This is a genomic window from Streptomyces sp. NPDC005435, assembly GCF_040703155.1.
In the GTDB taxonomy this organism is placed as follows: domain Bacteria; phylum Actinomycetota; class Actinomycetes; order Streptomycetales; family Streptomycetaceae; genus Streptomyces.
The window spans coordinates 56,043-112,973 of sequence record NZ_JBEXEQ010000016.1 but is presented as its reverse complement, the minus strand read 5'-3'; the positions used below and the strand labels follow the sequence as shown (position 1 = coordinate 112,973).

49 protein-coding genes and 4 pseudogenes (1 of these 53 cut by a window edge) are annotated in these 56,931 nt (G+C 72.2%); 27 read left to right on the top strand and 26 right to left on the bottom strand.

From position 1 onward, the window contains the following. From chvE to AB0898_RS21535, 5 genes are all read right to left on the bottom strand, one after another. A protein-coding gene (gene chvE, locus AB0898_RS21555; RefSeq protein ID WP_366804554.1) for a multiple monosaccharide ABC transporter substrate-binding protein crosses the window boundary here: on the bottom strand, positions 1 to 174 show its start. The gene continues 945 nt to the left of window position 1, outside the view; the window shows 174 of its 1,119 coding nt (coding positions 1–174); it begins with the start codon at positions 172 to 174; the stop codon falls past the left edge of the window. 109 nt (positions 175 to 283) lie between these two features. Then, positions 284 to 1,252: a hypothetical protein gene (locus AB0898_RS21550; RefSeq protein WP_366804553.1), complete on the bottom strand. Its 969-nt coding sequence runs from the start codon at positions 1,250 to 1,252 to the stop codon at positions 284 to 286. Positions 1,253 to 1,333: 81 nt separating this feature from the next. Beyond that, positions 1,334 to 2,323, bottom strand: coding sequence for an alcohol dehydrogenase catalytic domain-containing protein (locus tag AB0898_RS21545; RefSeq protein WP_366804605.1), 990 nt, complete (start codon positions 2,321 to 2,323; stop codon positions 1,334 to 1,336). A gap of 23 nt (positions 2,324 to 2,346) precedes the next feature. Then, a complete protein-coding gene (locus AB0898_RS21540) occupies positions 2,347 to 3,504 on the bottom strand; it encodes a mandelate racemase/muconate lactonizing enzyme family protein (protein ID WP_366804552.1) in 1,158 nt (385 codons plus the stop codon). Between the two features lie 131 nt (positions 3,505 to 3,635). Next, entirely contained in the window at positions 3,636 to 4,238 is a 603-nt protein-coding gene (locus AB0898_RS21535; RefSeq protein WP_366804551.1) for a flavin reductase family protein, read from the bottom strand. 312 nt (positions 4,239 to 4,550) lie between these two features. On the opposite strand from AB0898_RS21535, the gene AB0898_RS21530 reads away from it, so the two are divergent. Beyond that, positions 4,551 to 5,063, top strand: coding sequence for a DinB family protein (locus tag AB0898_RS21530; protein ID WP_366804550.1), 513 nt, complete (start codon positions 4,551 to 4,553; stop codon positions 5,061 to 5,063). Between the two features lie 192 nt (positions 5,064 to 5,255). Here AB0898_RS21530 and AB0898_RS21525 read toward each other — a convergent pair whose 3' ends face one another. Next, the gene (locus tag AB0898_RS21525; protein WP_366804549.1) at positions 5,256 to 6,287 is read right to left on the bottom strand and encodes an NAD-dependent epimerase/dehydratase family protein; all 1,032 of its coding nucleotides are present in this window, start codon (positions 6,285 to 6,287) and stop codon (positions 5,256 to 5,258) included. Positions 6,288 to 6,959: 672 nt separating this feature from the next. Then, positions 6,960 to 7,414, bottom strand: a pseudogene (locus tag AB0898_RS21520) (transposase); the annotation flags it as partial. An 818-nt stretch (positions 7,415 to 8,232) separates the two neighbouring features. Between AB0898_RS21520 and AB0898_RS21515 the strand changes: the two are divergent. The 5 genes and pseudogenes from AB0898_RS21515 to AB0898_RS21490 form a co-directional block, all read left to right on the top strand. After that, positions 8,233 to 8,679, top strand: coding sequence for a CRISPR-associated endonuclease Cas3'' (locus tag AB0898_RS21515; protein ID WP_366804548.1), 447 nt, complete (start codon positions 8,233 to 8,235; stop codon positions 8,677 to 8,679). Beyond that, positions 8,642 to 8,923: pseudogene (locus AB0898_RS21510) on the top strand (type I-E CRISPR-associated protein Cas5/CasD); the annotation flags it as partial. The gene AB0898_RS21515 and the pseudogene AB0898_RS21510, both read left to right, overlap by 38 nt. 100 nt (positions 8,924 to 9,023) lie before the next feature. Then, the gene (locus tag AB0898_RS21505) at positions 9,024 to 9,194 is read left to right on the top strand and encodes a hypothetical protein (RefSeq protein ID WP_366804613.1); all 171 of its coding nucleotides are present in this window, start codon (positions 9,024 to 9,026) and stop codon (positions 9,192 to 9,194) included. Then, positions 9,194 to 9,828 (top strand): annotated as a pseudogene (locus AB0898_RS31880) (type I-E CRISPR-associated protein Cas6/Cse3/CasE); the annotation flags it as partial. The gene AB0898_RS21505 and the pseudogene AB0898_RS31880, both read left to right, overlap by 1 nt. A 49-nt stretch (positions 9,829 to 9,877) precedes the next feature. Beyond that, a pseudogene (locus AB0898_RS21490) lies at positions 9,878 to 10,595 on the top strand (type I-E CRISPR-associated endonuclease Cas1); the annotation flags it as partial. 720 nt (positions 10,596 to 11,315) lie between these two features. Here the strand turns inward: AB0898_RS21490 and AB0898_RS21485 are convergent. The 7 genes from AB0898_RS21485 to AB0898_RS21455 all read right to left on the bottom strand — a co-directional run bounded on the left by AB0898_RS21485 (position 11,316) and on the right by AB0898_RS21455 (position 18,302). Then, a complete protein-coding gene (locus AB0898_RS21485) occupies positions 11,316 to 12,794 on the bottom strand; it encodes a glutamate--cysteine ligase (protein ID WP_366804547.1) in 1,479 nt (492 codons plus the stop codon). A 100-nt stretch (positions 12,795 to 12,894) separates the two neighbouring features. Continuing rightward, entirely contained in the window at positions 12,895 to 14,967 is a 2,073-nt protein-coding gene (locus AB0898_RS21480; RefSeq protein ID WP_366804546.1) for a SpoIIE family protein phosphatase, read from the bottom strand. 98 nt (positions 14,968 to 15,065) lie between these two features. Further along, on the bottom strand, positions 15,066 to 15,980 hold the full coding sequence (locus tag AB0898_RS21475; RefSeq protein WP_366804545.1) for a ribonuclease BN: 915 nt from the start codon (positions 15,978 to 15,980) through the stop codon (positions 15,066 to 15,068). Between the two features lie 158 nt (positions 15,981 to 16,138). Then, positions 16,139 to 16,660 (bottom strand): DUF488 domain-containing protein, encoded by a 522-nt coding sequence (locus AB0898_RS21470; protein ID WP_366804544.1) that lies wholly within the window; start codon positions 16,658 to 16,660, stop codon positions 16,139 to 16,141. Positions 16,661 to 16,738: 78 nt separating this feature from the next. Next, complete coding sequence (locus AB0898_RS21465) at positions 16,739 to 17,599, bottom strand: Rieske 2Fe-2S domain-containing protein (protein WP_366804543.1); 861 nt, start codon at positions 17,597 to 17,599, stop codon at positions 16,739 to 16,741. 159 nt (positions 17,600 to 17,758) lie between these two features. Beyond that, complete coding sequence (locus tag AB0898_RS21460; protein WP_366804542.1) at positions 17,759 to 17,977, bottom strand: hypothetical protein; 219 nt, start codon at positions 17,975 to 17,977, stop codon at positions 17,759 to 17,761. 82 nt (positions 17,978 to 18,059) lie between these two features. Continuing rightward, the gene (locus AB0898_RS21455) at positions 18,060 to 18,302 is read right to left on the bottom strand and encodes a hypothetical protein (RefSeq protein WP_366804541.1); all 243 of its coding nucleotides are present in this window, start codon (positions 18,300 to 18,302) and stop codon (positions 18,060 to 18,062) included. Positions 18,303 to 18,856: 554 nt separating this feature from the next. Between AB0898_RS21455 and AB0898_RS21450 the strand changes: the two genes are divergently transcribed. Genes AB0898_RS21450 through AB0898_RS21430 form a run of 5 tightly spaced genes read left to right on the top strand, consistent with a single transcriptional unit; the run spans position 18,857 to position 24,369 of the window. Continuing rightward, positions 18,857 to 20,119 carry an FAD-dependent oxidoreductase gene (locus AB0898_RS21450; RefSeq protein WP_366804540.1) on the top strand — a complete coding sequence of 421 codons (1,263 nt, stop codon included), beginning with the start codon at positions 18,857 to 18,859 and terminating at the stop codon, positions 20,117 to 20,119. Then, positions 20,113 to 20,850: a DUF1365 domain-containing protein gene (locus AB0898_RS21445; RefSeq protein WP_366804603.1), complete on the top strand. Its 738-nt coding sequence runs from the start codon at positions 20,113 to 20,115 to the stop codon at positions 20,848 to 20,850. The genes AB0898_RS21450 and AB0898_RS21445 overlap by 7 nt, the downstream gene beginning before the upstream one ends. Next, positions 20,847 to 22,196, top strand: coding sequence for a cyclopropane-fatty-acyl-phospholipid synthase family protein (locus tag AB0898_RS21440; RefSeq protein WP_366804539.1), 1,350 nt, complete (start codon positions 20,847 to 20,849; stop codon positions 22,194 to 22,196). The genes AB0898_RS21445 and AB0898_RS21440 overlap by 4 nt, the downstream gene beginning before the upstream one ends. Beyond that, entirely contained in the window at positions 22,193 to 23,521 is a 1,329-nt protein-coding gene (locus AB0898_RS21435; RefSeq protein WP_366804538.1) for a cyclopropane-fatty-acyl-phospholipid synthase family protein, read from the top strand. The genes AB0898_RS21440 and AB0898_RS21435 overlap by 4 nt, the downstream gene beginning before the upstream one ends. Continuing rightward, positions 23,518 to 24,369, top strand: a complete 852-nt coding sequence (locus AB0898_RS21430) for a DUF1295 domain-containing protein (protein WP_366804537.1) — start codon at positions 23,518 to 23,520, stop codon at positions 24,367 to 24,369. Before AB0898_RS21435 ends, AB0898_RS21430 begins: the two co-directional genes overlap by 4 nt. Here the strand turns inward: AB0898_RS21430 and AB0898_RS21425 are convergent. Together AB0898_RS21425 and AB0898_RS21420 are read right to left on the bottom strand one after the other, a co-directional pair. Continuing rightward, entirely contained in the window at positions 24,353 to 25,105 is a 753-nt protein-coding gene (locus AB0898_RS21425; protein WP_366804536.1) for an anti-sigma factor, read from the bottom strand. The two genes, AB0898_RS21430 and AB0898_RS21425, sit on opposite strands and share 17 nt — an antisense overlap. After that, positions 25,102 to 25,686 (bottom strand): sigma-70 family RNA polymerase sigma factor, encoded by a 585-nt coding sequence (locus tag AB0898_RS21420; RefSeq protein WP_366804535.1) that lies wholly within the window; start codon positions 25,684 to 25,686, stop codon positions 25,102 to 25,104. Before AB0898_RS21420 ends, AB0898_RS21425 begins: the two co-directional genes overlap by 4 nt. Positions 25,687 to 25,960: 274 nt before the next feature. Here AB0898_RS21420 and AB0898_RS21415 point away from each other — a divergent pair, with 274 nt between their 5' ends. From AB0898_RS21415 to AB0898_RS21385, 7 genes are all read left to right on the top strand, one after another. Further along, on the top strand, positions 25,961 to 26,446 hold the full coding sequence (locus tag AB0898_RS21415) for an Asp23/Gls24 family envelope stress response protein (protein WP_366804534.1): 486 nt from the start codon (positions 25,961 to 25,963) through the stop codon (positions 26,444 to 26,446). A 90-nt stretch (positions 26,447 to 26,536) separates the two neighbouring features. Next, positions 26,537 to 26,722 carry a hypothetical protein gene (locus tag AB0898_RS21410; protein ID WP_366804612.1) on the top strand — a complete coding sequence of 62 codons (186 nt, stop codon included), beginning with the start codon at positions 26,537 to 26,539 and terminating at the stop codon, positions 26,720 to 26,722. Then, positions 26,719 to 27,798: a DUF6286 domain-containing protein gene (locus AB0898_RS21405; RefSeq protein WP_366804533.1), complete on the top strand. Its 1,080-nt coding sequence runs from the start codon at positions 26,719 to 26,721 to the stop codon at positions 27,796 to 27,798. The genes AB0898_RS21410 and AB0898_RS21405 overlap by 4 nt, the downstream gene beginning before the upstream one ends. Further along, a complete protein-coding gene (locus AB0898_RS21400) occupies positions 27,798 to 28,367 on the top strand; it encodes a hypothetical protein (RefSeq protein WP_366804532.1) in 570 nt (189 codons plus the stop codon). The genes AB0898_RS21405 and AB0898_RS21400 overlap by 1 nt, the downstream gene beginning before the upstream one ends. After that, on the top strand, positions 28,357 to 29,253 hold the full coding sequence (locus AB0898_RS21395) for a YihY/virulence factor BrkB family protein (protein WP_366804531.1): 897 nt from the start codon (positions 28,357 to 28,359) through the stop codon (positions 29,251 to 29,253). The genes AB0898_RS21400 and AB0898_RS21395 overlap by 11 nt, the downstream gene beginning before the upstream one ends. Before the next feature lie 590 nt (positions 29,254 to 29,843). Beyond that, positions 29,844 to 30,866 carry a HAMP domain-containing sensor histidine kinase gene (locus AB0898_RS21390; RefSeq protein WP_366804530.1) on the top strand — a complete coding sequence of 341 codons (1,023 nt, stop codon included), beginning with the start codon at positions 29,844 to 29,846 and terminating at the stop codon, positions 30,864 to 30,866. Beyond that, a complete protein-coding gene (locus AB0898_RS21385) occupies positions 30,863 to 31,528 on the top strand; it encodes a response regulator transcription factor (RefSeq protein ID WP_366804529.1) in 666 nt (221 codons plus the stop codon). Before AB0898_RS21390 ends, AB0898_RS21385 begins: the two co-directional genes overlap by 4 nt. A gap of 40 nt (positions 31,529 to 31,568) precedes the next feature. Here AB0898_RS21385 and AB0898_RS21380 read toward each other — a convergent pair whose 3' ends face one another. Then, positions 31,569 to 32,888 (bottom strand): cation:proton antiporter, encoded by a 1,320-nt coding sequence (locus AB0898_RS21380; protein WP_366804528.1) that lies wholly within the window; start codon positions 32,886 to 32,888, stop codon positions 31,569 to 31,571. 473 nt (positions 32,889 to 33,361) lie between these two features. Between AB0898_RS21380 and AB0898_RS21375 the strand changes: the two genes are divergently transcribed. Next, positions 33,362 to 33,667 carry a hypothetical protein gene (locus AB0898_RS21375; RefSeq protein WP_356094961.1) on the top strand — a complete coding sequence of 102 codons (306 nt, stop codon included), beginning with the start codon at positions 33,362 to 33,364 and terminating at the stop codon, positions 33,665 to 33,667. Positions 33,668 to 33,706: 39 nt separating this feature from the next. Here AB0898_RS21375 and AB0898_RS21370 read toward each other — a convergent pair whose 3' ends face one another. Further along, positions 33,707 to 36,103, bottom strand: a complete 2,397-nt coding sequence (locus AB0898_RS21370) for an RICIN domain-containing protein (RefSeq protein WP_366804527.1) — start codon at positions 36,101 to 36,103, stop codon at positions 33,707 to 33,709. 67 nt (positions 36,104 to 36,170) lie between these two features. Then, complete coding sequence (locus AB0898_RS21365) at positions 36,171 to 38,738, bottom strand: PA14 domain-containing protein (RefSeq protein WP_366804602.1); 2,568 nt, start codon at positions 38,736 to 38,738, stop codon at positions 36,171 to 36,173. Between the two features lie 218 nt (positions 38,739 to 38,956). Here AB0898_RS21365 and AB0898_RS21360 point away from each other — a divergent pair, with 218 nt between their 5' ends. The 5 genes from AB0898_RS21360 (at position 38,957) to AB0898_RS21340 (ending at position 44,878) form a co-directional block, all read left to right on the top strand. Continuing rightward, positions 38,957 to 39,994, top strand: coding sequence for a LacI family DNA-binding transcriptional regulator (locus AB0898_RS21360; RefSeq protein ID WP_366804526.1), 1,038 nt, complete (start codon positions 38,957 to 38,959; stop codon positions 39,992 to 39,994). A 159-nt stretch (positions 39,995 to 40,153) separates the two neighbouring features. Beyond that, positions 40,154 to 41,236 carry an ABC transporter substrate-binding protein gene (locus AB0898_RS21355; protein WP_366804525.1) on the top strand — a complete coding sequence of 361 codons (1,083 nt, stop codon included), beginning with the start codon at positions 40,154 to 40,156 and terminating at the stop codon, positions 41,234 to 41,236. Positions 41,237 to 41,362: 126 nt separating this feature from the next. Beyond that, entirely contained in the window at positions 41,363 to 42,904 is a 1,542-nt protein-coding gene (locus AB0898_RS21350; protein ID WP_366804524.1) for a sugar ABC transporter ATP-binding protein, read from the top strand. Further along, entirely contained in the window at positions 42,897 to 43,862 is a 966-nt protein-coding gene (locus AB0898_RS21345; RefSeq protein ID WP_366804523.1) for an ABC transporter permease, read from the top strand. Before AB0898_RS21350 ends, AB0898_RS21345 begins: the two co-directional genes overlap by 8 nt. Then, positions 43,859 to 44,878 (top strand): ABC transporter permease, encoded by a 1,020-nt coding sequence (locus tag AB0898_RS21340; RefSeq protein WP_366804522.1) that lies wholly within the window; start codon positions 43,859 to 43,861, stop codon positions 44,876 to 44,878. The genes AB0898_RS21345 and AB0898_RS21340 overlap by 4 nt, the downstream gene beginning before the upstream one ends. 42 nt (positions 44,879 to 44,920) lie before the next feature. Here the strand turns inward: AB0898_RS21340 and AB0898_RS21335 are convergent, their stop codons facing one another. Together AB0898_RS21335 and AB0898_RS21330 are read right to left on the bottom strand one after the other, a co-directional pair. Continuing rightward, positions 44,921 to 46,765, bottom strand: a complete 1,845-nt coding sequence (locus AB0898_RS21335; RefSeq protein WP_366804521.1) for a glycoside hydrolase family 76 protein — start codon at positions 46,763 to 46,765, stop codon at positions 44,921 to 44,923. A gap of 347 nt (positions 46,766 to 47,112) precedes the next feature. Beyond that, positions 47,113 to 47,868, bottom strand: a complete 756-nt coding sequence (locus tag AB0898_RS21330; RefSeq protein WP_366804520.1) for an ASCH domain-containing protein — start codon at positions 47,866 to 47,868, stop codon at positions 47,113 to 47,115. Positions 47,869 to 47,996: 128 nt separating this feature from the next. Here AB0898_RS21330 and AB0898_RS21325 point away from each other — a divergent pair, with 128 nt between their 5' ends. After that, the gene (locus AB0898_RS21325) at positions 47,997 to 48,431 is read left to right on the top strand and encodes a hypothetical protein (protein ID WP_366804519.1); all 435 of its coding nucleotides are present in this window, start codon (positions 47,997 to 47,999) and stop codon (positions 48,429 to 48,431) included. Here AB0898_RS21325 and AB0898_RS21320 read toward each other — a convergent pair. Continuing rightward, complete coding sequence (locus AB0898_RS21320) at positions 48,380 to 48,964, bottom strand: hypothetical protein (protein ID WP_366804518.1); 585 nt, start codon at positions 48,962 to 48,964, stop codon at positions 48,380 to 48,382. The two genes, AB0898_RS21325 and AB0898_RS21320, sit on opposite strands and share 52 nt — an antisense overlap. 70 nt (positions 48,965 to 49,034) lie before the next feature. Beyond that, positions 49,035 to 49,457 carry a hypothetical protein gene (locus AB0898_RS21315; protein ID WP_366804517.1) on the bottom strand — a complete coding sequence of 141 codons (423 nt, stop codon included), beginning with the start codon at positions 49,455 to 49,457 and terminating at the stop codon, positions 49,035 to 49,037. Between the two features lie 74 nt (positions 49,458 to 49,531). Here AB0898_RS21315 and AB0898_RS21310 point away from each other — a divergent pair, with 74 nt between their 5' ends. Next, complete coding sequence (locus AB0898_RS21310; RefSeq protein WP_366804516.1) at positions 49,532 to 50,170, top strand: TetR/AcrR family transcriptional regulator; 639 nt, start codon at positions 49,532 to 49,534, stop codon at positions 50,168 to 50,170. A 202-nt stretch (positions 50,171 to 50,372) separates the two neighbouring features. Further along, a complete protein-coding gene (locus tag AB0898_RS21305) occupies positions 50,373 to 53,669 on the top strand; it encodes a TIM-barrel domain-containing protein (RefSeq protein WP_366804515.1) in 3,297 nt (1,098 codons plus the stop codon). Positions 53,670 to 53,777: 108 nt separating this feature from the next. On the opposite strand, the gene AB0898_RS21300 is transcribed toward AB0898_RS21305, so the two are convergent. The 3 genes from AB0898_RS21300 to AB0898_RS21290 all read right to left on the bottom strand — a co-directional run bounded on the left by AB0898_RS21300 (position 53,778) and on the right by AB0898_RS21290 (position 56,789). Further along, positions 53,778 to 54,812: a LacI family DNA-binding transcriptional regulator gene (locus AB0898_RS21300; RefSeq protein WP_366804514.1), complete on the bottom strand. Its 1,035-nt coding sequence runs from the start codon at positions 54,810 to 54,812 to the stop codon at positions 53,778 to 53,780. Between the two features lie 148 nt (positions 54,813 to 54,960). Further along, positions 54,961 to 55,797, bottom strand: coding sequence for an ATP-binding cassette domain-containing protein (locus AB0898_RS21295; RefSeq protein WP_366804513.1), 837 nt, complete (start codon positions 55,795 to 55,797; stop codon positions 54,961 to 54,963). Then, positions 55,794 to 56,789 carry an ABC transporter permease gene (locus AB0898_RS21290; RefSeq protein WP_366804512.1) on the bottom strand — a complete coding sequence of 332 codons (996 nt, stop codon included), beginning with the start codon at positions 56,787 to 56,789 and terminating at the stop codon, positions 55,794 to 55,796. Before AB0898_RS21290 ends, AB0898_RS21295 begins: the two co-directional genes overlap by 4 nt. Between the last annotated feature and the right edge of the window lie 142 nt (positions 56,790 to 56,931).

Below are 56,931 nucleotides of genomic sequence, written 5' to 3'. Positions count from 1 at the left end.
GCGCTCGGAGGACTTGGTCGGCATGGCGACGCCGATGGTGCCGCCCTTGGCACCGCCGCCCTTGTCCTCGCTGCCGCCCTCGCCGCTCTGCCCGCAGGCGGTCAGGGTGAGGGCGAGTACGGCGGTCGCGGCGAGGGCGACTCTGCGGGGGCGTGCGGTGTAGCGGTCGCGCATGGGGAACCGTCCTTGTTCGTCTCGGCGTTGGGTGTCTCGGCGTTGAGCGGGTCGGGCCGTGCGGGGTGTGTCCTTCGGGGCAGGCGGTGGTGGTGCGGGTGCTACGGATTCACGCGGTCACGGGGAAGCGGCGCAGGGGGCCGGGGAGGCGGGTGCCGAGCGGGGCCATGCCGTGGTCGGCGCCGTGCCGGGCGAGCAGGTCGAGGACCAGCCGGCCGCGTCGTACCCGCTCCCGCGCGGTGTCCAGGGCGACGCTCCTGAGGTGGGCGCCCCACGGGTAGATGCCGGGCGCCTTCGACAGGCCGAACTTCAGATACAGCGGGGCGCCGCGCCGGATCAGCTCGGCCACCTCGTACATCCGCACCTGGCCGCCGAGGTCGTCCGGCGCCTCGATGTACATGTCCATGGGGGCGCCGGACACCCGGCGGATCTCGGTGAGATGGGCGAGGGTGAGATCACCGGGCACGTTGATCGAGTCGGCGCCCAGCCGCTCGAACACCGCGTAGGAGACCGGGTTGACCGGGCCGATGAGCGCGGAGACCTTCAGCGTGGTGTCCGCCGGGAGCACCCCCGACTCGCGCGCCCGGTGCAGCGCCCACAGCACGCCCTCGTCGGCCACCAGCAGGCAGCGCACGCCCAGTTCGGTCGCGCGCACCGCGTCCTCGACACAGCCGGCCACCGCGTCGTGACCCCGGGCGCGCGGACCGCCGCCGCCCGAGTCGGAGCGTACGGCTCCGCCGGTGTCCCAGGTGCCGCGCGGCCCGGTGAACAGGCAGAGCTCGATGCCGCGTTCGCGGGTCGCCCCGGCCATCTCGGTGATCTCGGCGTCCGTGAGCATCCAGACACCGCTGCCCTGGCTGATCCGGTGCACCGGCACGTCCAGCCGCGCCGCCTCGGCCAGCACGACGGCCAGTGCCTCGGGCCCCTCGCACGACGGGATCTCGGTACGCCAGCTCCCGCCGCCCGGGAAGCAGTGCGGGGAGGCGTCGGCGGGGTCGGGGGCGGGCGCGGCGAGCCCCAGAGCGGCGAGCGCCTGCTCGCCGGGCCTGCGGACTGCCGGAGCGGAAAGGTCGGTCACGGGCTGCCTTTCGTGTTCGGTATGCCGGACAGGGTTCGGATCTTCGGGCGTGCGGGCCTCCTGGTGGCACTGGTGCGCAGGTCAGGGCAGCAGGAGCACCTTCCCGGGTCCCGCCGCTTCGACCGCCCGCGCGAACTCGGTCAGCGGCAGCCGGTGCGACACCAGCGGCAGTGGGTCGAGGAGACCGGCGCCGAACAGCCGTACCGCGTGCGCCCAGGCGACCGGGGGAGCGCCGAAGACCGTCCGCACCTCAAGGCGTCGTACGACGAGGTCGGCGGGGTCCAGCCCCACGGCGCCCGGCGCCGGGATGCCGGTGAGGACCAGGCGGCCGCCGCGCCGGAGCAGGGTGGAGGCGGTGAACGCGGCTTCGGCGGAGCCCGCGGCCTCGATCACCACGTCGTAGCCGCCGGGAAGGTCCGGGCCGCTCACCGCGAAGTCCGTGGCGCCGAACTCCTTTGCCAGCGGCTCGCGTTCGCGGTCGAGCCCCACCACCAGGAGTTCCCTGGGAGAGACCGCGGCGAGGAACCGCACCGCGAGCATCCCGAGCGTCCCCGTGCCGACCACCGCGACCCGCTCGCCCGGCCGGGCGTCGGCCAGCAGGGCGGCGGCCGCGACGCAGGCGGCGGGCTCAAGGAGGGCGGCCGCGGTGAGGTCGGCGTCGTCGGGCAGGGGGTGCAGCAGCCGGGCGGGCAGGGTGAGGGTGGGGGCCATCGCGCCGGGCTGGGTGAAGCCGGTCTCCTCGTACCCCGCCTCGCAGAGCGTGGTCTCGCCCGTGTGACAGCGGGCGCACACCTGGCAGTTGCGGAAACCCTCGCCGACCACCTTGCGGCCGACCAGGTGTTCCGGCACCCCGGCGCCCACCGCGCGGACGGTGCCGGACCACTCGTGCCCCGGGACCACGGGGTAACGCACGTACGGCGCGGGCCGGTTGCCCCGGTACAGCTCGCGGTCGCTGCCGCAGACGCCGACCGCGTGCACGGCGACCAGGGCCTCGCCGGGGCCCGGTTCGCGGGGCGTGTGCGGCTCCAGGCGGTGCGTGCCCGGCGCCTCGACCACCACCTGCACGCTCACCGCGTCGCCCTCCACCCGGACACTCACTTCGTCCCCTTCGGCCGGCGCCGCTCCCAGCCCTCGGCCCACAGGTCGAACCGGGCTTGCTGCTGCGGGAATTCGGCCGCCGCGTCGGTGTCCAGCTCGACGCCGAGGCCGGGGGTGTCGGAGAGGTGGAAGTAGCCGTCGACCACCTCGGGGGCGCCCTTCACCACCGTCTTGATCTCCGCGTCCGCGAAGTCGTTGAAGTGCTCCAGGATCTTGAAGTTCGGGGTGCTGAAGCCGACTTGGAGCGAGGCGGCGGTCAGGACCGGGCCGCCCACGTTGTGCGGGGCGAGCAGCAGGTAGTGGGTCTCGGCGGTCGCGGCCAGCTTGCGGGTCTCCCAGATGCCGCCGATGTGACCGACGTCCGGCTGGAGGATGTCCGCCGCCTGGCTCTCGAACAGCTCCCGGAACTCGATCCGGTCGTGCATCCGTTCCCCGGTGGCGATCGGGACGTCCACCTTGGCGGCCACCTTCTCCAGCGCCTTGAGGTTCTCCGGCGGCACCGGCTCCTCCAGCCAGGCGGGGTCGAAGGGCGCCAGTTCGCGGGCGAGGCGGATCGCGGTGGCGGGGGAGAAGCGGCCGTGCATCTCCAGCATGAGTTCGGTGTCCGGCCCGATCGCGTCCCGTACGGCCTCGATCAGCGAGACGGCGTACCGGGTGCGCTCGTGGTCCAGCTCGAAGTGGCCGGTGCCGAACGGGTCGATCTTCAGCGCCCGGTACCCCCGCGCCACGACCGCGCGGGCCGCCTCGTGGTACGCCTCCGGAGTGCGCTCGGTGGTGTACCAGCCGTTCGCGTACGCCTTGACGCGGTCGGTGACCTTTCCGCCGAGCAGCTGCCACACCGGTACGCCGAGCGCCTTGCCCCTGATGTCCCAGCAGGCCGTCTCGACCACCGCGATGCCCGACATCACGATCTCCCCGGCCCGGCCGAAGTCGCCGTACTTCATCCGGCGGGCCAGGTCCTCCACGGCGAACGGGTCCGAGCCCGCGATGTGGTTGGCCTCGGCCTCCCGCAGATAGCCGATCAGGGCGTCGGTGTGCCCGAGCATCCGGGTCTCCCCGACGCCGGTGAGCCCCTCGTCCGTGTGGACCTGCACATAGGTCAGGTTCCGCCACGGTGTGCCGACCACATGGGTGCTGATTCCGGTGATACGCACGCCCCGCCCACCCCTCGGTGTTCGAAATTTCGTCATGCGTTCGAAATGCTGGCGTGACAGTAGGGAGGGGGCGCGGGGGGTGTCAATGGGTTGAGCGGGCAACCGTTCCGGCAAGCGGAGGTGGACCAGCTCTAGTCCCGCTTCTCGTACCGCTCGCGCGCCAGCTCGCGCACGTCGCCGATCGTGCTCCACTCGTTCCCGCCCAGCCTGGCCAGGGGGCGCAGCAATCCGATGTCGGGCCGCCCGTCCACCAGGGCGTCCTCGTCGACGACCACGTGCACGACCCGGCCGAACACCACCGTCGAGTCGCCCAGGCCCAGCGTCGCGTGCAGCACGCACTCGATCGCCGCCGGCGAGTCAGCCACACGCGGCGGACGCACCTTCAGCGAGGGCTCCTGTGCGATGCCCACGGCGTCGAACTCGCCCTCGTCGCGCGGGAAGTCGGTCGCGGTCGCGTTGATCTCGGCGAACAGCGGCTCCGGAGCGAGATTGACGACGAACTCCCCGGTGGCCTCCACGTTGTGCAGCGAGTCCTTCCGCCCCACCGAGGTGAACTGCACGATCGGCGGGTCGGTGGAGGCGACCGTGAAGAAGGAGTGCGGAGCGAGGTTCGGCAGAGAGCGGTCCGGGCTGACCGTGGACACCCAAGCGATCGGCCGCGGCACCACCACCGAGGTGAGCAGGCGGTAGAAGTCGCGGGCGGGCATGTTCGCAGGATCGAAGTCAACGCGCATACCTGTAAGTATCCAGGTCGGCACGGAGGCGGCGAATCGTAGCCCGGATCGCAGCACCGCCAAGCCCTGGTCCCGACGGAAAGTGCCCGATGCCGGCAGGCGCCGAGCCCTGGAACACCACCGCCATGACCAACCGACCCCTCCGCTCACCCTCCCGTTCCAGGCCGAACGGGCCTCCTTCGTTACCTCCGGCTGGAAGGGAGTCGTCGGAGATGAGAGAGCGGGCGCGGACGCTGCTCCAACTGCCGGCCCGGGAACGCGGCTGGACGGCCCCGCCTGTCGACGGCTTCGGCCGCTGGCGATAATCGACCGATGAGCGCCATCGACCGACCTATGCCGCCCCTGAACACCGACGAGCGCACGACGCTTGAGAGCTGGCTCGACTTTCACCGCACCACACTGGCCATGAAGTGCGAGGGTCTGGACGATGAGCAGGCCGCCGTCGCGTCCGTGCCGCCGTCCGGCTTCACGTTGACGGGCCTGGTCCAGCACATGGCGGAGGTGGAGCGGAACTGGTTCCGCCGCGTGCTCGCCGGCGAACAGGCCCCGCCCATCTACGACCCGCAGGCCGACCCGGATGCCCCCGACGGCGGTTTCGACGTGGCTGAGGGCGCCGCCCTGAGCGACGCCCTCGCCACCTGGCACGCGGAGATCGCCCGCGCCCGCGAGCACTGCGCCGACCGTGCGCTGACCGATACGGGCCGCTTCATGGAGCAGGACGTCAACCTCCGCTGGATCTACGTCCACATGATCGAGGAGTACGCCCGCCACAACGGCCACGCCGACCTCGTCCGGGAACGCATCGATGGCACCACCGGCGTTTAGCGCCGGATCAGGCAGCGTCAGCCCTGGCGACGACAGCGCGTAGGCGCTGGTCGCCGGGGCGGCCTGAGCCGAGCGGAATTCCGGAGTTCCCCCGAAGCAGTTCAACTCGGGGAGCGCATCAAGGACTTCACCAGGGAAGCATCAGCGAACAGGCTCGGAGCCACGACTCCCCTGGCCATCGAGAGCTGACCTTCAGAACCCCAACTCGGCAAGGATCGCCGCCTCCTTCTCCGGGGAGATCCCATGCTCGGCCCAACGAGGATGCTCGACGGGTACCCCGCCAGACTGCGTCCACTCCCACGTAGCGCGAACGGTCTCCGTGAGAGGCCGGCATCGGAGACCGGCCACCTGCGCGCCCGAAGAATCGACGTTCCATACGCCCGTATTGGTGCGCCAGAGCGGCAGCTCGGTCCACTGCCGCACGCCGTGCGCCACGAGGAGATCGTCAGGTGCCCAGACAAGCTCGCCGGCGCCCCCGGTCGCATCGACGCAGGTGCCGAGGAAGCCGCCCACGGTCGCGTGGTCCAACGGCGCGGTCACGTTGAACTCACCACCGCTTGACGAAGCAGCCTGCTCCAGCGCGAACGCTGCCACGTCGCGTACATCCACCGGTTGGATCGCCTTGTCCGGGACGCCCGGAGCAAGGATCGCCCCACCCTTGGAAGCCCGCCGCAGCCACCACGGAAGGCGGCCCACGTATTCCCCGGGCCCCAGGATGACGCCAGGCCGCAGGATCGAGACACGGGAAGCGCCGAACGCCTCCTTCGCCGCACGCTCGGCGCCGGCCTTCTGCCGACCGTAGTACCAGTCCGGTCCGTCCCAATTCGCCGGAAGACGACCATAGTTCACGTCGGCGTCAGCGGGTGCGTCGAGCAGCTCCGAGGATTCCGTGAGCGGCTCGTCCGGCCATCCGCGGTAGGCGTTCACGGTCGAGATATAGACGTACTTCCGCGCGACGGGTTCCAGTGCCCGCGCTCCCGCCAGCACGTCGCGCGGGGCAAGCTCGGAGGCCGAGGTGTCGACCACGGCATCCCAAGGCCCCTGCTGCGCCAAGCGCACCAGATCCCCGCGTACGGTGCGATCTCCGTGAATCTCGCGCGTTCCGTCCGGCGCGGAGCCGGACCTTCCCCTGTTGAAGGCATCCACCGACCACCCTTGATCGAGTGCGGCCTGAACAACTGCCCGTCCGAGGAACCAGGTTCCGCCAAGCACCAGAATCTGCACGACGCCGATCCTGCCCCTCCGTTTGCCCTGTGTGCCACCACCACGGCATGTCCCGCGTTGCCCGACCGGCTGGGGAGCCATCGAGGCCGTTCGGGGCAGGAGCCTGCTCGATGTGCCGCTCGATGCCACGCGGATTCTCTTGCAGCCAGCCTGGCGGCATGTCCATCTCCTGGCGGTCCAGCGTCACAGCGTTCGAGCGGATTCCGGGCCGGCATGGCGTCGCCGCTGGCGCCTGCACCGTGGAGGCGGCGTGGGCTGCCTTCGAGGAGTTCATGCAGATGCCGGTCGAGGGCGTTGAGGGGCCTGAGGGCCACGGGGACGGCTTCCTAGTCGAGTGGGGCGTCTGGCACTGGACCGGAAACCGGCCCGCGCTGTCCCTTAAGCGACTGCCGACGGTCAACGAGGACGGCGATCGGCAGCATCCGTACTGGCAGCCCCCGTACTGGAAGGCGGAGTTCCAGGCATGCTTCGCCGAGGACCCTGCCTGGGCGGACCTACACGTCAGCGGTGGCGGAGACAGCGGCTTCGATCACGCTGCCATTGGCGAGCCCAGAGGGGATGCGCTCCTCAGCGCAATGTGGCGGTCCGCTCCGATCGACATCGAAGTCACGCTCGACCGGGCAGGTTGGCCGCACCTCCGAGGCAGATGGTGGCGGTCTTGGCGTACCGGGTGTCGATGCACCGTTCGACCGTGTTCCGCTGCTTGTGTGCCTCGCGGCCGAAGGTCGGTGGACGGCCGCCGAGCCGCTTGTAATTGGCGCCCTGGCCGGAGGACCGCGGGATCACGGCCCGAATCCCGCGCCTGCGGAGACGGGGCCGGATCGCGCGGGACGAACAGGCCTTGTCGGCCAGGACCGCATCCGGTGTCGTCCTGGGGCGGCCGGTTCGTCGCGGTACCCGTAACCGGGACATGACCTCAGGGAATGCTGGTGCATCGCCTGCGTGGCCGGGCGTGAGGAAGAAGGCGAGCGGGCGGCAGCGGCTGTCGGGGGCGAGGTGGATTTTGGGGGTCGGTCCGCCGAGGGATCGTCCGAGGGCATCGTGGTCCGGCTCGGCGGCCGGGGCCCCTTTTGACGGGCCCTGGTGGCGTGCTGGTGGGCGCGGATGATGGTGGAGTCGACCGCGACGTGAGTCGAAGTACTCGAACAGGTTCGTCCAGGGGGCCGGTGCGGTCCTTAAGGGCGATCGCGTCGATGACCTGCCGGTGATCCCGCCCGATCTTGCTTTGCAGGGGTGTCGGCTGAGGGCGGATTCCCCTGCTTACCCTGCGCGCGGAGGAGCCACGAGGAAAGCCGAACTTCGTCCGGTGCCGAGGTGCGATCTTTGCCTTGCGTGCTTGGATCACGCAAGACCCGCTTCCTGGGATCAGGAGAAGGGACTGTCCCCGCGTGCGCGGGGAGCACAAGATCATCGGCGTGGGCATCGACGACCCCAAGGGACCATCCCCGCGTGCGCGGGGAGCACAGGGGGTGACCTGGGCCTACGTCATTGCCGAGCGCTGTTTTTGCCCACTTTCCAAGAACTGGACTATTGAGTCACAGTATGCCAAAGAGTCGGCTGCGTCTGTGGTCAAATTGGTCACCTCGTAACGTGGGCCTGGCTTGGTGCTCTCTTCCGGCCGGCAGGCCGACCTTCTCGCGGTGGTGAAGAAGGCCCGCCGAACTTCCGCGGAGTGCCCGGCGTGGAACCTCGAATGGACTGGCCATGCAAGCCTTCCGGAATGGTCAGCATCAGCCGGGTAGGTCTCGCCGGCGCGTCGACAGGTGTACCGGCGCATGGTTGCAGGCCGCAGAGCGTGGCACCAGGACGACCGTGAGATTGCCGCTCGTCGCTCCAATCTGAAGCGTGATGTCCTCGATGGGTCATGACCATTGGCTGGGCAGGGCGGCTCGGGCGGTGTGGGCCAAGCGTGACCATGACTCCGCTGGTTGGTTGCCCCCGGCGCATGGAGGACAGTGCCGGGGTCGCGGGGCTGCTGTGGGACAGGTGGCTGCCCGTAGCCGTGCGTACGCTGATTGCCGAGGCGCTCCCGGGTGAAGAGGCGGACGGGCGTGTCCTCGCCGTGTGGCTGGCCGGCGTGCACGATAGCGGGAAGGCCACGCCCGCGTTTGCCTGCCAGGTGGACGGCCTGGCCGACGCGATGCGCGATCAGGGTCTGGAGATGCGTTCCCGGCAGGCGATGGGGTGCGATCGCCGGCTCGCTCCCCACGGACTGGCGGGGCAGTCGCTGTTGGGGGAGTGGCTGGAGGACCGCTGCGGGTGGGCCCCAGGGCGAACCGGCCAGTTCACCGTTGCCGTCGGCGCCCATCACGGCACTCCCCCCGAGCACGGTCAGATCAAAGCCGCTTTCGCGCATGAGGAGTTGCTGCGTACGCCCGGGCCGAGCGCGTGACTTCCACACCGCGCACCACGGTGTCACCGGCAAGTCGATGCCGCTCTCCGAGCGTTACTGCGTCGCCGACGCCGTCTTCGTAGCCGCCGTCGAGGGCGAGTACGCGTTGCTCACCGCTCTGCACGCCGCCCTGCGCAACCCGGTCTGTCCGCTCTGCCTCGGCTGTCGGTCCTGCCCCCCGGCCGAGCTTGTCGAGCTGGATCTGCGCGTCAACTCCCGCGTGGAGAAGGTCCTGCGCGATCTGCCCTGGCAGGCCTCGAAGTGGTATCGCAAACGCCGTCCCAGCGGCCTGACCGTGCTGCGGGAGAAGAGGGCGGACGAGGTGAACCCGGCGGACGCCCTGCGTGACCAAGCCCTTGAGCTTCGCCGTCGAACACCGCCGCCACGGCCTGCGCCCCGTCATCACCGAAACGGTGCCGCTGCCGGGAGCCCCGGTCGGTTCCACCCCTTGGTACGACCCCTTCGAGGCATTGCCCGACGACCACTTTGCGATTCCGGACGAAGAAGGCGCCTGATGTTTCTCTCCCGCTTCCGTATCAACACAGCGCGTCCCGGGGCCCGTCGGCTCCTGTCCTCGCCGCAGGCGATGCACGCCGCTGTGATGTCCTCGTTCCCCGGCGTGCTGCCCAGCGACGTCCCGGCTCCCGATACCCCCCCCGCGTCCTGTGGCGTCTCGAACGGCGAGTACGGGCCGAGGTGTTCCTCTACGTCGCCGGCCCCGACCGCCCGGACATGACTCACCTCGTCGAGCAGGCCGGCTGGTCGGCCACGGCCGATTCGGACAACCCGGCCTGGCAGACCCGTTCTTGCAAACTGCTCCTCGACCAGCTGGCCGCCGGTGACCGCTGGGCCTTCCGGCTTACCGCGAACCCTGTCCACTCCGTCCGCCGAAAGGACGGGGAACCCACGAAGCTCACCGCTCACGTCACTCCCACGCATCAGGAGGGCTGGCTCCTCGACCCCGTCCGGCAGCAGCGCTGCGGATTCCGCGTCCTCGAGAAGCACGATGCCGAGAGGCTCTTGCCCGAGGGCATCACGTCAGGCAGCGCCCCCGAACACGGCGACCGTCACCAGCTCACCGTCAGGACGGCGCGCTCCCTGTCCTTCGACAAGTCCTGCGGCCCCGACAGCAAACGTCGGGGCAAGCCGGCGGCCTGCTCACTCTCGCCCCGATCGGCCCCGCTCCGCAGACGACCGAATGGCGACGGTCTCCCAACGCGCGGCGCTGACTCCCCCGGCATCTCACCCGCGTCGGCGATCGGCTCTCCTTCGTATACCTGGAGCGCTGCACGGTTCACCGGGACGCCAACGCGATCACCGCGCAGGACGCGGAAGGCACCGCCCACATACCCTCCGCGACCATCGGCACCCTCCTGCTGGGCCCCGGAACACCAGGCGATGAGCGTCCTGGGGGAGACCGGCGCCGCCGTCTGCCGGATCGGCGAGCACGGCGTGCGCTTCTACGCCTCCGCGCGCGCTGAGCCGTTCCTCCGCTCTCATGGAGGCCCAGGCCCGCCCATGGGCGAATCCGCGCAGCCGTCTCGCCGGCGCTCGCGAGATGTACCGGCTGCGCTTTCCCGACGAAGACCCGGCCGGCCTCACCCGGCGGGAACTCCTCGGCCGTGAGGGCCGCCGCGTCAAGGACCGATACCGCGCCCGGGCCGCCCGCACCGGGGTGTCCTGGCGCGGGCGCCGCTACGTTCCCGGTGACTTCCAGGCCGGCGACGCCGTGAACCAGGCCGTCACCACGGCCGCCCAGTGCGGGTACGGCATCGCGCACGCCGCCGTCGCCTCCCCCGGGTTCGTCCAGTCCGTACAGGACCGACATCGGCATCCCACTCGCGTTCGACGTCGTAGCCGAGAGCGAGGAGGACGCCGGCGCCCGTACCCGCCACGCTCTGCGAGACCGCATCAACGTACGATGGGGCGGCTTTTTGTGGGTATGTCGATTTCAGTGAAAGTGCTGAAAACCGGCTCTGCGCGCACGTAAAGCCGCAGTTCACGGACTGTGCTCCCCGCCCGCGCGGGGATGGTCCCGCACCAGGTCGTCCGGCGATCCTGCCGGGCCGGTGCTCCCCGCCCGCGCGGGGATGGTCCCGCACCAGGTCGTCCGGCGATCCTGCCGGGCCGGTGCTCCCCGCCCGCGCGGGGATGGTCCCGCACCAGGTCGTCCGGCGATCCTGCCGGGCCGGTGCTCCCCGCCCGCGCGGGGATGGTCCCGGGCCGAGGGTCAGACCACAGGGGGCGCCCCAGTGCTCCCCGCCCGTGCGGGGACGGTCCCTGCTGCGGCGCCAGGAAGAGGGTCCACGCCGGGTGCTTCCAGGGCCCGTAGCGTTCGGGTAGGTCGAGCCGGGTGCCACCCGTGCCCCGCTTCCGCAGGATCCCGCTGACCACCTGGCGGCGGTCCCGCACCGGCCGGCCCGTCCGGCGAGGGTCCAGCAACGGCTCGATCGCCGCCCACGACTCATCAGCCGGCCCCGGTCCTTCCTCTTCGGCAGCCGGTGAAGCTCTGCCACGGTCCGGGTGGTGGTCCCGCTAAGCGCGACGTCACCCAGAGGGCGGTGTCCTGTGTCTCGCGTCGATGCCTCGGTCCAGTAAGCCGCGCCGGTCGCGTTCGCGCAGGCGGGCGGCAGGGTTCAGTCCGTTGGCCAGGTGTGTACCGGGGCGTTGAGGTGCATGTAGTCGATGTATGTCTCGGTCATCCGGCGGAGCGCCTCGTGCCGGCCTGCCTCGGTGGTGGCGTCGAAGCGGTGGAAGACCTCCTTCTGCCACACGGCCCCGTTGCGCGCCGTGACGCAGCGCTGTTCGATGATGCCGAGGAGCGGCTCGCGCCAGGCCGCGTCCATGCCGGACAGCTCAAGGCCCCGGTGCGCGAGGGGCAGCAGCCGGCGCAGCACCAGTTCGGGGACCGGCACCTCGCCCATGCCCGGCCAGTACAGCAGCGCGTCGATGCCGTTGCGGGCCGCCGTGTGCAGGTTCTCCTCGGCCGCCGCGAACGACATCCGCGACCACACAGGGCGGTCCTCCTCCACCAGGGCGCGGGTCAGGCCGTAGTAGAACGCGCCGTTGGCGAGGGTGTCCGCGACCGTCGGACCGGCGGGCAGCACCCGGTTCTCGATGCGGACGTGCGGCTTGTCGTGCGCGACCGCGTAGACGGGCCGGTTCCAGCGGTAGATGGTGCCGTTGTGCAGGGTCAGTTCGCCCAGCTCCGGGATGTCGCCCCGGTCCAGCGTCTCGCCGGGGTCCTGCTCGTCGCACAGCGGCAGCAGCGCGGGGAAGTAGCGCAGGTTCTCCTCGAACAGGTCGAAGACGCTGTTGATCCACCGCTCCCCGAACCACACCCGGGGCCGTACCCCCTGGACCTTGATCTCCTCGGGGCGGGTGTCGGTGGCCTGCTCGAACAGCGGGATACGGGTCTCGTGCCACAGCTCCCGGCCGAACAGGAACGGGGAGTTGGCCGCCAGCCCCACCTGCACCCCGGCGATGGCCTGCGCCGCGTTCCAGTACGGCGCGAACTCCTCGGGCGAGACCTGGAGATGGAACTGGGTGCTGGTGCACGCGGCCTCCGGGGTGATGGTGTCCGCCCAGGCGCGCAGCCGGTCCACCCCGTCCACCTCAAGGCGCAGATCCTCGCCCCGGGCCGCGAACACCTGGTCGTTGAGCAGGCGGTAACGCGGGTTCTCCGACAGGGACTTCTCGCCGATGTCCTCCTGGCGCAGGGTGGGCAGGATGCCGACCATCACCAGGCGCGCGCCCACCGTCCTGGCCCGGTCCTCCGCGTGGTTGAGCGCGCCGCGGATCTCCGCCTCCCAGGCGTCCGGACCGCCCGAAGTCAGCCCGCGCGGCGGCACGTTGATCTCCAGGTTGAACCGGCCCAGCTCCGTCGACCAGGCGGGGTCCGCGATCGCCTCCAGCACGTCGACGTTGCGCATCGCCGGTTCGGCGCCGGAGTCCACCAGGTTCAGCTCGATCTCCAGGCCGACCCGCGGCCGCTCGGACTCGAAGCGTGACTCGCGGAGCATCTGCGCGAACGCGTCCAGGCACTCCTGCATCTTGGTCCGGTACCGGCGGCGGTCCTCGCGGGTGAAGACGAGCGCCGGGACGTCACGTCCCATCGGCCCTCCTGGATTCCCTCCTCGGACACCTTCTCCACCCCAGCGTCGCACCACCCGGGCCGGCCCACCACGCGGACCGGAACGGGCCGTGCGCGCCCCGCTACCCCGGCTCCAGCGCGCGCGCCACCAGCAGCGCCACGTCGTCGTGGTCGTCCGGGTGCCGCAGCCCGTACAGCAGCAGGTCGCAGGTCTCCTCCAGGGGGCGGGCGGGCTCGTCCAGGAAGCCCAGCAGCGTCCGGAGCCGGTCGTCGATGGCGTGCTGGCGGGTCTCCACCAGCCCGTCGGTGTAGAGCACCAGCAGATCGCCGGGGACCAGTTCGACGGTGGCCGCCTCGAAGGGCACCCCGCCGACCCCGAGCGGCGCGGCCGTGGGCAGGTCCACGAACCGGGGCGGCTCGCCGGGCCGGGCCAGGGCGGGCGGCAGATGGCCCGCGTTGGCGATGGTGCACCGGCCGGTGGCGGGGTCGTACACCGCGTACAGGCAGGTGACGATGTAGTGCTCCAGATCGCAGGTGATCTTGTCCAGGTGGCGCAGGATCGACTCCGGCCGCAGATCCAGGTCCGCGTAGGCGCAGGTCGCGGTGCGCAGGCGGCCCATGGTGGCGGCCGCGTCGATGCCGTTGCCCATCACGTCGCCCACCACCAGCGCCGTCTTGCCGTCCTCCAGCGGGATCACGTCGTACCAGTCGCCGCCGACCTCGCTGGTGGACTGCGCGGGCTGGTAGCGGGAGGCCACCTCCAGGCCTGTGTGCCGGGGGGAGTGGTCGGGCAGCAGACTGCGCTGGAGGGTGAGCGCGGTGTTGCGCACGCTCTGGAACCAGCGCGCGTTGTCGATCGCCACCGCCGCCCGCCCGGCGATCTCCGCCGCCAGCACCACGTCGTCCTCGTCGAACGGCAGCGGATTGCGGGTCCGCTTCAGGTCCAGCGCGCCCAGCACCTCGCCGTGCGCGATGAGCGGCACGGCCAGATACGAGTGCACCCCGGCCTGCGCAAGCAGCTCGCCGGCCTGCTCGTCGCGCGCGATGCGCGGCAGGTCCTCGGGGCCGACCCGGGCCACGAGGACCGGACGCCCGGTGTGCACGCACAGCGTCACCAGCCGGTCGCCCTCGTACGCCGCGAGGTCGCCGGGCGGGTCGGCCGCGCGCAGCGCCTCGGTGGGATGGGCCGCCTTCAGCGCGAGCGCCCGGAACAGCTCGGGCCCCTCGTCGGGGCGGCTCGAACGGCGGCAGGCCAGCGCGGCGTCCAGCACGTCCACCGCGACCACGTCCGCCAGCTCGGGCGCCGCGACCTCGGCCAGCTCGTCGGCGGTCTGCTGCACCTCCAGGGTGGTCCCGATCCGGGCCGAGGCGTCCGCGATCAGCGCCAGCCGTCTGCGCGCCCGGTCCGCCTCCCCGGCCGCCCGGTGCCGCTCGGTGACGTCCACCACCGAGGCGGCCGCGCCGAGCACCCGGCCGCGCGGGTCCTCCAGGCGGTAGAACGACAGCGACCAGGCGTGCTCGTTCTCGGGATCGCCCGGCAGCCGCCCCACGTGGTACTGGTCGAGCAGCGGCAGCCCGCTGGCGAGCACATGGCGCAGCGCGGACTCCACCGTGCTCACGTCCGGGAACGGCATCGTGTCCCGCAGCCGCCGCCCGATGTGCTCCGCCGCGGGCATCCCGTCGATGCGCTCCAGCGCCGGGTTGACCAGCAGATAGCGCAGATCCGGGTCGAGCAGGGCGAGCCCGATGGGAGACTGGTTCACCAGCCGCTCGCACAGCGCCAGATCGGTCTCCACGCGCTGGAGCACCGTGTGGTCGGCGGCGATCCCCAGGGCGTAGACCTCGCCGACGTCGTTCAGCAGCCGCATGGTGCGGAACTCGGTCAGCCGGCTGGAGCCGTCCTTGTGCCGCACCGGGAAGGTGCCCGCCCAGCCCCGGCCCGTCCGCAGCACCTCGGTGAACAGGTTCACGGCCGCCTGCAGCTGGGACGGGTCGATGAGCAGCCGCGCCGCGTACTGGCCGAGCGCTTCCTCGGCGCTGTAGCCGAACAGGTCCGCGGCCTGCGGCGACCAGAAGACGATCCGCCCGGAGGGCTCCAGCGCCACCGCGGCCACGCTCAGCATGTCCAGCAGACCGGTGGGCCGCGGCTCCTCGGGGTGGTGGCCGTCGTCCGCCAGGAAGGAGTCCACTGCCATCCCGCCACCTCCACCGCCGGTACGAGCGCCCGGGACGTACCTCCATGCTGCCTCCGCCGCCGGGGAGAGCGCACCGCAGAAGCGGGGGCGGGTGCCGCTCAGTCCTCGTCGGCTTCGGGGCGGGGGTCGTCGTGCCGGTCCTTGTCCAGGTCCTGGTGGCCGTGGCCCTTGTCCGGGTTCTCGCCGTCCGGGTTCTCGCCCTCCTGGCCCTCGCCGTCCCGGTCCTCGTCGTGCGACGGCAGCCAGTGGTGCTCGCAGAACCAGCGTCCGAACAGCGCGCCGCCGTACACCACGAACCCGACCCCGATCAGCCACGACGACACCACGAGGACGGTGCCGACCGCGCCGTAGCTTAGCGCGTTGGTGACGATCAGCGGGGTGAAGACCAGGGTGGAGAAGGCGCGCAGCCCGGCGAGTCCGACGACGGTGGCGAGCGCGCCCGGCAGCAGGAGGTACCAGCGGACCTGGCCGCCGAGCAGGAACCACGGGCCCCACCAGAAGAACAGCACGGTGGTGAGCGTGGTGAGCGCGACCCGGGGGGAGCCGTGCAGCGACACCTTCGTCTGCACCTCCTGGTACAGGTACGCCATCAGCACCGCCAGCCAGGTCGCCTGCCGCCAGACCCGGTGCCAGGGACCGGCCGGGAGCCCCCACACGCGCTCGAAGGCGTTCTGCACGCTGCCGCCGAAGGACACGCCGAACAGCGCGAGCATCAGGATGCTCCACGCGCTGGTGGTGCCGATGACCTCGCGCGGCGGGCTGAACACGTCCGTGAGCACCTGCGCGGATGTGCCCGAGAGCCCCATGCCGTCCGCCAGCCAGGACGCGAAACCGCCCCGTACCAGCGGATCGGCCGCCGCGACCACGATGAGCAGCGGGGCGAGCGTGACCAGCGAGAGCGTGGCGAACCCCATCGCGCGGTGCATCAGCTCCAGCTCGCGGCCGCGCCGGAGCAGGGCGGGCAGCCCGACCCACTCCCAGGCGCGGTGGAGGCCGCGCCGCCACTGGCTCACGCTCTCGACTCCCCTGCACACCGCACTCGGACCGACTCCGTCTCCTGCCCCGATCATCCGCCTGGGCGGCACGGAGCGCCCGGCCGCGGGGCCGTGGGCGGGCCAGAGTGGTGAACGGGTGTGCCGTACGGGTCAGGGGGCCGACGCGTTCCCGGGGTTCAGGGACTCTCCGTCTCCTCGTCCGGCGGGTAGGTGATGCGGCCGTCCTCGATGTGCGCGTGCGGGTCCAGGGCGGCCGGCTTCGTGGACGTGGCCGACATGATGTGCCCGACGTCGGCGCCCGCGACGAGCAGCGCGTCCGTGATGAGCCTGCGGTGGCAGCGCCAGGGCACCGCCTCGCTGCACATGATGGCCGGCTTGCCCTCCCCGGCCAGCTCCAGCAGCTCGTCCAGGCCCTCGCGGAACTCGTCGGTGGCCATGTGGTCGGCGTAGTCACGGAACGCCTTGACCCGCCAGGCCCCGTTGGGCGTCGGCACGTCCTTGGGCGTGTACCGCCGGCCGCCCAGCTTGGGGATCCAGCGGTACTCGATGTCGTCCGGCAGGGCCTCGGCGACGGCGTCCTGGTTCCACTGCGGGAACTTGCGCGAGGACGGGAAGGAGCGCACGTCCACCAGGTGGGTGATGCCGTTCGCGCGCAGCATCGCCACCACGTCGTCGAAGTCACGCGTGGAATGACCCACCGTGCAGACGTGCTTCCGTCCGTCGCCCTCGTCCTCGCGCCGCGTCGCGGCCCGTCGTTTCCCGGGCAACCCGGGCCGTCAGACCTGTACGGGCCGCACGTGGACGCGGCCGCTGACGACCTTGACCTCCCAGTCCGGCTCGTGCACGGACGCCGGGCCCCGGACCGCCTCGCCGTCGTCCAGGCGGAACTCGCTGCCGTGCCACGGGCACTGCACACACCCGTCGGAGGTGACCTTGCCCTCGTGCAGGGGGCCGCCGGCGTGGGTGCAGGTGTCCGACAGCGCGTACACCTTGCCGTCGTGCCGTACGACGACGACCGGCACACCGTCCGCCTCGCACCGTACGAGCTTGTTCTCGCTCAGTTCGGCCAGCGCCACGACCTCGGTCCAGTCCGAGGCGGGCTCCTGGAACGCGGTGTGGCTGACGCCGACACCGTCGACGAACGACAGATGGCCGCCGAGGTAGGCGGCTCCGGCCGCGATGCCCAGGCCCAGCAGGCTCAGCGCGGCACCCGCGCGGTGGTGGCCCGTGCGGCGCGCCAGCCAGGAGCTCGCCTGCACCACGGAGGCGGCGGAGTTGCCCATCGCGTGCACCAGACCGACGCGCTGCGGCGGGCCGTAGGTGTCGGCCCAGTCGGACGCGCCGGTCGCCGCGGCGGGCACCGTCGCGAGCAGACCGAAGCCGATGAGCCGCTGCGCGGCGGCGTTCCCGGACTCTCCGGTCGTCAGATCCAGCACGGTGGCCATGGTCCACGCGCCGATGGGCAGGTCCGTGAGCAGGGGGTGCAGCGCGTGGCCCAGCCAGGTGCCGGACAGCGCGTCCTTGACCGGGGCGCTGCGCGTCGCGCGCCCCACCAGACCGGCGGCCTTGCCCGCCGGACCGTCCAGCACCTGCATGTTCCCGATCTCGTTGATGGCGTCCTCGACCAGCTTGGGCATGACAGTCGCTCCTCGTCGCGGGCGGGCGGACATGTCGAGCGGCCTCCCGGGCGCTTCCGCCTCATGATCCCACCGCCCGGGTACCCCGGCCACCGGAGCATGTGCGCGGCGAGAGACGGGAGTTCACAGCAGAGGGGGGCCGGCGGAGTGTGTCCGGGCTCAGCCCCGCCCCCACGCCTCCGGGCCGCCGCCCCGCCACTCGACCCAGGGGCCGGACGCCACGTCCGACGCCTCGACGTCCTCCATCCCCGCGCGGCGCAGGAACTCGGCCACGTCAAGGAGCGTGTACGCCATCCCCACGAACCGGTCCCCGACGCGCACCCGGCGTCCCCCGTCCTCGGCGGGCGGGTACACGACTACGGGGGGCATGGCGGCCATCCCCCCAGCGTGGCCCCGGACGCGGGCGGCCGCACGCGCGGTTGCTCCAGGGCGGGGTGTCCGCTGTGGGGTGCCCACCTGGCTACTCCACGGCGGGGTCCTCCTGGCTGCACCGCACCGCCGCCTTGACCGCCTCCTCCAGGCGGCCCGGGTCCTCGCCCGTCGCCGTCGCGTACGAGGTGATCGCGTCCTGTACGGCGTCGTAGACCGCACGCCACCGCTGCCGCTGCGCGTCGTACTCGGCGCCGGTGAGACCGGCGAGCCGGGCCCGCTCGATCTCGGCGGAACGCTCCAGCGCGATCAGGCTGTCGGGGATGTCTGCCACGAGGGGATCGTAAGCCGGGGGCGCGCGGCCCGCGCCCCGGGCGACGAGGGGTCTGTGCGGAGGCGGGCCGTATATCCGTAGCCGAAGGCCCGGCGGACGGGTCCGGGATCTTTCTTTCACCTGATCGGGTGATTGACCAATCCGCCGGACCGTCGGGACCGGATTCCCCGTGTGAGGGATGAGGAGAAGGACGAGCGAGGGCCGCGAGGCCCGTGGCACCTCCGGGTGCGCGGGCCGCTCGCGGGGAGCGCCGCGCCGGCGGGAGCCGGACGCGCGGCGGCGGGCGTCCGTCCGCCGACGCGTCCGGCGGCCGTGGAAGACGTGGCGCGGGACCGGGCGGCGGCCCGGCTCCGGCGGTCCGGCATTCCCGCCGTGCCGCCCCCGCGGCAGTGGCCCCCGGGACGGCTCCGGTGCGAGAGCGGCGTGCCGGGGCCGCACTCGTCCTTCTCCTCCTCGCGCTGAGCCTCCGGCCTTGTCGCGCTGAGCCTCGCCTCGTCGCGCGGAGCCTCCGGCGCCCTCCGTTTCCTTCCGTCGCCTTTCGAGAGGACCGATCCATGCGTCACACCGCCGTCGTCGGCAGCGGCGTCGCCGGGCTGACCGCCGCCTATGTGCTGGCCCGCTCGCACCGCGTGACCCTCTACGAGGCCGACGCCCGCCTCGGCGGTCACGCCCACACCCACGACCTCGCCCGGCCCGGCGGCGGCCGCCCGCTGCGCGTGGACTCCGGGTTCATCGTGCACAACCGCCGCACCTACCCGCACCTGCTCCGCCTCTTCCGTGAACTCGGCGTCGCCACGCAGGAGTCGGAGATGAGCATGTCCGTGCGGTGCGAGGGCTGCGGCCTGGAGTACGCCGGGGCGCGCGGCCCGCGCGGACTGTTCGCCCAGCCGTCCAACGCGCTGCGCGGCCCCTATCTGCGGATGCTCGCGGAGATCCCGGCCTTCCACCGCGCCGCCCGCCGGCTCCTCGGCCGGGCCGGAGACGAACCCTCCCTCACCCTGGGGGAGTTCCTCGACCGCGCGGGCTTCTCCCCCTATTTCCGCGCCCACTTCATGACGCCGCTGGTCTCGGCCGTCTGGTCCTGCGACGTGCGCACCGCCCAACGCTACCCGGCCGCCTATCTGTTCAGGTTCCTCGACCACCACGGCATGCTCTCCGTGACCGGCTCCCCGGTGTGGCGGACCGTCACCGGCGGCTCCCGCACCTACGTCGACCGCGTCGCGGCCCGGCTGCACGAGGTCCGCACCGCCACCCCCGTACGCACCGTGCTGCGGCACACGGACGGCGCCGAGGTGATCGCCGAGGACGGCGGCACGGCCGTGTACGACCATGTGGTCGTCGCCGTCCACCCCGACCAGGCGCTGCGGCTCCTCGGCGACGCCACCCCGCGCGAGAAGGAGATCCTCGGCGCCTTCCGCTACTCCCGCAATCCCACCCTGCTGCACACCGACACCGCGCTGCTGCCCCGCACCCGCGCAGCCCGCGCCTCCTGGAACTACCTGATGCCCGCCTGCGACGCGGGCGCGGACCGGGTGCGGGTCAGCTACGACATGAACCGGCTCCAGCGCCTGGCCACGGACGAGCCCCACATCGTCACCCTCGGCGGCGAGGACCGGGTGGCCCCGGACCGGGTGCTGGCCCGGATGACGTACGAACACCCGGTGTACACCCCGGAGTCGGTCGCCGCCCAGCAGCGCCTGCCCCAACTCGCCACCGGCGTCACGGCGTTCGCGGGCGCCTATCACGGCTGGGGGTTCCACGAGGACGGCTGCCGCAGCGGGGTGGAGGCGGCGGCCGCGCTGGGGGTGCGCTGGTGACCCTGCCCGCGCTGTACCCCTGCACGATCCACCACGTGCGCAGGGCACCCTTCCGTTACACCCTGCGGCACCGCACGTACCTGTGGCTGACCGACCTCGACCGGCTGCCACAACTCCCGCTCCTCATACGTCCGTTGGCGCGCTTCCGGGCCCGCGACCACTTCACCGGCAACGCCCCGACGATCCGCGCCGCGCTCGACGGCTTCCTCGCCGGGCACGGCATCGACCTCGGAGGCGGACAGGTCGTGATGCTCACCCACGCCCGCGTCCTCGGGTACGTCTTCAACCCGCTGACCCTGTACTGGTGTCACGGCCCCGACGGCACCCCACGCTGTGTGGTCGCCGAGGTCCACAACACCTACGGCGGACGCCACGCCTACCTGTTGCACCCCGACCCGGACCAAGTGGCCGTCACGGACAAGGAGTTCTACGTCTCGCCGTTCTTCCCGGTGGACGGCCGCTACGAGATGCGGCTGCCGCTGCCCGGCGAACGCCTCCGGCTGTCCCTGCGCCTGGACCGCCCCGGCGCCCCGCCCTTCACCGCCACCGTCCACGGCACCCGCCGCGCCGCCACCCCGGCCGCGCTGCTGCGGCTGTCCCTGCGCCACCCCTGGTCCACCCTCGCGGTCTCGGCCGCCATCCGCTTCCACGGCATCCGACTGTTCCTGCGCGGCCTGCCGGTACGGCCCCGCCCCGGCAGCCGCCCCCCTCACCCGGAGATCCCCACATGACCGCAGCCGACCACCGCCCCGCGACGCGCGCCCGCCTCCCGCGCGCCCGGGACAGCCGCGCCCGGGACGCCCAGGCCCCGGACGCCCCTGCCCGGGACGCCGAGGCCGTGGACACCGAGGCAGTGGACCCCGCCGGCCGGCCCGGCGTGGCCGCCGTACCCCGCGCCTCCCGTCCCGTGCGGGCCGTCGCCGCCGCCGTCGTACGCCACGCGCTGCGCCGGCTGCCCCTGCGCGTCCGGCTCGCCGGCGGCGACACCCTCGGACTGGGCGGCCCGCTGATCGAGATCCACGACCCCGACGCCTTCCACGCCCGCGTCGGCACCGGCGGACTGATCGGTTTCGGCGAGTCGTACATGGCGGGGGAGTGGGACGCCCCCGACCTGGTCGGTGCCCTCACCGTGCTCGCCGCCCACGTGGCCGAGCTGGTCCCGGCCCCGCTGCAGCGCCTGCGCGGCCTGTGGGCCCCGCGGCAGCCGGCCGCCCGCCGCAACACCGCCGACGGCGCCCGCGACAACATCAGCCACCACTACGACCTGTCCAACGACCTCTTCGCCCTCTTCCTGGACGACACCCTCACCTACTCCGCCGCCGTCTTCCGCGGCTTCCCCGCCGAATGGTCCCTGCTCGCCGCCGCCCAGCACCGCAAGATCGACCGTCTGCTCGACCTGGCCGCCGTCGGCGAGGGCACCCGGCTCCTGGAGATCGGCACCGGCTGGGGCGAACTCGCCCTGCGCGCCGCCGCCCGGGGCGCGCACGTCACCTCTCTCACCCTCTCCCGCGAACAGCGCGACCTCGCCCTGCGCCGGGTGCGCGAGGCGGGCCTCGCCGACCGCGTCACCGTCGAACTGCGCGACTACCGCGAGGCACACGGCATCTACGACGCGATCGTCAGCGTGGAGATGATCGAGGCCGTCGGCGCCGAGTTCTGGCCCGTCTACTTCCGCACCCTGGAGGCACGCCTGGCCCCCGGCGGCCGGGCCGCCCTCCAGGCCATCACCATGCCGCACGACCGCATGCTGGCCGGCCGGGACACCCACACCTGGATCCAGAAGTACGTCTTCCCCGGCGGCCTGCTGCCCTCCGTGGAGGCCGTCGAGCAGACCGTGCGCGAGCACACCGGGCTGGCCGTCGCCCGCCGCGACGCCTTCGGCCCGCACTACGCAGAGACCCTGCGGCTGTGGCGCGAGCGGTTCACCGAGCGCGCCGACGACGTCGCCGCCCTCGGCTTCGACACGGTCTTCCGGCGGCTGTGGACCTTCTACCTCGCCTACTCCGAGGCCGGTTTCCGCTCCGGCTACCTCGACGTCCAGCAGTACCTGCTCACCAAGGAGAACCCCGCCCCATGAGCACCACATCCCCCCGCCGGCCCGGTGCCGCGCACCGGATCGCGGACCTCGCCGAGGAGGCCACCGGCACCCGGCTGCCGGTCCGGCTGCGCGCCTGGGACGGCAGCGAGACCGGCCCGCCCGGCGCCCCCGTGGTCGTCGTACGCTCCCGGCGCGCGCTGCGCCGGCTGCTGTGGCAGCCCGGCGAACTCGGCCTCGCCCAGGCCTACGTCACCGGCGAGATCGACGTCGAGGGCGACCTCGCCGAGGGGCTGTGCGCCGTATGGTCCGCCGCCCGCGCCCAGGGCACGCACGCCCCGCGCCTCACCCTCGCCGACCGGGCCCGCGCGGCCGTCCAGGCCGTACGCCTCGGCGCCGTCGGACCGCCGCCGCCCCCGCCCGCCTCCCAGGCCCGGCTGCGCGGCGCCCTCCACACCAGGTCCCGCGACCGCGCCGCGATCAGCCACCATTACGACCTGTCCAACGACTTCTACCGGCTCCTCCTCGACGACACGATGGCCTACTCCTGCGGGTACTGGACGGGTGACGCCACGGAGGACGAGGACACCGATGCCGCTCTGGCCCGCGCCCAGCGCGCCAAGCTGGAGCTGATCTGCCGCAAGCTCGGACTGCGCCCCGGCGCCCGGCTGCTCGACATCGGCTGCGGCTGGGGCTCCCTGACGCTGTACGCCGCCGAGCGGCACAAGGCCCGGGTCACCGCCGTCACCCTCGCCCGCGAACAGGCCGCGCACGTGCGCGAACAGGTCCGCGAGCGGGGACTTGAGGACCTGGTCGAGGTGGTGTGCCAGGACTACCGCGACATCACCGGCTCCGGCTACGACGCGGTCGCCACCGTCGAGATGGGGGAGCACGTCGGCGACGCCGAGTACCCCGCCTTCGCGGCCGCGCTGCACCGGCTGGCGGTGCCGGAGGGCCGGGTGCTGGTCCAGCAGATGTCGAGGGGGCACCGCGCGCCGGGCGGGGGCGCCTTCATCGAGGCGTACATCGCGCCCGACATGCACATGCGACCGCTCGGCGAGACCGTCGGGCTGCTGGAGGGTGCCGGTCTGGAGGTGCGCGCGGTGGAGTCGCTGCGCGAGCACTACGTACGCACCGTGGCCGCCTGGCACCGCACCCTGGAACGCCGCTGGGCCGACGTCGTACGCCTCGTCGGCGAGGAGACCGCCCGCGTGTGGCGGCTCTACCTGGCCGGCGGGGCGCTGGCCTTCGAGGAACGGCGCATGGGCGTCGACCAGATCCTCTGCGTCCGCCCCTCCGGCACGGGCGCGAGCGGGCTGGGCCGGCCCGAGGGCACCGACTGGTACCGAGGGCTGGAGCAGTCGTGACCGGCTTCGCGTGGGGCGCCTTCGTCTCCCACCTCGGCTGGGCGGCGGCGACCGCCTTCGGCGTCATGGCCGTCACGTTCGCCGTCGCGGTCCGCAAGGGCGTGCACCGGGTCGTGGACATCGCCTGGGGCGCCGCCTTCGCCGCCGTCGCGGTGGTGACCCTCGCCGCCTCGGCCGGCGAGGGCGACACGGGCCGACGGGTCCTCGTCACGGTCCTCACCGTCGTGTGGGGACTGCGGCTGGCCGTGCACATCGCCCGCCGGAGCCGGGGCCACGGCGAGGACCCACGCTACGAGGCCCTCCTGAACAAGGCCCCGGGCAACCGCGACCTCTACGCCCTGCGGATGGTCTACCTCCTCCAGGGCGCCCTGGTGTGGCTGGTCTCGCTGCCGGTGCAGGCCGCCTCGTACGCGTCCCCCTCCGTCTCCGTACTGGCCTGGCTCGGTACGGCCGTGTGGGCGGTGGGGATGTTCTTCGAGACCGTGGGCGACGCCCAGCTCGCCCGCTTCAAGGCCGACCCCGCCCACAAGGGCCGCATCATGGACCGGGGCCTGTGGCGGCTGACCCGGCACCCCAACTACTTCGGCGACTTCTGCGTCTGGTGGGGCCTCTTCCTCGTCGCCTGCGACGGCGGCTGGGCCCCGGCCGTGGTGTCCGTGATCTCCCCGGTGGTGATGAGCTTCCTCCTGATCAACGGCAGCGGGAAACGGATGCTGGAACGGCACATGGAGGGCCGCCCCGGCTGGGACGCGTACGTGGCCCGCACGAGCGGGTTCTTCCCCCGGCCGCCGAAGAAGGGGGAGGCGCCCCGGGCCAGTGGGCTCGGCGGATCTACGTGGGAAGGCTGAGCACGGTGACGGGCGCGGACGTCGGCCGGGCCGAACCTCCCGCCGGCTCCACCGTGACGCCGACCCCGGAGGCCCCGGCCACCGGACCCCGCAGCAGCACGGTCTGGCTGCGCAGCGCGGGGTTCATCAGCCCGGCCGACCGCATCGCCCCGCCGTCGTCGAACCACAGCTGGTACACCTTGCCGTCCGGCGGCGCGGGCATCCCCGCCGCCATGAACACCGCCCGGTCCCGCTCCGCCGACACCACCACCGTGCCCGTGCCGCCCGCCACGCGCACCGTGCGCGACTTGGCGTCGGGCGCGGCCAGCACCCCCGCCACCGCGTCGGCCCGCCCCTCCGCCACGGCGGCCCGCCGCGTGGCGTCCTGGGCGCGCTCGTACTGCCACAGCGCCGCACCCCCGAACGCCGCCGCGACGGCCACGGACGCGGCCAGCGCCCACGCCAGCGGACCCCGCGCGCGCCGCCGGCCGGCCGGGCGGAGCCGCGCGGCCGGCGCGGTACCGGGCGCCACCTGACGCACGGAGGCGACCCTGCGCAGCACCTCGGCGCGCAGCGCGGGCCGCACCGGAACCGTCGCCGCGAGCCCCAGCCGGGCCGCCGTCGCCGCGAACTCCGCGACCTCCAGCGCGCAGGACGCGCAGTGGGCCAGATGCCGTTCGACACCGGCCCGCTCGTCCTCGTCCAGGGCGTCCAGCGCGTAGGCGCCGGTGAGAGTGTGCGGATCGGCCGTGCTCACGCGGACACCCCGAGGCAGTCGCGCATCCGGATGAGCCCGTCGCGCAGCCGCGTCTTCACCGTGCCGAGCGGCAGCGCGAGCGCCTCCGCGACCTGGCGGTAGGTGAGCCCCCGGTAGTAGGCGAGGGTCAGCGACTGCCGCTGGAGCTCCGTCAGCGTCCGCAGACACCGTCGCACCTGCTCCTGCTCCAGCCGCGTCTCCACCTGCTCGGTCACCTCGTCGTACTCGGGCGTACGGTCCAGCAGCGCCGCCCTGGTGTCGCGTGCGGCCGCCGCCTCGACCGAGCGCACCCGGTCGACGGCGCGCCGGTGGGCCAGGGTGAGGATCCAGTTGATGGCGGTGCCCCGGTCGGGCCGGTAACGCGGGGCCGTGCGCCACACCTCCACCAGCACGTCCTGCGCGACCTCCTCCGACTGCGCCCGGTCGCGCAGCACCGCGCGAACCACCCCGAGCACCGGCCCGGCGACCGTGTCGTAGACCGAGGCGAACGCCTCCTGGTCGCCCAGCGCCACATCGCGCAGCAGCCGTTCCAGGTCCGGCCCGGCGGCCGGGTTCCCGCCGATGTACACGGCTTCCTTCACAACGGTCCTCCAAGAGCGCGACGGGGCCGGGGCCCGCCGTCCGTGACGAGTGCCTTGCGGCGGGCCCGGGCCGATCCGCCTCATGCCCCTACTTCGGCCCCGCACGCGCCGTGGATGCACCACCGGCGAACGGCTCCGCCCACCTCACCCCCCGGAAGGACGCATCAGCGGACCAATTCCGGGAATCTGCCTCACACCCCGTGGCCCGGCCCGCTCCGAGGGAACACGTCCAAGGGAACAGAGCACAACACGGGACCACCGAGAGGACCTGGTCATGAGCATCCCCAATGCAGAGACGGGCCCCGCCGCCGAGTCGCGGCGGGCGAGCACCGACCTCGCGTCCGGCAACACCGGTGCCGCCGAACCGGCCGCCACGCGCGGCAGGACCTCCATCGCGGACGTCGTCGTCGTCAAGGTCGCCGGTACGGCCGCACGCGAGATACCCGGCGTCCACGCCATGGGCGGCGGCCTGTCCCGCACCATCGGCGCGGTCCGCGACCGGGTGCCCGGCGGCGGCTCGAACGTCGGCCGGGGCGTGAAGGTCGAGGTCGGCGAGAAGCAGACCGCCATCGACCTCGCCCTGGTCGTGGAGTACGGCGTACCGATCGGCGAGGTGGCCCGCGACGTGCGCGAGAACGTGATCCACGCGGTGGAACGCATCACCGGACTGGAGGTCGTCGAGGTGAACATCGCCGTAGACGACGTGCACCTCCCCGACGACGACGAACCCGAGCCGGAGAGCACGCCGCGTGTGGCGTGACCCGGCACCGGCCGCGGCAGGCCGGGCGGTCGCGGGTGGGAACGACCGGCCCGGACGGCGACGACCGGCCGGACGAAGAGGAGACGGAAGATGGACAAAGCGCTGACGGGAATGATCGCCGGCCTCGCGCTGGCGTTCGCGGGCTGGTTCGGCGGCTTCGGCGCGTTCGTGCTGGTGGCCGCGCTCGGCGCCCTCGGCTGGGCGGTGGGCCACTGGGTCGACGGCGGCGGGCGCGCCCGGGACCTGCGGGACACCTTCCAGCGGGGCCGTCGATGACCGAGCCCCACCCCCGCGGCACCGCCGCGGTCTCGGAACAGGCCGTCCGCCGCATCGCCGGCCGGGCGGCCACCGAGGCACACCCCGACGGCGCCGTACGCACCACCGGCAGTGCCGCCGCCGTCCACGGACGCCGCACCGAGATCGCCCTCGACCTCGCGCTGCCCTATCCGGAGCCCCTGGCCCCGCTGGTCCGCCGTATCCAGGACCAGGTCGCCGCCCGCACCGCCGAACTGACCGGTCTCGACGCGTCCCGGGTACGCATCGGCGTCACCGCGCTCACCCCGGTGCCGCCCGACCTCCCGGCGGCCCCGGCCGCCGCACCGTCGCCCGGCTTCCGGGCACCCCGCCGCTGGTGGGCACAGCGTCGCTTTCCCATGGGCATCCTCACCCTCCTCGCCACCCTGGCCTCCGGCTCCCTCGCCGCCGACCTGATCCTCGTCCACACCGGACACCGCCCGGCCGCCGCCTGGCGCACCGGCACCCTGCACTGGCTCCACGGCCACGGCCCCGGTGAACCGCTCGTCACCGCCGCGGGCATCTCCTGCGCGCTCCTCGGCGCCGGCCTGCTCCTCCTCGCCGTCACCCCCGGCCGCCGCAACCTCCTCACCGCCGCCTCACCCGCTCCCGGCACCGACCTCGCGCTGGACCGCTCCACCGTGGCCGCCCTGCTCCACGACGCCGCCACCGGTGCCGACGGCATCACCGCCGCGAGGACGCGTGTCCGACGCCGCCGCGCGACCGTACGCGCCGACCTGGTCTCCGGCGACCGGACCACCGCCGAACACCGGATCACCCAGGCCGCGGGCCACGCCCTGGCCGAATGCGGGCTGCGCCGCCCCCTTCGGCTACGGGTCACGGTCCGGCCCCGACGGGGGTGGACCACGGCACCCGCACCCGCACCCGCACCCGCACCCGCACCCGCACCCGCATCCGCATCCGCATCCGCATCCCCACTGGCACCCGCAGCGCACCCGGCCGTGACATCGGCGCCTGCACCTGCACCAGTGCCTGCCCTCGATCGTCCGGCCCCCGTGGCTCCGCCCGTCCGCGCCCTCGCGGGAGGCGACCTCTGATGCAGACCCTCCGTTCCGTCCTCAACCGCACCGTCCTCGCCCTCACCGGTCTGGCCCTGCTGGCCGGCGGTTCCGCGCTCGCGCTGAGCGGTACCCCGGAGGCCGGCCGGCTGCCCGTACCGCCCGCCCACCACGCGTTCCTGACCGGCGCACGCCTCGCCGGACTGCGGGCGCAGGGCTGGTGGACCCCCGGAGTCATGGCCGGGTCCTTCGCCGCGACCGCCCTGTGCGCGCTGTGGTGCGCCCGCCAGTTCCGCGTCGGCGGCAGCGCCCTGCTGCCGCTGCCCGGCACCGGCGGCACCGTCCGCACCCGCGCCCTGGAGGACGCCCTCAGCCACGACGCGGTGGCCCTGAACGGTGTCGCCCGCTGCCGTACCCGGGTGTTCTCCTCGCACGGGCGGCTCACGGTCCGGCTGCATCTGTGGCTCCAGCCCGGGGTCACCCCCGCCGCCGTGCTGCCCGGCGTGACCCGGCTCATCGGACGCGCCGAATCCGCCACCGCCCCCTGTACCGTCCACAGCCGAGTCCGCCTCAGCCATCTATCCCACCGGGTACCGCATGTCCGTTGAACCCCAGGCGCCCGACGCCTCCCGCTCCCGCACCACCTCCGCTCCCCGGGCCGCCACCTGGGGAGCCGCGCTGCGCCGCACCCCGGTGGCCATGTGGCGGGACGACGTGTCCGACCACGCCGCCGCCCTGACCTACTACGCCATCCTGACCGTGCTGCCCGCCATGCTCGTCACGGTCATCGCCACCGCGCTGATCAGCCCGGGCACGGCCGAGCGGTTCATCACCCAGGTCACCGCCTACGCCCCCGGCGAGTCCGGCGGCGAACTCCACGACACGCTGGCCCGGATGCTGCGCACCGACTCGGCGGTCTGGCCCCTGCTCGTCACCGGAACCGTCAGCGCCCTGTGGTCCGCCACCAGCTATCTGGCCGTCTTCCGGCGCGCCCTGCACCGGATGTACCGCATGGAGGACCGGCGTTCACCCTGGCGGCGCGCGCACCGGATCGTCCTGACCGCGCTGGCCCTGCTCGGCCTGCTCGTCGCGGGCCCGCTGGTGCTGCTGCTCACCGGCCCCGGCGCGGAGGCCGTCGGCTCCTTCTTCGGTCTCGGCGCCACGGCCGCCCTGGTCTGGAGCCTGCTGCGCTGGCCGCTGCTGCTGTGCCTGGCCGTCGTACTCGTCGTGGTCGTCTTCCGCACCGGCCCCGCGCCCGCCCGCACGCGCAGGCACTCGCTGCCCGGCGGCGTCCTCGCGGCGGCCCTGTGGCTCACCGCCTCGGGCGCCTTCGCCCTGTATGCCTCCGCTCTCGGCACCTACAGCCGCCTCTACGGCTCTCTCGCCGGGTCCGTGGTCTTCCTGATCTGGCTGTGGCTGTCCAACCTGGCCCTGCTCACCGGCGCGCAGTTCACCGCCGAACTGAACGAGGCCGAGCCGGGGCCGGCCGGCTGAACGCGGGCGTCTGCGGCCTGGATCGAGCAGATGCCCCGCCACGCCGCCGAGGACCAGCCCTGCCGCGATCAGCAGCGCCTCCGCCAGCACGATCCCCACCGCCAGCAGCACACCGCCGACGAGCAGCACCCACCAGTACCGCGCACGGTGGGGCGGACGCCGGACGGGTGCGCCGGCCGGGAACCGGGGCGAGGCACGGCCGAGCAGTACCTCGTCGTCGTACGGGGTCATGACTCCTCCTCGCCTCACGTCTGCCGGCCGGTCCGGTACGCGGATCTCCGCGCACCTCCAGGATTCGCCCCGCCCGCCCTCCGCCACCATCGGGTACGACCCCCATTCGTCCCGGAGGCCGTCCCCCACCGCCTCGGGGTCGCCGCCCGGGGCGGCCACTCGTGTGGGTGACGGGCGCGGGAGCTGTCCCCGATCCCCCGGATGGGGGCCGTCACGGATGGCGGCCTGTCCGCCCCGCACCCACGCTGGACGATGAGGCCCCCACCAGTGGCCGACCGCGCCCCCGGGCAACCCCGAGACCGAACCCCGAGGAAGCCCGGAGCGCCCCCGACCGCGAGCCTCGGAGGAGGTGCTCCGCGATGCCCCTGTTCTGGCGGATCTTCCTGCTCAACGCCGCCGTCCTCGTCGCGGCCGCCGCCCTGCTGCTCGGCCCCGTCACCGTCTCCACCCCCGTCCTGCTCACCGAGGCCGCGATCCTCACCGCCGGACTCGCGGCGATGCTCGTCGCCAACGCCGTACTGCTCCGCATCAACCTCGCCCCGCTGCAACGCCTCAGCCGCGCCATGACCACGGCCGACCTGCTCCGGCCAGGGGTGCGGCCGCCGGTCGGCGGGCACGGCGAGATCGCCGAGCTGATCACCGTCTTCAACGCCATGCTCGACCGCCTGGAGGACGAGCGGGCCACCAGCAGCGCCCGCGCCCTGTCCGCCCAGGAGGCCGAACGCCACCGCGTGGCCCAGGAACTCCACGACGAGGTCGGCCAGACCCTCACCGCCGTCCTGCTCGAACTCAACCGCGCCGCCCGCCAGGCCCCGCCCGGCCTGCGCGAGGAACTCCGGCAGGTGCAGGAGACCACCCGGGCCGGACTCGACGAGGTCCGCCGCATCGCCCGCCGGCTGCGCCCCGGCGTCCTCGACGAACTCGGCCTGACCAGCGCCCTCAAGGCACTCGCCGCCGAGTTCTCCGGCCCCGGCCTCGCCGTACGCCACCAGCTCGGCAACGACCTGCCCCCGCTCGGCCACGAGAGCGAACTCGTCCTCTACCGCGTCGCCCAGGAAGGACTCACCAACGTCGCCCGGCACGCCCGCGCCCACCACGCCGAACTCACCCTCCGGCACACCCCCGCCGGGGTCGAGCTGCGCGTCCGCGACGACGGCCGGGGCACCGGCGGCGCGCCCGAGGGCGCGGGACTGCGGGGGATGCGGGAACGCGCGCTGCTCATCGGCGCCGACCTGGCCGTACGCCCCGGCCCGGACGGCAACGGCACCGAAGTCCTCCTCACCGTCCCGGTCCGGAGCCACCGCACCCGCCCCGAGCCACCGACCCGCCCGGAGCGACCACGTACTCCGGAGCCGCCACCCCGCCCGGAGCCGCCGCCATGACCGACCCGGCACCCACCCCCACCCGCATCCTCCTCGCCGACGACCACGCACTGGTACGGCGCGGGGTCCGCCTCATCCTGGAGGGTGAACCCGACCTCACCGTCGTGGCCGAGGCGGACGACGGCGCCGAGGCCCTGGTCCAGGCCCGCGACCTGCGGCCCGACCTGGCCGTCCTCGACATCGCCATGCCCCGCCTCACCGGCCTCCAGGCCGCCCGCGAGCTGTCCCGCACCCAGCCGGAGACGCGCATCCTCATCCTGACGATGTACGACAACGAGCAGTTCTTCTTCGAGGCCCTGGCCGCCGGCGCCTCCGGGTACGTGCTCAAGTCCGTCGCCGACCGCGACCTCGTGGAGGCATGCCGCGCCACCATGCGCGGCGAGCCCTTCCTCTACCCCGGAGCCGTCAACGCCCTCATCCGCGACTACCTCGACCGGGTGAGGGACGGCCGCACACTGCCGTCCCGCCTGATCACCGGCCGCGAGGAGGAGATCCTCAAACTCGTCGCCGAGGGCCACACCTCGCAGCAGATCGCCGACATCCTGGTCATCAGCCCCAAGACCGTCGAACGCCACCGCGCCAACCTGCTCCAGAAACTCGGCCTCAAGGACCGCCTGGAACTCACCCGGTACGCCATCCGCGTCGGCCTGATCGAACCCTGAGCCCACGACCGACGCGCCGGACGACAGCCGCACCCCACGCCTAACGCTCGGCGTCGGCTCCCACCGTCTCCGCCGACGCCTCTTCGGCCCCCACGCCCGTTTCCTCGTCGTACGCGCGCGTGTCCGCCGTTCTCACCGGCTCGGCAGACACCGGTTCAGCAGACCCCGGTTCGCCGGGCTGCGCAGGCCGTACGAATCCCAGCGCCCCCAGCACCCGCGCGAGCAGATGCGCCCGTGCCGCGATCACCGGCCCCAGCACGGCCAGCACCAGGACGTACCCGGCGATGAACGACGGCAGCCGTCCGTCGAGCCCCGCCCCGACCGCCATGGCGGCCAGGATCAGCGCGAACTCACCGCGCGCCACCAAGGTCGTCGCGATGTCGGCGGCATGCTCGGGGCCGTAGCCGTAGGAGCGGGCGACGAGCAGTCCGGCGATGACGTTCATGACGATGGTGAGGGCGGCCGCCGCGGCGACCGGGCCGGCCACGGAGGCCAGCCGGGCAGGGTCCAGGGCCAGCCCGAAGGCGAAGAAGAAGATGGCCGCGAACGCGTCCCGCAGCGGATGCACCAGCTGCCGGATGCGCGGCCCGGAGGAGGTGCCGGCCAGGATCAGGCCCACCATGAACGCGCCGATGGCATCCGCGACCCCCAGCAGCTCGGACACCCCCGCGACCAGGACGGCCGCGCCGAGGAAGCTGATCACCAGCAGTTCGTTGTCGCGGACCCGGATCAGACGGCCGACCAGCCGGGTGCCGTAGCGGGCGGCGACCGCCAGTACCAGCAGGAACGCGAACGCCTTCGCCGCCTGGAGGATCGTCTCCGCGACGCCCTCTGCGCCGCCGATGACCGGCTGGAGCGCGGCGAGGTACAGCGCGAGGAACAGGTCCTCGACCACGATCACGCCGAGGATCAGCCGTGTCTCCGGGCGGCTGATCCGGCCCAGGTCGATGAGGATCTTGGTGACGATGGCGGAGGAGGAGATGCCGAGCACCCCGGCCAGCACCAGCGCCTCCCGCGCGCCCCAGTCGAGCGCGAACCCGAAGCCGAGGCCCGCGCCGACGTTCAGCAGCAGATACACCCCGCCCGCCGTCAGCAGCCGTCTGCCGCCCCGGCGCAGGTCTTTGAGCTGGAATTCCAGCCCCAGGTAGAACAGCAGCAGCACGAGCCCCAGCGCGGACAGCATCTCGAAGTCGTGCGGGTCCGACACCAGGACCAGACCCGGGGTGTGGGGGCCGAGCAGCAGACCGGCCAGCATGAACAGCGGGATGGTCGGCACGCCGATCCGGGCGCCGAGGCGGGCGAGGAACGCGGCGGCCAGGAAGGCGCCGCCCATGGCGAGCAGGGCGTCAGCGTGTCCCACGGGCCACCGCCTTCCCCTGGCCGTCGGTCGAGGTCACGTGCGTGACGTCGAGGTCACGCGTCATGACGTCGACGTCACGTGTCATGACACGGTCGCACGGGCCGCGCGGCGCCCACCATCGGTGACGACACCCATCCACGGGCGGGTACGACACCCATGCGTCCACGGGACGCGACACCCATTCGGCCAGGGAGGACGCACGGCACGCGACTCCCACCCGGCTCGGGCGGACGCACGGGACGCGACCCCCCACCCGGCCAGGGACGAAGCACGGCACGCGACCCCCACCCGGCCACGGCGACGCGCGCCACCCGTCCGGCCGAACGCCCCGCCCCGCCGCCCCCGCAACTCCCGCACCCCGTCCGGCGAACGCCCCGCGAACGTCCCACGACGAATTGCCGACCCGTGCCGCCCGTGTTTCGTTGGGTGCTGAGCGATCCCCGCCCGGGGGCGCACGGCCGGCTGGAGGAACAGTGGCAGCGCAGAAATTCGTCCAGATCATCGCCTTCGAGACCGACCGCATCGACGAGATGCGCACTCTGGCCATGAAGATCGAGGAGCGCTTCGGCAGCAAGGAGCAGGGCCCCAGCTACCAGGCCGTCCTCAAGGACCGCAACCAGGAGAACCGCTACTACGAGGTCCTCCAGTTCGACTCCTTCGACGAGGCCGCGCGCAGCCGCCAGAACCCCGAGTCCCGCGAGTTCGCCGAGCGCATGGCGGCGCTGTGCACCCGCCCGCCGTCCTTCCTGGAGTGCGACGTGCTGGAGGAGTCCCGCTGAGCCGGCCGGGACTCCTCCGGGCGGACGTACGGCACCCGGCTACAGCAACCGCCACAGATGGTCGTCCGTGCCGTTGTCCGCGAACTGAACCACCTGTGCGCTGTTCGCGGTGGACATCCCCGACACGCCGAGCACCTTCCCGCTGTGCCTGTTCAGCAGCAGGAACCAGCCGTCGTCCTTGTCCACCCGGCGCCACAGATGGTCGTCGGTGCCGTTGTCCTCGTACTGGACGACGATCGCGCTGTCGGCCGTGGACATGCCGTCCACGCCCAGCACCTTGCCGCTGTGCCCGTTGCGGACGAGGAACCAGCCGTCGCCCCGGTCGACCAGCTGCCAGGCGTGATCACCGGTGGGCGTGTTGTCGTACTGCACCACCCGCGCGCTGTTGGCGGTGGACATGTTGTCCACGGCGAGCACCTTGCCGCTGTGCTTGTTCTGGACGCGCCGGAAGGGCGGTTCCGGCGTCCAGGGGCGGCCGTCCGGCGTGGCGGCCGGGAAGCTGGTGATACGGAGCCGGGCCGCGCCCATGGGGATGAGCGTGACGCTCTCCACGGGGGAGCCGGAGCGGGCCGGGCTCCGTTGCAGCGGGGCGACCACGTGCTCGTCGTCCGCGACCCACTCGGGGATACGGCGGGCCCGCGCCGTCATGCGCACGGGTGTGCCGTCCTGGGTGAAGGGGTTGGCCGCGACCGGACCCGCGCCGCGCGTGAACTCCGGGGTGCTGTCCGGGACCAGGCCGTAGTTCCAGGGCGTGGTGGCGTGCACCTCGTACTCGGGGAAGGCGTCGTCGCCCGCGTAGCGCACATAGTCCTCGCCGATCCGCAGGGCGTACGTGAGCGGGCCGCGCCGGACGCTCACCGCGTCCTGCCCCGCACTCCAGGTGTGCAGCACCGTGCGCTGGGGGAGCTTCAGCGTCACCGTGTCGCCGTCCGACCACAACCGGTCCACCACGGTGAAGGCGGGCCCCGGTGTCGCCGCGAACGCCTTTCCGTTCACGGTGAGTTGAGGATCGGAGCACCAGCCCGGCACGCGCAGGTGGAGCGGGAAGCGCACGCGGCGCGGAGTCGAGAGCGTGAGGCGGACGGTGTCCCCGAAGGGGTAGTCGGTGTCCTCGGTGACCGTGACCTCGGTGCCGCCCGCCACCGTCGCGCGCACCGTGCAGGGCGAGTAGAGGGCGGCGGCCAGTCCGCCGCCGGGCGCCGCGAGCCACAGCTCCTCGCTGAAGTACGGCCATCCCATGCCGTAGTTGTGGGGGCAGCAGCGGTACTGGTCGACACCGGGCTGGAAGGACTGCATGGCGAAGCCGTTCTGGAACTGGCCTTGCGTCTTCGTCCTGTTGTCGAGGTCGATGCCGTTCGCGCTGGTGATGTAGTGCACCGCCCGGCCGGCGGGGTCGAGGGCCGCGGGCAGCAGGTTGAAGGCCAGTTCCTCGCAGCGGTCGGCCCACACCGCGTCGCCCGTGATCCGGGTCAGCAGCTCGTGGCTGGCCATGAACTCCACGATGCCGCAGGTCTCGAAGCCCTGCCGGGGATCACCGAAGCCGGGGCGGATGTTCTCGTCGCCCGCGAAGCCGCCGCCGGGGAACTGCCCGTAGGAGCCCATCACTTGGTCGTAGACCTGGTAGGCGGCACGGGTGTCGGAGGCCGAGCCGGAGCGGCGGGCGTACTGGGCGCCCTCACGGAAGCCCTGCGCGATGTTGACGTTGTGCGGGGTGGGCAGCGCGCCGGTCCAGGAGGCGCCGTAGCCGTGCATCTTGTCGGCCAGGCCGAGCAGGAAGGCGTCGCCGGTGCGGTCGTACAGCCACAGGGCGATGTCCAGGCCGTCGCCCCAGCGGTAGGAGACCCAGCTGTGGTCGAACGCGCCCTTGCCCTGCGCGTTCATGAAGGTCAGGAAGCGGGTCAGGAAGGGCACGATCCGCGTGTCGCCGCTGTACTCCTCCCAGGTGCGCAGCGCCATCAGCAGCGGCAGGAACGGCCAGAAGTCGGGGCCGCCGTCCAGCGAGGTGCGCAGGGCGCGGGGGCCGAAGAAGCCGTCCGCCTGCTGCGTGGCCAGGATGGCGTCGATCCAGCGCCGGGAGTTCGCCAGCGCGTGGTCGTCGCGGGTGGCGATGGCGAGCGGGACGTAACCCCGTAGCCAGTACGGCAGTTCCTCCCAGCCGGGGTTCTCCGGGTGCACCCAGCCGGTGGAGGCGAAGTCGAGGAAGTGCGAGCGCTGTTCATACCGGCCGAACAACCCGTCGCGCAGCAGCCGGAGTTGGCCCGCGAGCCAGCCGCGTGCCGTGATGCTGCCGGGGCGCAGCCGGGTGAAGGCCGCGGGCGCGAGCGCGCGGGGGGTGCGGCCCGCGGCGGCGGCAGGGGGAGCCAGCCGGACGGACAGCGCGGCCGAACTCAGCGCCAGGGCGCCGCCGGTGAGGAAATGACGTCGGTGGAGGGGCATACGGCGCTCCTGAGGAGTGGGGGAAGAGTGCGCGGCCCGCCCCGGGGAGGCGAGGCGGGCCGTGCGGTCAGGAGGTGCAGGTGAGCGTGCCGTTCTCGGCGCCCTTGATCAGCGCCTCGTGCGCGGCGTGGAGCCGCTTCGCGTCGGGCTTGAGGACCTTGCGGTCGTAGGTCATCAGCCCGTTCAACTCGCCCTCGACGTCCGTGATCTGGGTGTACACGGCGCCGTTGCCGCCCTTGCAGGCCGCGAGCTGCCCGACCTCCTTCAGCCGGTCGAGGTACACATCGGTGTAGGTCTCCGGGGTGACGCCCACATAGGTCATCTGGACCGGGAAGGCGTGCCCGGGGACACCCAGGCCGAGGCCGCCGTACTCACCGCTGACCAGGGCCCGTTTGCCGTCGGCCGCGGGCAGTTGCGGGCTCGGATAGCCGTGGGCGTCGGCGATGTCGCCGTTGCCGCCGTCCACCGCGCCGCAGCAGTTGAGGCCGCTCATGTTGTTGACCAGCCGCGTCGGGTCGAGGGACTTGGCGTAGTCCGCGATCCGGGCCTGGTCGTACTGGCCCCAGCCCTCGTTGAAGGTGACCCACATGATGACCGAGGGGTGGCTGTCGTGCTGCCGGATCATCTGCTTGAGCTCGTGCTCGTACTCCGTGCGCGCGGCCGCCGACGGGTTGACCGTGTTCATCGCCGGCATGTCCTGCCAGACCAGCAGACCCAGCTTGTCCGCCCAGTAGAACCAGCGGTCGGGCTCGACCTTGATGTGCTTGCGCACCGAGTTGTAGCCCAGCTGCTTGTGCACCTTGAGGTCGTAGGCGAGGGCGTCGTCGGTCGGGGCCGTGTAGAGACCGTCGGGCCAGAAGCCCTGGTCGAGGGTGGCCATCAGGTAGACCGGCTTGCCGTTGAGCAGGGTGCGCTGCTTGCCGTTCACCGTCTTGACCTCGATGGAGCGCATACCGAAGTAGCTGCCCACCCGGTCGGCGGAACTGCCCCTGCCCACCGTGACCTTGAGCTTGTACAGGTGCGGGTCGTCCGGCGTCCAGGCGTGCGGATGCGGCACCGGCACCTTCAGGGCCGTACCGGTGGTGCCGTGGACGCGGCCGACCTCGCGGCGGCCGTCGTAGGCGACGGCCGTGACCGGCACGCCGTCACGCACCCCGCGCACGTCCACCGCGACCGAACGCTTCGCGAGGTCCGGGGTGGTCTTCACATCGGCGGCGTGGTCGCGGGCGACCGGCTCCAGCCACACCGTCTGCCAGATGCCCGAACTCGGCGTGTACCAGATGCCGCTGGGGTCGAGGCGCTGCTTGCCGACCGGCGGGTTCTCACCGCTTGCCGAGTCGGTCGGGTCGTAGACGCCGACGATCAGCTCCTGCGGCCCGGACTTCTTCAGCGCGTCCGTCACGTCCACGCTGAACCGGTCGTAACCGCCCTTGTGTTCACCGACCTTGCGGCCGTTGACGTACACCACGGCCTGCCAGTCCACGGCGTCGAAGTTCAGCTGGAGCCGCTGCTGGTGCGCGCGCCAGTCGGACGGCACGGTGAAGCTCCGCTTATACCACATGCGGTCCTCGTGCCGCTCGATCCCGGAGAGCTGGGACTCCACCGGGTAGGGGACGAGGATCTTCTCGGCCAGCTTCTTGCCCGTGGGCGGCTGCTCGCCCGCCTTGGCCCCGGCGAACTCCCAGGTGCCGTTGAGGTTCTTCCACGCGTCGCGCGTCAACTGCGGGCGCGGGTACTCCGGGTGGGCGTTCTTCGCGCTCACCTTGTCCGCCCACTTGGTGCGCAGCTGGTACGTCGAGCCGTTGGTGCCGGTGCTCCAGAAGTCGCTGACGGCGGTGCCGTCGGCCTCGGTCAGGCCGCCCTTGCCGTCGTAGCGCAGGTCCGCGTAACCGCCGTGACCGCCGACGACCGGCTCGGTGAGCGGGACGACCAGCTTGGCCGGGTCGGAGGCGTCCAGGTGGGCGGTGCCGCGCGGCCAGGCCGAGCCGCCGACATCGATGTCGAGGTGACCGTCGAAGCCGGCCGGGGGAGCGGCGAGCGGACGGTCGAAGTCCAGCACGAGGGTCTTGCCGTCGGGCTGGATGGCCGCGCTCGCGGGGCCGTTGTAGGTGAAACCGTCGGGCAGCGTGAACGCCGACTGCGGGATCGCCTGCTTGCCGCCGCCGGGCGGCGTCCAGCGCACATGCAGGTTCGAGCCGCCGTAGTGCTCGAAGTACTCGACCTTGAAGTCGTAGGCGTGGCCCGCCTCCAGGGTGACGGGAGCCGAGGTCTGCTCCTTGTCCCAGTCGTCGACCCAGTGGTCGATGACGGACTTGCCGTCGATCCAGAGCCGGAAACCGTTGTCCCCGGTGATCGAGAAGACATGGGCGCCGCTCGCGGTCGGCGTGAGCTTGCCGGTCCAGCGCACACTCACGTCGTCCTGCCGGCCGGTGCGGGCCTTCAGACGGGGTTCGAGGTCGGGGAAGTCGAGACTCGGGTCGAAGGACGTCGCCTTCAGGGTGGCGAAGTCGAAGGCACCGGGGGCGGACTGGGTGTAGTACTCGCCCTTGAGCCCGTGGGCGACGGGTGCTTCGGACGCCCGGGACTCGGCGGGCGCGGCCTTGGAGCCGACCGCACCGGCCAGCACCAGCGCCATCGCGGTGAACGCGGAGGCCAGCCAGCGGCCGGCACGCAGTCTGCGGCGGGGGAAGGTGGGATGCACGTGTACCTCCGGTGGGAAACGGAGTTGCGGGTGCGTGCTCTGCCCGTGCTTCGGAACATCTTGTATAACGTTGGAAACAAGGGCAGTTGGCATGAGAACACGCCTCCTGCGCTCTGTCCAGGTGTCTGACACGAGGCGTGGGAGGACAGCAGATGCGCGTGAGCCTGAAGGACGTGGCCGAACGTGCGGGGGTCTCCGTGAAGACCGTCTCCAATGTGGTCAACGACTATCCGCACGTCACACCGGCCATGCGGGCCCGGGTCCAGCAGGCCATCGACGAACTCGGCTACCGGCCGAATCTGACCGCTCGTCACCTGCGCAAAGGACGCACCGGAATCATCGGCCTGGCCGTGCCCGAACTCGGCAACTCCTACTTCGCCGAACTGGCCGGCGCCGTCATCGACGCCGCCGCCCAGCACGAGTACACCGTGCTGCTCGACCACACCCAGGGACTGCGCGAACAGGAGATCCTGGTCTGCCAGGGCTTCCGCGCCCGGGTCATGGACGGGCTGATCCTCAGCCCGCTGGAGCTGGAGACCGAGGACCTCGCCGCCCGCCGCGACGACGCGCCCCTCGTCCTGCTCGGCGAGCGCCGCTACGACCTGCCCTACGACCACATCGTCATCGACAACATCGCCGCCGCCCGCGCCGCCGTGCGCCATCTCCTCTCCCTCGGACGGCGCCGCATCGCCTTCCTCGGCGCCCGCCAGGACCGCCTCCATCAGCCCGCCCACCTGCGGTTCATCGGCTGGCAGGCGGAACTGGCCGCCTCCGGACTCGTCGCCGACGAACGCCTGGTCGCCACCACCCGGGGCTGGGGCCACGAGGACGGCGCCCGGGCCATGGCCGCGCTGCTCGACGCCGGGGAGCAGCCGGACGGCGTGTTCGCCTACAACGACCTGATCGCCCTCGGTGCCATGCGCGTGCTCTTCGAACGTGGCCTGCGCATCCCCGAGGACGTGGCCGTGGTCGGCTTCGACGACATCACCGAGTCGCGCTACGGCGCCGTCACGCTCACCACCGTCTCCCCGGACAAGGTGGCCATCGCGCGCCTCGCCGTGGAATCCGTCGTCGGACGGCTCAAGGGCGAGCAGAACCACGAGGCGCCCCGCGTCGCCCGCCAACTCCAGCCCGGCTTCACGCTCGTGGAGCGGGAGAGCACCCTCGGACGGCGCGTCCGCACGAGCTGACCAGCACAAATACCGTACAGCGAGGGTGAGTTGGCCCGGATTGCGGTTGGATGACGTGCTGTCCGAGGTGTTTACACGGCCCTTGCAACGATGTAAAAAGCATCCTGATCTGGTCACCGCCGGACCGGCCTTCCGCAGTCCCGAAGTGGGGTAATCCGCATGAAGCCGCACTCCCGCAGCACCACCAGAACCATCCTCGCCGTGGGTCTCACCGCCAGCCTGGCGCTCGTCGCCGCCTGCACCAAGTCCGAGGACGACAAAGCCTCTTCGGGCAGCACCGCCGTGAACGACGACGCCGGGAAGCAGGTCGCCGAGAGCGGCGGCGGCAAGACCTGCGCCATCGGCGACTACGGCGCCGACAAGCTCGACCTGTCCAAGACGGTCGTCGGCTTCTCGCAGTCGGAGAAGGAGGCGAACCCCTTCCGCATCGCGGAGACCGCCTCCATCAAGGCCGAGGCCAAGAAGCGCGGCGTCAAGCTGCTCACCGCCAACGCCCAGTCCCAGTTCTCCAAGCAGATCAGCGATGTGCAGGACCTCATCGCCAAGGGCGCCAAGCTCCTCGTCATCGCCCCGCTCAACTCCGACGGCTGGGACCCGGTCCTCCAGTCCGCCCACGCCAAGAAGATCCCGATCATCACCATCGACCGCCAGATCAACGCCGCCCCCTGCAAGGACTACGTGAGCTTCATCGGCTCCGACTTCGTCCAGCAGGGCCGGCGCGCCGCCGACCAGCTCATCGCGGCCACCGGCGGCAAGGGCGAGATCGCGATCCTGCTCGGCGCGGCGGGCAACAACGTCACCACCGAGCGCACCAAGGGCTTCGAGGAGCAGATCAAGGCCAAGGCCCCCGGACTCAAGGTCGTCTTCAAGCAGACCGGCGAGTTCACCCGCGAGAAGGGCCAGTCGGTCACCGAGCAGCTCATCCAGTCCAAGCCCGGCATCAAGGCGATCTACGCCGAGAACGACGAGATGGGCCTCGGCGCCGTCAACGCCCTCAAGGGCGCGGGCAAGAAGCCCGGCGCGGTGAAGATCGTGACCATCGACGGCACCCGCAACGCCGTCCAGGGCATCGCGGACGGCTGGATCAGCGCCGTCATCGAGTCCAACCCGCGCTTCGGGCCGCTCGCCTTCTCGACGCTCGACGACTTCACCCAGGGCAAGCCGGTCGGCGAGGACATCGTCATCAAGGACAGCCAGTACACGAGCGCCAACGCCAAGGCCGACCTCGACAAGGCGTTCTGAGCCCGACCAGGCAACTTGAGGCCCGCCAGGGCCTCGTGACGGCTCGTCATCGTGAGGCGCCGGGGGAACGACCGCTCCCGGCGCCCCGAGCGGGCACGTCGCCCATGACCCCCATGGAGAGCAGCCGTGACCGCACCTCCCGACGAAGTACTCGCCGTACGCGACCTGACCAAGCGCTTCCCCGGTGTACTGGCCCTGGACGGGGTGACGTTCACGCTCCGGGCCGGTGAGGCGCACGCCCTGGTCGGCGAGAACGGCGCGGGCAAATCCACCCTGATCAAGGTCCTCACCGGCGTCTACCGCCCCGACGAGGGCGAACTGCGCTACCGCGGCGAGCCGGCCGCCTTCTCCACCCCGCTCGCCGCGCAGCACGCCGGGATATCCACGATCTACCAGGAGGTCAACCTCATCCCCCTGATGAGCGTGGCCCGCAACCTCTGTCTCGGCCGCGAACCGCGCACCCGGCTCGGCCTGATCGACTTCGCCCGGATGCACCGCGAGGCGGCGGAGACGATGGCCGAGTACGGCGTCCACGTCGACGTCCGCCGCCCCTTGCGCGAACTCGGCGTCGGCGCCCAGCAGATGGTCGCGCTCGCCCGTGCCGTCTCCGTCGACGCCCGCGTGGTCGTCATGGACGAGCCCACCTCCTCGCTCGAACCCCGCGAGGTGGAAACGCTGTTCGGCGTCATCCGGCGGCTGCGCGCCCAGGGCATCGCCGTGCTCTACGTCAGCCACCGCATGGACGAGCTGTACGCCGTCTGCGACACGGTCACCGTGCTGCGCGACGGCAGGCTGGTGCACACGGGACCGCTCGCCGAGACCGGCCGCCTCCAGCTCGTCTCCCTCATGCTCGGCCGGGAGACGAGCGAGGTCAGCGCGGAGGGCGTCACCAAGTTCGCCGGAAGCCACGACGCGGGGACCGAACCGGTGCTCAGGGCGGAGAAGCTGAGCAAACGGCACCTGCTGCACGACGTCTCCCTGGACATCCGCCCCGGCGAGGTCGTCGGACTCGGCGGGCTGCTCGGCTCGGGGCGTACCGAGACCGCCAAGGCCATCGCGGGCGCCCTCGCGCTCGCCGGCGGCCGGGTCACCGTGGCCGGGCGGCCCGTGCGCACCGGCTCCACCCCCGCCGCGATCCGCGCCGGCATCAGCCTGCTGCCCGAGGACCGCAAGACCGAGGGCATCGTGCCCGGCCTCTCCGTCCGGGAGAACATCGCCCTGGCCGCGCTGCCCCGCATGTCCCGCTTCGGCCTGGTCTCCGAGGCGAGCGTGGACCGCGTGGTCGACACCTTCATGAAACGCCTGCGGATCAAGGCCGCCAGCCCCGACCAGAAGGTCGGCGAACTCTCCGGCGGCAACCAGCAGAAGGTCCTCCTCGCCCGCTGGCTCGCCATGCAGCCCAAGGTGCTGCTCCTGGACGAACCCACCCGGGGCATCGACGTCGGCGCCAAGGCCGAGGTGCAGAAACTCATCGACGAACTGGCCGAGGACGGCCTCGGCGTCCTGCTGATCTCCTCCGACGTGGAGGAGCTGGTCGAGGGCTCCGACCGGGTGGTCGTCCTCCGGGACGGCGCCGTCGTCGGCGAGCTGACCGGCGACGACGTGAGCGAGGACCAGTTGATGCGGGCCATCGCCGAGGCGGCCGAGGAGGAGCCCCGCCATGACTGAACTCTCCCTCGACAGAAGGGCTTTCCCCGACCGGGCCGCAGTGGTCGCCTGGCTGCAGAACTACGGCGTCTATCTCGGCCTCGCCGTCCTGCTGCTGTTCAACGTGCTCTTCACCGACCACTTCGTCTCCGGCGAGAACTTCCGCACCCAGGCCGTCCAGGTCGCCCCGGTCCTGATCGTCGCGCTCGGCATGGCGCTGGCCATCGGCACCGAGGGCATCGACCTGTCGGTGGGCGCGGTGATGGCGCTGGCCACCTCCGTGACCTCGCTCTATCTCGGCTACGGCCCCTGGCTCGCGCTGCTCATCGCCATGGTCGCCGGCGCGGTCGTCGGACTCGCCAACGGTTCCCTCATCGCGTACGTCGGCGTGCAGCCCATCGTCGCCACCCTCGCGCTCATGGTCGGTGGGCGCGGCATCGCCCTGGTCCTGCTGCCCCAGCTCAAGGACGTGCGCGACCCCACGATGGCCTCGCTCGGCGCGGGCAGCGTCCTGGGCATCCCGTACCTGGCGATCGTCGCGGCGGTGCTGGCGGTGATCGTCGGCTTCGTCGTACGCCGGACCACCTTCGGGCGCCGCCTCCTCGCCGTCGGCGACAGCCGGCCCGCCGCCCAGCTCGCCGGGCTTCCGGTGCGCGGCGTGCTGATCGCCGTCTACGTCTGCTCGGGCGTCCTCGCGGCCGTCGCCGGGTTCCTCGCCACGGCCCGCCTCCAGGCCAGCGACCCCAGCTCGCTCGGCAACCTCATGGAACTGTCCGCCATCACCGCCGTCGTGGTCGGCGGCACCCCGCTCACCGGCGGCCGCGTCAGGATCGGCGGCACGGTGGCCGGAGCCGTCCTCATCCAGCTCCTGACGGCCACGCTCATCAAACACGATCTGCCCACGTCCTGGACGCAGATCGCCCAGGCACTGGTCATCGTGCTCGCGGTGTACGCGGCACGGGAGAGGGGCAAGCGGTGACCAGCACCAAGGAACACCCCACGACCGCCCCACAGGCGGCACCCCCCGAGGACGCCGCCCGGCGCGGCGACCGTATCGCCGAGCTCGCCCAGCGGCACGGCGCCCTGGTGGCCCTCGTCGTCCTCGCCGCCGTCGCCTCCCTCTCCTTCGACTCCTTCGCCACCGGCGACAACCTCGGCAACATCGCGGTCAACTCCGCCTTCCTCGCCACCGTCGCGCTCGGCATGACCTTCGTCATCGTCAGCGGCGGCATCGACCTCTCGGTCGGCTCCGTCTTCGTCCTCGGCGGGGTGCTGGCCGCCTGGGGATCGCAGTACGGCACGGTCGTCGCCCTGTTGCTGCCCCTCACGGTGTGCGCGGTGATAGGCCTGGTCAACGGCCTCCTCGTGGCCCGCACCGGACTCGCGCCGTTCATCGTCACCCTCGCCTCGATGCTCGCCGCCCGGGGCATCATGCTCGCCATCACCGACGAGGGTGCCGACACCTACCTCGTCGCCAAGGGCTCCTTCTTCGCCACCCTCGGCCAGAGCAAGCTGCTCGGCGTGGCAACACCCGTATGGATCACGGCCGTTCTCTATCTGGCGGGCGCCGTCCTGCTGCGCCGCACCGCCTTCGGACAGCGGGTCTACGCCATCGGCGGCAACGAACAGGCAGCCGCCCTCATGGGCGCCCCCGTCGCCCGCACCAAGATCGCCGTCTACACCCTCTCCGGCCTCCTCGCGGGCCTCGCCGGCGCGCTGAGCGCCGCCTACCTCGCCTCCGGCGTCACCATCCTCGGCTACGGCATGGAGCTCGACGCCATCGCCGCCGTCGTCATCGGCGGCACCCTCCTCACCGGCGGCCTCGGTTACGTCAGCGGCTCCCTCGTCGGCGTCCTCCTGCTCAAGGTCATCCAGAACGTCATCAACCAGATCGGCTCCCTGGACTCGGCCTACCAGCAGGTCGCCAGCGGGGCGTTCCTCGTCCTGGTCGTCATCGCCCAGACGTGGCTGGCGAGGAGGCGGCGGGTGGGGTGAGTACGGCGCCTCACGGCGCTCACGGCGGTCATGGCGGTGGGTTCACCCCGCCGCCGTCAGCGCCTCCAGCGCGCTCGCCTGGGTGCGCCAGTCCACCGGGTTGGGCGCCGAACCCGCCCAGCGCGCGCCCAGCCGGTTCAGCGCGTCGCGGTCGGAGCCCCAGACCGAGTCGGCCTGCCGGGTGAGATACGTACGGTAGGCCGACGACCCGGTGGCGTCCGCGAGGTCGGCGAGATGCCGTACGAACACGCCCTTGAACTGCTTCTGGTTGTCGTCGCACGAAGCGGACCCGAGGTCACAGGACTCGGTCAGCACACCGTCGCGCGTCAGCTGCGAGGAGGTCGTCCCCGCGTCCGCGAGCCGCCGGGCGGTGTCGAGGTAGCGGCTCTGCCCGGTCGAACGCCACAGCTCGGTGAACGCGCCGATCGCCAGCCCCTGGTTGTAACTCCACACCGTCTGGCCGTTGTTGGCGCAGGACGAGTTCAGCCCGTCGTTGATCAGCCCCGAGGAGTTGATCATCCCGCTGTTGAGGAACCAGTCCGCCGCCGTCGTCGCCCGCGCGCCCCACGTCGTGTCGCCGGACACCCGCTGATGCAGCGCGGTCACCAGCCACAGGTAGAGCCCGTTGGTCACCGCGTTCTTGTACGTGCGCTCCCGGTTCCACCACACCCCGCCGCCGCAGGTGCCCGTGTCCCAGTACTGCTGCACGTAGTTCGTGATGGTGACCGCCTCGTCCAGATAGCGCTTGTCGTGCGTGTAGTCGTACGCGTCCACCCACGCCACCGCCCACCACGCCGCGTCGTCGATGGCACGGCTGATGAAGTGCCCCTCGATCGGGTCCGAACTGCGGCCGCCCGCCGGGAAGACGCCGTTGTTCTGCTCGAAGGTCCGGGAGATCACCCAGTCGTAGTCGTGCCGCCCGCTGGTGCGCGCGAAGTCGATCAGCGAGGTGAGGGCCACCGCCGAGTTCCACCAACTGCTCCGCCACCAGCCCTCGTTGACCTGGTACGACGCCACGAGCGCGTCCGCCGCCGCACGTGCCCGGGTCGGCACCGGCCGCGCCCACGCCGTGCAGCTGCCGTCCTGGTGCGACGCCTCCCGGCCACAGGCCCGCACGGCGCCGCCGTAGAGCAGGCCGCGCGGATCGCGCGTCGCGAACATCTTGGTCCGCGCCGAACTCGCCCCGGAAGCAACGGAGATACGGCCCAGCGACGATCCCTCCGGCCAGCTGCCGCCCTCGTCCCAGGAGCGGTCGAGCCAGATCTCGTCCCCGGTGCCGCCGTTCTCGACCACACCCCAGGCGGTGCCGTTGGCCTGGTCCATGTGGAGGCTGATGGTGCGGCCGTACAGCGTGGTCGCGGGCACGGGACGGGTGTCGCCCGCCGCCGTCGCCGGATCGGCGCCGTCACAGGCCGAGCCGTCGCACACCTGCGGCCGGAACCAGTCCGTGCAGGTCACCGCCCCGGCATCCCCACATGCCCGGATCCAGCCGCGCCGGTGGGCCACCGGGTCGGTGACGTTGTACATCAGCGTTCGCGTACCGGTCCACGTGCTCGGGATGCCCGCCTTGCCGAGCAGTCCGTCCCAGGTGGCGCCTCGGTCCCAACTCCGGTCCAGCCAGACGGAATTCCCCTGGGTGCCCTGGTCGATACTGGCCCACGCCATGTCGTCCGCCTCGGACACGTGCAGCCGCAGCACCCGTCCGTTGATGTTCCGGTCGCCCACCGGGAAGCTCTCCTGCCGCGCCTTCGACGGATCGAGCGTGTCACAGGCGAGCGCGCACACCGCCGTCGCCGCGACGGAGGGGGTGGGCAGGGCGAGGAGGCCGCCCAACGCGAGGGCCGGTGCGAGGAGTCCACCGAGGAGGCGATGTCTGCGGATCGGCATGGCGGGTCCGTCCTGTCGGTCGTCCGTTCGTCGGGTGGGGCCGCGTGGTTCACGTGATCGGCAACTTTCCAACGTTGAACCACTCCGGTCATGTGCACGACAGCACCGTGGGGAGGACCTGTCCAGCCCGGGGACGGACTCGGCCGGAACGCGCCGCTGGGTCCCAGCCGGACGCGGCACCGGCAGGCCTCCGGCGCGGACACGGTGCGCTGCGGCCGCGTGCACACCGAACGGCTCCTTCGGCCGACGCCGTGCACGCGCATCGACGACGTCAGCGCGAGCGGGCTGACGCCCGGGGCGGTGGACCTTGTTCCTTGCGGCTCAACTGCCGCTCGCGCACCCGCGGTTCAGGCGACGCCCGTCCTGTCGTTGATCTGGAAGGTGACGACCTCGACTTCGGCGGTGCCCGTCAGGTCCGGGTAGTGGCCCTTGAGGACGTCGCGGAGTTCGGCTGCGGTCGTGAGTCCCTCGGCCTGGGCGTCCTCGTCGGTGAGGTCGTCGGCCACGCAGTGCCTGATGCCGGTGACCTCTGCCGGCAGGACGACTTCGGGGTCGCTCTCGAACACCAGCCGTGCCGGGCCGAGTTGCGCCGGGTCCCGGAAGCGGGTCGTCTTGGTCTTGGCGCCGGAGCGGACGACTTCGAGGTAGCGGGGGTGGAACCGGATGATCGGGGGACCGGCCGTCTCGGGGTCCTGGTAGAGCGACGGGTCGAGACCGGTCATGCCCGCTTCCGGGGTCCATTGCTGAGCCAGCGGCATCAGATCGGCGGCGAGCACGGACCTGAGCCCCGCGGGGGTGGGCACGATGACGCGCATGGCGGGGTAGTGGTCCAGGAAGACCTGGCGGTCGCGCCCGCAGGGGCCGACGACCCCGCGCCCGTGGTTTCCCACGGCGACGACGCAGCGCATCTGGCGGGCGCCCTGGGCTCGCGCGGCCCCCAGGGCCACGAGTTCGGCGCAGGGGCCGCCGGTGAAGTGGTAGAGGTTCACACCGGCGAACATCCGGTAGTCGGCCGCCATGACCGCGGCGCCCATCGTGTGCACCCCGTCTTCGCCGGGCCCGGCGTCGGTATGCGCGTCTATGGTCCGGCGTGCCAGTTCCACGAGCTCACGCTCGTCATCGTCGAGAACTCGTGCGGATGGCGGGACGTACACCTGTGTGACCTTCTCTTCCTTCAGCAGTCGCCCGAGAGCATGTCACGCCGCACAGGAGGGCTCCACAGGGTTTCGACGTGGCGCAGGCACTGGACGGCGGGATCGCCGGCCGGCGCCAGGCCTGGACCTTCATCCGCGACTTCGCCGCCGCCTGGACCGAACCGCTGACCGAGGACGACGCAACGCCCCCGGCGGAACTCGCCCGCGCGGAGGCGCTGCTCGGCCACCCGCTGCCGGCCGCGCCGCGCGAGTTCCACGAGCCGGCGGGAGCCCGGCCTGCCGCCGGTGCCGCTCGACGCGGGCACGGCTGGGTGCCGTTCTTCGACCGGCTCTCCCCGGCCTGCGTCGAAATCGCCCTGAGCGAGACGCTGTTCGGGGGCGACGGGCAGCTCTACAACGCGTGCGAGCTGCCCGCGGAACTCCTCGGCACGATCCCCGTCCACTCCACCGACGGCCGGACCTACGACCAGGAGCCGGCCCCTCCGAGCCCGCCCACCACGAAGGTGTCGTAGATCTCCAGGAGGTCTTCGTCCCCGGGCAGGTCCGTCGTGCACGCTGTCTCCCGGCAGCACACGGCGGTCAGCCGGACCAGCTCGCGCAGGCCCGGGAGGTTCCGCGTGCAGTGAGGCCAGAGCTCCATGCCCGCGAGCGGGGAACTCAGTACGTCGCGCAACTCGTCGAGGGGGTCCGCGAGGAGAAGGCCGCCCGCGGACCGGGAGTGCGGACGGAACCGGAACCGCTCCACCGTGTCGGCGGCCGCGTCCCGCAGGAACCCGCTGCAGGGGACGGCGGGAGGCTCCTCGTCCATCACGCAGTACAGGCCCAGGGCCGGGACGGACCGGCAGGCCCGGACAAGCTGTCGCCGCAGGGAGGCCGGCAGATCCAGCCACGAGGTCAGCCCCGCCGTTCCGGCCAGAGCGGAGGCGGCCGTCCGCTCCGCCATGTCGGCGTGCTCGCCGCTCACCGCCAGAGTCGTCAGCTGAGCGGGTGCGGCGGGGTTCCAGTCGAGGACCCAGATGACGTCGTCGGCCGATAGGTGTCGCACATCTGGTCCTTGTCGTCGCGGCGCTTCGAGGCATGATCGCAGACGGCACCGGTGGGGACGAGGGCCGCTGTCAGCCGGCGGGGCTCTCCGCGACGTCCTGGCCCGTCCTCACCGGAGCGGAGGCGACCAGCAGCGCGGCGAAGACGAGGGGAGCGACCGCCTGGTAGCCGACCCACACCTCACCCCCGGCGTCACCACCCCGCCACGCCATGAGGAGGCCGAGACCGGCCGTCAGCACCCAGCCGCTGTCGTACGCGACCATGAGCCGCGTGTACGTGCGCGCCGACCGGCTGCGGATACAGCCGATCTCGACGCCGCCACCGATCAGCAGAGCCGCGCCGGAGACGGCCGGCAGCCAGACGGGGACGCCGAGCAGCCGGCCGAGCGGGGCGGTGGCTGTGAAGCAGGCGACGGCGAGGAGCACCTTGAAGGCGCCGTCGGTGAGAGCCCCCACCGTTTGCCGGGTCACCTGCGCCGCCTGGACCTGGACCATGAGCGTTCCCCCTTGAAGCTCGCGTCAACTGGGCTGTTCCGTAAAGAGATTACGGTAATAATCAAACTATGAGAATGACGAGAGCGGAAGCCAAGGAACGCAACCGGCGCGCACTGCTGGACGCCGCCTTCCAGGTCGTGTCCCGGGACGGCTACCGGGCCACGCTGGAGGAGATCGCCGAACGTGCCGGCCTGACGACCGGTGCCGTCTACTCCCTGTTCGGGAGCAAGAACGGTCTGGTGGTCGCCCTCGTCACCGACCGACTGCGGCCGTACTACGAAGAGATCGAGCAGGCGATACCCGCGGAACTGGACCTGCTCGACGCGGTCGAGGCCTTCGCCCGGCACTGCCGGCGTGGCTGTGACGCCCCCGACGCGCGCTCCGCCCTGTCGCTCCAGATCACGCTGCTGGACATGGCCCTGCACGACCCGGAGTTGGGGGAGCGGCTCGCCGCGTCCGTCCGGTCGCAGGAGAGCCACCTGGTCGCGTTGTTCGCCGGACGGCCGTACGACGGAAACGTGGTGACACCACGTCAGGCGCGACGTCTGACCACCGCGCTCAGGGCCCTGTTCGTCGGCCTCGGCCAGGGCGTCCCGCTGGGCCTCGCCCCCGGCGCCGACGAGCAGTACTTCGCCGACGCCGCCCGCGCGTTGGCATCCGGTCTGTGTCTCGTCGCGCAGGACGAGGACGCGCAGGACGAGGACGCGTCGTGAGCGAGGGCACGCGCCCGTGAACCCCGTTGCCAAAGAGGCCCGTTACACCTGTGGACACCGTGGAGGCGCCGTGTTCTCATGCCTGGGGACCGGCTTTACAACGTTGTAGCCAGGCCGGTCAGACCGGTAGCCCAGTGCACTCGTCGTCTCCGTACGTCCACCGCGCTCGCGAGAGCGCCGTTGCCCCCCCATGGAGCGTGCCGTGCGACCACCCCTGTCCCGATCACCCCGCGGACGCCTCACCCGGATCGCCCTCGTCTGCGCGACGGCGGCGCTGGGGCTGACCTGCGCCGATCCGGCGACCGCCCGTCAGGCGTCCCACCCCGCCCGCAAGGCCACCGTGGCCGTCCAGAACGCCAGATTCCAGGTGCTGTCCCCGACCCTGATCCGCACCGAGTACGCCGGGGACAACCGCTTCGAGGACAGCGCGACGTTCAACGCGATCGGCCGGGACGGTTTCACGCCGCCCGCGTACAGCTCGTCGGTCAAGGACGGTGTCCTGACCCTCACCACCAGCGCCCTGACCCTGCGCTACGAGGTCGGCTCCGGGCCCTTCTCCGCCGACAACCTGACCGTGCGGCTGAAGGCGGGCCAGGACCAGGTGCTCGCCGCGCCCTGGCAGCACCCGGACTGCGCGGCCGGCGCGCTGTGCGAGGCCGAGGACCAGCCGCACGACGGACCCGGACTCGCCACCGACCACGCCGGGTTCACCGGCAAGGGCTTCCTCGCGGGCTTCGAGGTGACCAACAACTCCCTGACCACGGACGTGCGTTCGGAGAAGTCCGGCACCTACGACTACGCCGTCCGCTACGCCAACGGCACCGGTTCCGACGGCCGCCACGAGACCCGCACCCTCAGCCTCGGCGTCGACGGGGGAGCGGACCGTACGTTCAGCCTCCCCGCGACCGCCGACTGGAACGCCTGGGGCGTGGCCCGTATCCCGCTCACCCTCGGCGCGGGCCACCACACCGTACGGCTGCACCGCGCCGCCGCCGACTCCGGTGCCGTCAACATCGACAGCGCGGCCCTGCTCACCTCTGGCGCCGCCTACCCGGGCAAGGCCTCGACTGCCTTGTCCGGCTGCCACTTCGGTACGAGCTGCGAGGCCGAGGACACTCTGCTCGCCGGGTCCGCCGTGCTCGCCACCGACCACCAGGGCTACTCCGGCGACGGTTTCGCCGCCGAGCTGAACAAGGACGCCCGGCTCACCACCCACGTCACGGACGTACCCGCGGATGGCACCTACCTCCTGCACCTGCGCTATGCCAACGGCACCGGCGGCGACGGCCTGCACCAGGCCCGCGAGGTGCGCGTCGGCACCGGAACCGGCACCGACGCCACCCTCACCCTCCCGGCCACCGACAACTGGGACACCTGGAAGTCGGCCTCCGTACCGGTGCAGTTGAAGGCGGGGACCAACGACGTCACGCTCAACTGCCCCGACGCCACGAGCTGTCACGTCAACGCGGACACCCTCGCGGTGACCGCCCGGACGGACCCGGCGCCCCAGCCCCACGTCGCCCTCGGCGGCTACCGGCGCAGCCTCGACGGACTCGACGGCGACCGCGACCCCAACACCCGCACCACGCCGGGGCTGTTGCACCGCGACGGCTGGTATCTGCTCGACGACACCGCCTCCGCGACGTACGACACCCGCACCGAGAAGGCCGTCCCGCGCCCCTCCCACGGCGCCGGTCCCTACCAGGACGGCTACCTCTTCGGCTACGGGCACGACTACAAGCAGGGCCTCACCGACCTCGCCACCCTGACCGGGCCGCCGCAGCTGCTGCCCCGCTGGGCGTACGGCGTCTGGTACTCGGAGTACATCGACCGCACGGCCGACGACTACGAGAAGACGATCCTGCCCGCGTTCCGCAAGGCGGGCGTCCCGCTGGACGTGCTGGTCACCGACACCGACTTCAAGTCGCCCAACACCTGGAGCGGGTGGAACTTCGACCCGGCCAAGTACCCCGATCCCAAGGGCTTCTTCGACTGGTCGACCGCCGAGGGACTGCACAACACGCTCAACGTGCACCCGAGCATCCTGGAGTCCGACCCGCAGTACGCCCAGGCGATGGCGACCGCCAAGAACAAGCTGGCCAAGGGCAGTTGCGCGTCCAGCGCGGGCTCGGCGTGCCGTACGTTCGACTTCGGCGACCCGGACCAGCTCAAGGCGTACCTCGATCTGCACCGGCCCTTCGACAAGGCCGGGAACGACTTCTGGTGGCTCGACTGGTGCTGCGACGCCTCCCGTTCCTCGCAGCCCGGGGTCACCCCGGACGCCTGGATCAACCAGAAGTACGCCGGTCTGACCGCCGAGACCAGTGAGCGCGGCTTCGTGCTCTCCCGGGCCTACGGCTCCCTCCAGGCCGGCGGCTACAGCGGTGGCGTCGGTCTGCCCACCGGCCCCTGGGCCGACAAGCGCAGCACGCTGCACTTCACCGGCGACACCTCCTCCACCTGGGGCACCCTGCGCGCCGAGGTCGGCTACACCCCCGGCGAGTCCGTCGCCACCGGCATGGCCGCCGTCAGCCACGACATCGGCGGCCACAACGACGGCCACGGCATCCCCGGCGCCGAGACCTACACCACCGACGACGGCCAGAGCCACCGCACCACCAAGCTCCCCGACGACCTGTACGCCCGCTGGGTGCAGTTCGGCACCTTCCAGCCCGTCGACCGGCTGCACAGCAACCACAGCGACCGGCTCCCGTGGCAGTACGGCGACGCGGCCCGCGACTCCGCGAGCAAGTTCCTGAACCTGCGGGAGTCCCTCGTGCCGTACACCTACACGCTCGCCCAGCAGGCGAACACCACCGGCGTCCCGATCGTCCGGCCGCTCTACCTCGACTACCCCGAGGAGGAGAACGCCTACGGCAAGACGGGCGGCGGCGAGTACCTCTACGGCCCGGACATGCTCGTCGCGCCGGTCACCACCCCCGGCACCAGCACCACCACCTCGGTGTGGTTCCCGCCCGGCCAGTGGACCGACTACTTCACCGGCCGCACCTACAGCGCGGGCACCGGCGGCGCCACGTACGACGTGACGACCACCCTCGACACCATGCCCGTCTTCGTCCGCGCGGGCGGCATCGTCACCACCCGGGCCGCCGACGTGGACCACGACGACCGCACCCCCCTGAACAAGGTCGCCGTCACAATCGCCACCGGCGCACCGGGCTCCTTCACCCTCTACGAGGACGACGGCGTCAGCACCCCCTCCCGCCACCGCGCGGCCACCACCCGCATCAACTACACGGAGAAGGCCGGCCGCCACACCCTCCGCATCGCCCCGGCCAAGGGCTCCTTCCACGGCCAGGTCTCCCGCCGCTCCTGGACGGTCACGTTCCAGGGCGCGGACCACGCGCCGACGCGGATGACCGTGGGCGGCAAGCAGCTGACACGGTCGGCGTGGAAGTGGGACGCGGACACGGGCTCGCTCCGGGTCACCCTGCCGGCGGTCTCGGTCCGTACGGGGGTGACGGTCGAGTTCCGGTAGCCGAGGCAAGGCGCTGCGACACCCGCGAAGAGACCAGCAGCCGGCCGCTCGGTCGCCCCGGTCCGGATGGTCACGCCACCGGGCCGGGGCGCGGTCAACGCCCGTCCCTCACCGGGGTGTTGCCTGGTCGACTGCCCCTCGTTCCCCCGACCCCCGCGCGATCAGCCGCGTCGGCACTGTGACCGTGCGGACCCGGCTGCGGTCGCCGTCCAGGCGGGCGAGGGCGGTGACGGCGGCCGTGCGGCCTATCTCCTCGGGGTGCTGGGCGACCACGGTGAGGGCCGGTTCGAGGGCGTCCGCGAGGGCGATGTCGTCGAAGGCCACCACGGCGACGTCCTTGCGCCGGTCGCGGGCGAGGCGGGCGACGACGCCGACGGCGACGATGTTGTTGCCGGCGAACAGCGCCGTCGGCGGATCGGGCAGCGCGAGCAGCCGCGCGGTCGCCTCGCCCGCACCCCGCTGGTCGTGGGCGCTCGCCACCAGCAGCCGGTCGTCCGGCAGCCCCGCCTCCCGCAGCGCCTCGCGGTACCCGGCGAGCCGTTCGCGACGCGTGTAGAGCTTGGTCGGCAGGTCACCGACGAACCCGATCCGGCGATGCCCGTGGGCGATCAGATGGGCCACGCCCGCGCGCGCACCCTCGCGGTTGGAGCTGACCACGCTGTCCGTGGCGAGCCCCGCGCCCGGCCGGTCCACGAAGACCACCGGGAGCCCCGCCGCGCGATGGGGCTTGAGATGGGCGTGGTCGGCGCCCACGGACGGCACCACCATCAGGATGCTGACCCGGCGCGCCAGGAACTTGTCCGTCAGCGCCCGCTCGCGGTCCGCGTCGTCCGCCGAAGAGCCCATCAGCAGGGTCAGCCCCCGCTCGCGGACGCTGTCCTCGATGCTGCCGGCCACCGCGCCGAAGAAGGGGTTGCCCAGGTCGGGCACGACGAGCCCGATCGTGGTGTCGGGCCCGCCGACGCGGATGTTGCGGGCCATCAGGTTCGGCTGGAAGCCGAGGCGGGCCACGGCGGCGAGCACCCGCTCCCTGGTAACCGCCGAGGCGGGCCCGTCCTCGTTGAGGACCCGGGAGACCGTCTTGGCGCTGACACCGACCTCGCGTGCGACGTCGGCCAGGGTGGGGCGGCGGTTCGCTGCCATGGAGCAAACGTCTCCTGTGCTCGTCGGCTCCGGCCGCGGCCCCGGCCGAAGACGCGTGAGTGCCGGCCCGCCGGGCCGGCGTCGGTGCCGGCCCGCGGTGTCGGGCGGGGCCGCGACCCCGGGTGCCAGAGGGGTCGCGGCCCGGATGTCAGGGGGTCTCGACCCCGGCGGCCTTCACGGCCTCGGAGTCGGCGACGACAGTATCCCCGCTCTCGTCCACGGTCAGCGCACCGGTCATGATCGCGACCACCTCCGCCATCGAGTAGTCCGACGGCTTGATCACCGCCACGCGCTTGCCCAGCCGGTGTACGTGGACACGGTCCGCGATCTCGAAGACGTGCGGCATGTTGTGGCTGATGAGGACGACGGGCAGCCCCCTGTCCTTCACCCGCCGGATCAGGTCCAGCACCTGCCCGGACTCCTTCACGCCGAGCGCGGCGGTCGGCTCGTCCATGACCACGACACTGCGCGCCCAGGCGACCGACCGCGCCACCGCCACGGCCTGCCGCTGCCCGCCGGACAGCGTCTCGACGGCCTGGGTGAGCGAGCGCAGCCCGATCTTCAGATCGGCCATGTGCCCGGCCGCCTCCTGCCGCATCCGCTTCTTGTCCAGCATCCGGAAGACACTGCCGAGCACCCCGGGACGCCGCAGCTCACGGCCGAGGAACATGTTCGACGCGATGTCCATGGACGCGGCGACCGCGAGGTCCTGATGCACCGTCTCGATGCCGTGCGCCCGCGCGCTCTGCGGACCCGAGAACCGGATCGGCTCGCCGTTCAGCCGGATCTCGCCCGCGTCCGGCACCAGCGCCCCGGTGAGCGCCTTGATCAGGCTCGTCTTGCCCGCCCCGTTGTCCCCGATGACGGCCAGCACCTCACCGGGCAGCAGATCGAAGTCGGCGCCGTCGATCGCGGTGACCTGCCCGTACCGCTTGACCAGACCGCGCGCCTGGAGGACGGGGGTGGGGGAGTCGGCGGTGGTCATCGGGCCTTCTTCCGGGAGAACTGGTCGACGGTCACCGCGAGGATCACCAGGATTCCGGTGATCAGCGTCTGGTAGATGGACGCGACGCCCATCAGCTGGAGCCCGTTGCGGAAGACGCCGACGATCAGGACACCGATGAACGTGCCCAGCACCGAACCGCGCCCGCCGAACAGACTCGTCCCGCCGATGACCACCGCGGTGATGGAGTCGAGGTTGTCGGTCTGGCCGGCCTGCGGATCGCCCACTCCGGTACGGGAGATGAGCAGCAGCGCCGCCACGCCGTACAGCAGCCCGGCGACGGTGTACACGCCGATGGTCAGCCGCGAGGTGCGCACACCGTTCAGCCGCGCCGCCTCCACGCTGTTGCCCAGCGCGTACACGTGCCGGCCCCAGCCGGTGCTGCTCAACGCGTAGGCCAGCAGCAGGAACAGGGCGATGGTCACCAGCGAGCCGTAGGTGATGTCGGTGTGCCCGAGCGGGAAGGTCTGCCCAAGTGCCGTCAGCATGGAGGGCAGTTGGGTGACCGTCTGCTCGTTGGAGTAGATGTGGGTCAGCGCGAAGGCCACGTTGAGCATGCCGAGCGTCACGATGAACGGAGGCAGCGGGATCTTCTCCGTCAACACCCCGTTCAGCAGCCCGAATCCGCCGCACACCAGCAGCCCGAGCCCGATCGCGAGCAGGGGCGGCAGCGTGCCCTCGGCGGCCATCCTGGCCATCATGATGCTGCCGAGCGCCATCACCGCGCCGCACGACAGGTCGATGCCGGCGGTGAGGATGATCAGGGTCTGCCCGATGGCGAGCGTCCCCACGACCATGACCTGCTGCACGATCAGCGAGAAGTTGCCGCCGGTCAGGAACTGGTCGGTGGAGAAGGAGAAGAAGACGCAGGCGATCAGGAGCGCGGCCAGCGGGCCGGTGGTCGGCGCCGTGAGCAGTCGGCGCGCCGTACCGGGCGCCGAGAGATCGGCGTACGGCGGGGTCGTGGCTGTCATGCGGAGTCCTTGTCGAAGGGGCCGTGCGGGAGGACTTCGGGGCGGGGATTCAGGGGTGTTGAGATGTTCCGGCTGTGAACTGCCCGCGCGCGAGAGCGCGTTGGGGGCGGAAGGGGCGGCCGTCCCTCAGGGGAGTAGGGAC

What these genes read in the sequence shown, in the direction of transcription:
- AB0898_RS21535 (WP_366804551.1), bottom strand. Translation starts at nt 4,238, where the DNA reads ATGCGCGTTGACTTCGATCCTGCGAACATGCCCGCCCGCGACTTCTAC.
- AB0898_RS21530 (WP_366804550.1), top strand. Translation starts at nt 4,551, where the DNA reads ATGAGCGCCATCGACCGACCTATGCCGCCCCTGAACACCGACGAGCGC.
- AB0898_RS21515 (WP_366804548.1), top strand. Translation starts at nt 8,233, where the DNA reads ATGGAGGACAGTGCCGGGGTCGCGGGGCTGCTGTGGGACAGGTGGCTG.
- AB0898_RS21485 (WP_366804547.1), bottom strand. Translation starts at nt 12,794, where the DNA reads ATGGGACGTGACGTCCCGGCGCTCGTCTTCACCCGCGAGGACCGCCGC.
- AB0898_RS21480 (WP_366804546.1), bottom strand. Translation starts at nt 14,967, where the DNA reads ATGGCAGTGGACTCCTTCCTGGCGGACGACGGCCACCACCCCGAGGAG.
- AB0898_RS21465 (WP_366804543.1), bottom strand. Translation starts at nt 17,599, where the DNA reads ATGCCCAAGCTGGTCGAGGACGCCATCAACGAGATCGGGAACATGCAG.
- AB0898_RS21460 (WP_366804542.1), bottom strand. Translation starts at nt 17,977, where the DNA reads ATGGCCGCCATGCCCCCCGTAGTCGTGTACCCGCCCGCCGAGGACGGG.
- AB0898_RS21450 (WP_366804540.1), top strand. Translation starts at nt 18,857, where the DNA reads ATGCGTCACACCGCCGTCGTCGGCAGCGGCGTCGCCGGGCTGACCGCC.
- AB0898_RS21440 (WP_366804539.1), top strand. Translation starts at nt 20,847, where the DNA reads ATGACCGCAGCCGACCACCGCCCCGCGACGCGCGCCCGCCTCCCGCGC.
- AB0898_RS21435 (WP_366804538.1), top strand. Translation starts at nt 22,193, where the DNA reads ATGAGCACCACATCCCCCCGCCGGCCCGGTGCCGCGCACCGGATCGCG.
- AB0898_RS21415 (WP_366804534.1), top strand. Translation starts at nt 25,961, where the DNA reads ATGAGCATCCCCAATGCAGAGACGGGCCCCGCCGCCGAGTCGCGGCGG.
- AB0898_RS21410 (WP_366804612.1), top strand. Translation starts at nt 26,537, where the DNA reads ATGGACAAAGCGCTGACGGGAATGATCGCCGGCCTCGCGCTGGCGTTC.
- AB0898_RS21405 (WP_366804533.1), top strand. Translation starts at nt 26,719, where the DNA reads ATGACCGAGCCCCACCCCCGCGGCACCGCCGCGGTCTCGGAACAGGCC.
- AB0898_RS21400 (WP_366804532.1), top strand. Translation starts at nt 27,798, where the DNA reads ATGCAGACCCTCCGTTCCGTCCTCAACCGCACCGTCCTCGCCCTCACC.
- AB0898_RS21395 (WP_366804531.1), top strand. Translation starts at nt 28,357, where the DNA reads ATGTCCGTTGAACCCCAGGCGCCCGACGCCTCCCGCTCCCGCACCACC.
- AB0898_RS21390 (WP_366804530.1), top strand. Translation starts at nt 29,844, where the DNA reads ATGCCCCTGTTCTGGCGGATCTTCCTGCTCAACGCCGCCGTCCTCGTC.
- AB0898_RS21385 (WP_366804529.1), top strand. Translation starts at nt 30,863, where the DNA reads ATGACCGACCCGGCACCCACCCCCACCCGCATCCTCCTCGCCGACGAC.
- AB0898_RS21370 (WP_366804527.1), bottom strand. Translation starts at nt 36,103, where the DNA reads ATGCCCCTCCACCGACGTCATTTCCTCACCGGCGGCGCCCTGGCGCTG.
- AB0898_RS21365 (WP_366804602.1), bottom strand. Translation starts at nt 38,738, where the DNA reads ATGGCGCTGGTGCTGGCCGGTGCGGTCGGCTCCAAGGCCGCGCCCGCC.
- AB0898_RS21360 (WP_366804526.1), top strand. Translation starts at nt 38,957, where the DNA reads ATGCGCGTGAGCCTGAAGGACGTGGCCGAACGTGCGGGGGTCTCCGTG.
- AB0898_RS21355 (WP_366804525.1), top strand. Translation starts at nt 40,154, where the DNA reads ATGAAGCCGCACTCCCGCAGCACCACCAGAACCATCCTCGCCGTGGGT.
- AB0898_RS21345 (WP_366804523.1), top strand. Translation starts at nt 42,897, where the DNA reads ATGACTGAACTCTCCCTCGACAGAAGGGCTTTCCCCGACCGGGCCGCA.
- AB0898_RS21335 (WP_366804521.1), bottom strand. Translation starts at nt 46,765, where the DNA reads ATGCCGATCCGCAGACATCGCCTCCTCGGTGGACTCCTCGCACCGGCC.
- AB0898_RS21315 (WP_366804517.1), bottom strand. Translation starts at nt 49,457, where the DNA reads ATGGTCCAGGTCCAGGCGGCGCAGGTGACCCGGCAAACGGTGGGGGCT.
- AB0898_RS21310 (WP_366804516.1), top strand. Translation starts at nt 49,532, where the DNA reads ATGACGAGAGCGGAAGCCAAGGAACGCAACCGGCGCGCACTGCTGGAC.
- AB0898_RS21300 (WP_366804514.1), bottom strand. Translation starts at nt 54,812, where the DNA reads ATGGCAGCGAACCGCCGCCCCACCCTGGCCGACGTCGCACGCGAGGTC.
- AB0898_RS21295 (WP_366804513.1), bottom strand. Translation starts at nt 55,797, where the DNA reads ATGACCACCGCCGACTCCCCCACCCCCGTCCTCCAGGCGCGCGGTCTG.
- AB0898_RS21290 (WP_366804512.1), bottom strand. Translation starts at nt 56,789, where the DNA reads ATGACAGCCACGACCCCGCCGTACGCCGATCTCTCGGCGCCCGGTACG.